45 protein-coding genes and 2 pseudogenes (1 of these 47 running past the window's edge) are annotated in these 49,116 nt (G+C 72.7%); 19 read left to right on the top strand and 28 right to left on the bottom strand.

The genetic code is table 11. The annotated features are described in order from the left end of the window. Positions 1 to 567 precede the first annotated feature (567 nt). Together ACZ4MF_RS22710 and ACZ4MF_RS22705 are read left to right on the top strand one after the other, a co-directional pair. A complete protein-coding gene (locus ACZ4MF_RS22710) occupies positions 568 to 1,023 on the top strand; it encodes an RNA polymerase sigma factor (protein WP_467493741.1) in 456 nt (151 codons plus the stop codon). Continuing rightward, positions 1,020 to 1,469, top strand: a complete 450-nt coding sequence (locus ACZ4MF_RS22705) for a hypothetical protein (RefSeq protein WP_467493740.1) — start codon at positions 1,020 to 1,022, stop codon at positions 1,467 to 1,469. The genes ACZ4MF_RS22710 and ACZ4MF_RS22705 overlap by 4 nt, the downstream gene beginning before the upstream one ends. A gap of 4 nt (positions 1,470 to 1,473) precedes the next feature. On the opposite strand, the gene ACZ4MF_RS22700 is transcribed toward ACZ4MF_RS22705, so the two are convergent. From ACZ4MF_RS22700 to ACZ4MF_RS22675, 6 genes are all read right to left on the bottom strand, one after another. Continuing rightward, entirely contained in the window at positions 1,474 to 2,379 is a 906-nt protein-coding gene (locus tag ACZ4MF_RS22700) for an alpha/beta fold hydrolase (protein ID WP_467493739.1), read from the bottom strand. A 108-nt stretch (positions 2,380 to 2,487) separates the two neighbouring features. Further along, a complete protein-coding gene (locus ACZ4MF_RS22695; RefSeq protein ID WP_467493738.1) occupies positions 2,488 to 3,198 on the bottom strand; it encodes a hypothetical protein in 711 nt (236 codons plus the stop codon). After that, complete coding sequence (locus tag ACZ4MF_RS22690; protein WP_467493737.1) at positions 3,188 to 3,565, bottom strand: DUF6114 domain-containing protein; 378 nt, start codon at positions 3,563 to 3,565, stop codon at positions 3,188 to 3,190. Before ACZ4MF_RS22690 ends, ACZ4MF_RS22695 begins: the two co-directional genes overlap by 11 nt. 103 nt (positions 3,566 to 3,668) lie before the next feature. Beyond that, entirely contained in the window at positions 3,669 to 4,361 is a 693-nt protein-coding gene (locus ACZ4MF_RS22685; protein ID WP_467493736.1) for a DUF6230 family protein, read from the bottom strand. 228 nt (positions 4,362 to 4,589) lie between these two features. Continuing rightward, positions 4,590 to 5,444, bottom strand: a complete 855-nt coding sequence (gene prcB / locus ACZ4MF_RS22680; RefSeq protein ID WP_467493735.1) for a proteasome subunit beta — start codon at positions 5,442 to 5,444, stop codon at positions 4,590 to 4,592. A gap of 74 nt (positions 5,445 to 5,518) precedes the next feature. Beyond that, positions 5,519 to 6,529, bottom strand: a complete 1,011-nt coding sequence (locus tag ACZ4MF_RS22675; protein WP_467493734.1) for a lysylphosphatidylglycerol synthase domain-containing protein — start codon at positions 6,527 to 6,529, stop codon at positions 5,519 to 5,521. Positions 6,530 to 6,744: 215 nt separating this feature from the next. Between ACZ4MF_RS22675 and ACZ4MF_RS22670 the strand changes: the two genes are divergently transcribed. Both ACZ4MF_RS22670 and ACZ4MF_RS22665 read left to right on the top strand, forming a co-directional pair. Then, positions 6,745 to 7,128 (top strand): BlaI/MecI/CopY family transcriptional regulator, encoded by a 384-nt coding sequence (locus ACZ4MF_RS22670; RefSeq protein ID WP_356040217.1) that lies wholly within the window; start codon positions 6,745 to 6,747, stop codon positions 7,126 to 7,128. Further along, on the top strand, positions 7,125 to 8,018 hold the full coding sequence (locus ACZ4MF_RS22665) for a M56 family metallopeptidase (RefSeq protein ID WP_467493733.1): 894 nt from the start codon (positions 7,125 to 7,127) through the stop codon (positions 8,016 to 8,018). The genes ACZ4MF_RS22670 and ACZ4MF_RS22665 overlap by 4 nt, the downstream gene beginning before the upstream one ends. Before the next feature lie 45 nt (positions 8,019 to 8,063). Here ACZ4MF_RS22665 and ACZ4MF_RS22660 read toward each other — a convergent pair whose 3' ends face one another. Both ACZ4MF_RS22660 and ACZ4MF_RS22655 read right to left on the bottom strand, forming a co-directional pair. After that, complete coding sequence (locus tag ACZ4MF_RS22660; protein WP_467493732.1) at positions 8,064 to 10,427, bottom strand: glycoside hydrolase family 65 protein; 2,364 nt, start codon at positions 10,425 to 10,427, stop codon at positions 8,064 to 8,066. Continuing rightward, complete coding sequence (locus tag ACZ4MF_RS22655) at positions 10,424 to 11,164, bottom strand: HAD family hydrolase (RefSeq protein ID WP_467493731.1); 741 nt, start codon at positions 11,162 to 11,164, stop codon at positions 10,424 to 10,426. Before ACZ4MF_RS22655 ends, ACZ4MF_RS22660 begins: the two co-directional genes overlap by 4 nt. A gap of 105 nt (positions 11,165 to 11,269) precedes the next feature. Between ACZ4MF_RS22655 and ACZ4MF_RS22650 the strand changes: the two genes are divergently transcribed. Continuing rightward, positions 11,270 to 11,932, top strand: a complete 663-nt coding sequence (locus tag ACZ4MF_RS22650; RefSeq protein WP_467493730.1) for a nucleoside/nucleotide kinase family protein — start codon at positions 11,270 to 11,272, stop codon at positions 11,930 to 11,932. 3 nt (positions 11,933 to 11,935) lie between these two features. Here ACZ4MF_RS22650 and ACZ4MF_RS22645 read toward each other — a convergent pair whose 3' ends face one another. The 6 genes from ACZ4MF_RS22645 to ACZ4MF_RS22620 all read right to left on the bottom strand — a co-directional run bounded on the left by ACZ4MF_RS22645 (position 11,936) and on the right by ACZ4MF_RS22620 (position 20,236). Then, positions 11,936 to 13,765, bottom strand: coding sequence for a hypothetical protein (locus ACZ4MF_RS22645; RefSeq protein WP_467493729.1), 1,830 nt, complete (start codon positions 13,763 to 13,765; stop codon positions 11,936 to 11,938). A 71-nt stretch (positions 13,766 to 13,836) separates the two neighbouring features. After that, positions 13,837 to 15,555 carry a hypothetical protein gene (locus tag ACZ4MF_RS22640; RefSeq protein ID WP_467493728.1) on the bottom strand — a complete coding sequence of 573 codons (1,719 nt, stop codon included), beginning with the start codon at positions 15,553 to 15,555 and terminating at the stop codon, positions 13,837 to 13,839. Between the two features lie 2 nt (positions 15,556 to 15,557). Next, positions 15,558 to 16,460 carry a carbohydrate ABC transporter permease gene (locus tag ACZ4MF_RS22635; protein ID WP_467493727.1) on the bottom strand — a complete coding sequence of 301 codons (903 nt, stop codon included), beginning with the start codon at positions 16,458 to 16,460 and terminating at the stop codon, positions 15,558 to 15,560. Beyond that, positions 16,457 to 17,368, bottom strand: coding sequence for a carbohydrate ABC transporter permease (locus ACZ4MF_RS22630; RefSeq protein WP_467493726.1), 912 nt, complete (start codon positions 17,366 to 17,368; stop codon positions 16,457 to 16,459). The genes ACZ4MF_RS22635 and ACZ4MF_RS22630 overlap by 4 nt, the downstream gene beginning before the upstream one ends. A gap of 117 nt (positions 17,369 to 17,485) precedes the next feature. Continuing rightward, positions 17,486 to 18,814, bottom strand: coding sequence for an extracellular solute-binding protein (locus tag ACZ4MF_RS22625; protein ID WP_467493725.1), 1,329 nt, complete (start codon positions 18,812 to 18,814; stop codon positions 17,486 to 17,488). Positions 18,815 to 19,090: 276 nt separating this feature from the next. Further along, positions 19,091 to 20,236: an ROK family transcriptional regulator gene (locus ACZ4MF_RS22620; protein WP_467493724.1), complete on the bottom strand. Its 1,146-nt coding sequence runs from the start codon at positions 20,234 to 20,236 to the stop codon at positions 19,091 to 19,093. Between the two features lie 248 nt (positions 20,237 to 20,484). Here ACZ4MF_RS22620 and ACZ4MF_RS22615 point away from each other — a divergent pair, with 248 nt between their 5' ends. The 5 genes from ACZ4MF_RS22615 (at position 20,485) to ACZ4MF_RS22595 (ending at position 27,122) form a co-directional block, all read left to right on the top strand. Beyond that, positions 20,485 to 21,384, top strand: a complete 900-nt coding sequence (locus ACZ4MF_RS22615; RefSeq protein ID WP_467493723.1) for a BadF/BadG/BcrA/BcrD ATPase family protein — start codon at positions 20,485 to 20,487, stop codon at positions 21,382 to 21,384. Between the two features lie 229 nt (positions 21,385 to 21,613). Continuing rightward, positions 21,614 to 23,521: a phosphatase PAP2 family protein gene (locus ACZ4MF_RS22610; protein ID WP_467493722.1), complete on the top strand. Its 1,908-nt coding sequence runs from the start codon at positions 21,614 to 21,616 to the stop codon at positions 23,519 to 23,521. A gap of 91 nt (positions 23,522 to 23,612) precedes the next feature. Further along, positions 23,613 to 25,316 carry an ArnT family glycosyltransferase gene (locus tag ACZ4MF_RS22605; protein WP_467493721.1) on the top strand — a complete coding sequence of 568 codons (1,704 nt, stop codon included), beginning with the start codon at positions 23,613 to 23,615 and terminating at the stop codon, positions 25,314 to 25,316. Between the two features lie 78 nt (positions 25,317 to 25,394). After that, positions 25,395 to 26,312 carry a MurR/RpiR family transcriptional regulator gene (locus ACZ4MF_RS22600; RefSeq protein ID WP_467493754.1) on the top strand — a complete coding sequence of 306 codons (918 nt, stop codon included), beginning with the start codon at positions 25,395 to 25,397 and terminating at the stop codon, positions 26,310 to 26,312. A 429-nt stretch (positions 26,313 to 26,741) separates the two neighbouring features. Further along, positions 26,742 to 27,122 carry a hypothetical protein gene (locus ACZ4MF_RS22595; RefSeq protein ID WP_079173186.1) on the top strand — a complete coding sequence of 127 codons (381 nt, stop codon included), beginning with the start codon at positions 26,742 to 26,744 and terminating at the stop codon, positions 27,120 to 27,122. Positions 27,123 to 27,152: 30 nt separating this feature from the next. Here the strand turns inward: ACZ4MF_RS22595 and ACZ4MF_RS22590 are convergent, their stop codons facing one another. After that, on the bottom strand, positions 27,153 to 27,878 hold the full coding sequence (locus ACZ4MF_RS22590) for a peptidoglycan-binding domain-containing protein (protein ID WP_467493720.1): 726 nt from the start codon (positions 27,876 to 27,878) through the stop codon (positions 27,153 to 27,155). Between the two features lie 232 nt (positions 27,879 to 28,110). Here ACZ4MF_RS22590 and ACZ4MF_RS22585 point away from each other — a divergent pair, with 232 nt between their 5' ends. Then, complete coding sequence (locus ACZ4MF_RS22585; RefSeq protein WP_467493718.1) at positions 28,111 to 28,266, top strand: hypothetical protein; 156 nt, start codon at positions 28,111 to 28,113, stop codon at positions 28,264 to 28,266. Here ACZ4MF_RS22585 and ACZ4MF_RS22580 read toward each other — a convergent pair. From ACZ4MF_RS22580 to ACZ4MF_RS22570, 3 genes and pseudogenes are all read right to left on the bottom strand, one after another. Further along, the gene (locus ACZ4MF_RS22580; protein WP_467493717.1) at positions 28,253 to 29,104 is read right to left on the bottom strand and encodes an ATP-grasp domain-containing protein; all 852 of its coding nucleotides are present in this window, start codon (positions 29,102 to 29,104) and stop codon (positions 28,253 to 28,255) included. The two genes, ACZ4MF_RS22585 and ACZ4MF_RS22580, sit on opposite strands and share 14 nt — an antisense overlap. A gap of 194 nt (positions 29,105 to 29,298) precedes the next feature. After that, positions 29,299 to 29,523 (bottom strand): annotated as a pseudogene (locus ACZ4MF_RS22575) (hydroxyacid dehydrogenase); the annotation flags it as partial. A gap of 191 nt (positions 29,524 to 29,714) precedes the next feature. Further along, complete coding sequence (locus ACZ4MF_RS22570) at positions 29,715 to 30,824, bottom strand: substrate-binding domain-containing protein (RefSeq protein WP_467493716.1); 1,110 nt, start codon at positions 30,822 to 30,824, stop codon at positions 29,715 to 29,717. Positions 30,825 to 31,057: 233 nt separating this feature from the next. Here ACZ4MF_RS22570 and ACZ4MF_RS22565 point away from each other — a divergent pair, with 233 nt between their 5' ends. From ACZ4MF_RS22565 to ACZ4MF_RS22555, 3 genes are all read left to right on the top strand, one after another. Further along, positions 31,058 to 31,801 (top strand): TetR family transcriptional regulator, encoded by a 744-nt coding sequence (locus ACZ4MF_RS22565; RefSeq protein ID WP_467493715.1) that lies wholly within the window; start codon positions 31,058 to 31,060, stop codon positions 31,799 to 31,801. Positions 31,802 to 31,962: 161 nt separating this feature from the next. Then, the gene (locus ACZ4MF_RS22560; protein ID WP_467493714.1) at positions 31,963 to 32,424 is read left to right on the top strand and encodes a Zn-ribbon domain-containing OB-fold protein; all 462 of its coding nucleotides are present in this window, start codon (positions 31,963 to 31,965) and stop codon (positions 32,422 to 32,424) included. Positions 32,425 to 33,244: 820 nt separating this feature from the next. Beyond that, the gene (locus tag ACZ4MF_RS22555; RefSeq protein WP_467493713.1) at positions 33,245 to 36,028 is read left to right on the top strand and encodes a hypothetical protein; all 2,784 of its coding nucleotides are present in this window, start codon (positions 33,245 to 33,247) and stop codon (positions 36,026 to 36,028) included. 30 nt (positions 36,029 to 36,058) lie between these two features. Here the strand turns inward: ACZ4MF_RS22555 and ACZ4MF_RS22550 are convergent, their stop codons facing one another. Both ACZ4MF_RS22550 and ACZ4MF_RS22545 read right to left on the bottom strand, forming a co-directional pair. After that, the gene (locus ACZ4MF_RS22550) at positions 36,059 to 36,445 is read right to left on the bottom strand and encodes a PPOX class F420-dependent oxidoreductase (protein ID WP_467493712.1); all 387 of its coding nucleotides are present in this window, start codon (positions 36,443 to 36,445) and stop codon (positions 36,059 to 36,061) included. Positions 36,446 to 36,455: 10 nt separating this feature from the next. Further along, entirely contained in the window at positions 36,456 to 37,652 is a 1,197-nt protein-coding gene (locus tag ACZ4MF_RS22545) for a MalY/PatB family protein (protein WP_467493711.1), read from the bottom strand. A 140-nt stretch (positions 37,653 to 37,792) separates the two neighbouring features. Between ACZ4MF_RS22545 and ACZ4MF_RS22540 the strand changes: the two are divergent. Together ACZ4MF_RS22540 and ACZ4MF_RS22535 are read left to right on the top strand one after the other, a co-directional pair. Next, positions 37,793 to 38,011, top strand: a pseudogene (locus ACZ4MF_RS22540) (SAM-dependent methyltransferase); the annotation flags it as partial. A 246-nt stretch (positions 38,012 to 38,257) separates the two neighbouring features. Next, positions 38,258 to 39,640 (top strand): S1 family peptidase, encoded by a 1,383-nt coding sequence (locus tag ACZ4MF_RS22535; RefSeq protein ID WP_467493710.1) that lies wholly within the window; start codon positions 38,258 to 38,260, stop codon positions 39,638 to 39,640. Positions 39,641 to 39,729: 89 nt separating this feature from the next. Here the strand turns inward: ACZ4MF_RS22535 and ACZ4MF_RS22530 are convergent, their stop codons facing one another. Both ACZ4MF_RS22530 and ACZ4MF_RS22525 read right to left on the bottom strand, forming a co-directional pair. Beyond that, the gene (locus tag ACZ4MF_RS22530) at positions 39,730 to 39,924 is read right to left on the bottom strand and encodes a hypothetical protein (RefSeq protein ID WP_071381921.1); all 195 of its coding nucleotides are present in this window, start codon (positions 39,922 to 39,924) and stop codon (positions 39,730 to 39,732) included. Between the two features lie 100 nt (positions 39,925 to 40,024). Next, entirely contained in the window at positions 40,025 to 41,197 is a 1,173-nt protein-coding gene (locus ACZ4MF_RS22525) for an ROK family protein (protein WP_467493709.1), read from the bottom strand. A gap of 127 nt (positions 41,198 to 41,324) precedes the next feature. Between ACZ4MF_RS22525 and ACZ4MF_RS22520 the strand changes: the two genes are divergently transcribed. Further along, a complete protein-coding gene (locus ACZ4MF_RS22520) occupies positions 41,325 to 42,527 on the top strand; it encodes a Gfo/Idh/MocA family protein (RefSeq protein ID WP_467493708.1) in 1,203 nt (400 codons plus the stop codon). Positions 42,528 to 42,568: 41 nt separating this feature from the next. Here the strand turns inward: ACZ4MF_RS22520 and ACZ4MF_RS22515 are convergent, their stop codons facing one another. From ACZ4MF_RS22515 to ACZ4MF_RS22500, 4 genes are all read right to left on the bottom strand, one after another. Next, positions 42,569 to 43,267 (bottom strand): L,D-transpeptidase family protein, encoded by a 699-nt coding sequence (locus ACZ4MF_RS22515; protein ID WP_467493707.1) that lies wholly within the window; start codon positions 43,265 to 43,267, stop codon positions 42,569 to 42,571. Positions 43,268 to 43,429: 162 nt separating this feature from the next. After that, a complete protein-coding gene (locus ACZ4MF_RS22510; RefSeq protein ID WP_467493706.1) occupies positions 43,430 to 44,221 on the bottom strand; it encodes an SDR family NAD(P)-dependent oxidoreductase in 792 nt (263 codons plus the stop codon). A gap of 101 nt (positions 44,222 to 44,322) precedes the next feature. Then, a complete protein-coding gene (locus ACZ4MF_RS22505) occupies positions 44,323 to 44,952 on the bottom strand; it encodes an MBL fold metallo-hydrolase (RefSeq protein WP_467493705.1) in 630 nt (209 codons plus the stop codon). Then, on the bottom strand, positions 44,952 to 46,037 hold the full coding sequence (locus ACZ4MF_RS22500; protein ID WP_467493704.1) for an S-(hydroxymethyl)mycothiol dehydrogenase: 1,086 nt from the start codon (positions 46,035 to 46,037) through the stop codon (positions 44,952 to 44,954). The genes ACZ4MF_RS22505 and ACZ4MF_RS22500 overlap by 1 nt, the downstream gene beginning before the upstream one ends. A 233-nt stretch (positions 46,038 to 46,270) precedes the next feature. Between ACZ4MF_RS22500 and ACZ4MF_RS22495 the strand changes: the two genes are divergently transcribed. Continuing rightward, positions 46,271 to 47,050 (top strand): acyltransferase domain-containing protein, encoded by a 780-nt coding sequence (locus ACZ4MF_RS22495; protein ID WP_467493703.1) that lies wholly within the window; start codon positions 46,271 to 46,273, stop codon positions 47,048 to 47,050. A 63-nt stretch (positions 47,051 to 47,113) separates the two neighbouring features. On the opposite strand, the gene ACZ4MF_RS22490 is transcribed toward ACZ4MF_RS22495, so the two are convergent. After that, positions 47,114 to 47,389: a hypothetical protein gene (locus tag ACZ4MF_RS22490; RefSeq protein ID WP_467493702.1), complete on the bottom strand. Its 276-nt coding sequence runs from the start codon at positions 47,387 to 47,389 to the stop codon at positions 47,114 to 47,116. A gap of 173 nt (positions 47,390 to 47,562) precedes the next feature. Between ACZ4MF_RS22490 and ACZ4MF_RS22485 the strand changes: the two genes are divergently transcribed. Further along, positions 47,563 to 47,928 carry a nuclear transport factor 2 family protein gene (locus ACZ4MF_RS22485; RefSeq protein ID WP_467493701.1) on the top strand — a complete coding sequence of 122 codons (366 nt, stop codon included), beginning with the start codon at positions 47,563 to 47,565 and terminating at the stop codon, positions 47,926 to 47,928. 223 nt (positions 47,929 to 48,151) lie between these two features. Here ACZ4MF_RS22485 and ACZ4MF_RS22480 read toward each other — a convergent pair whose 3' ends face one another. Beyond that, positions 48,152 to 49,116, bottom strand: the end of a protein-coding gene (locus tag ACZ4MF_RS22480; RefSeq protein ID WP_467493753.1) for a ricin-type beta-trefoil lectin domain protein. 1,006 nt of this gene lie beyond the right edge of the window; only the last 965 of its 1,971 coding nucleotides appear in the window; the start codon falls outside the window, past its right edge; its stop codon occupies positions 48,152 to 48,154.

Genomic DNA, 49,116 nt, shown 5'->3' with positions numbered 1-49,116 from the left:
TGCGCGGTCGTCGGCATCAGGGTCAGGGCGGCGGCCGCGGCGCCGGTCGTGGTGATGCCGGTGAGGGCGAGAGTGCGCAGGCGGGCGATGCGGGTACGAGCGGTCGTGGTCATGCGAGAGCAACCCTCCGGTGGGGGACATCGTGGGGTGGCGGCCGCTGCTGACGGCTGCGCGTGGGACGGGGCGGGCGCCCCGAACCGCGCACGGGAGCGGTCGGGCCCGGCGGGGATCCGCCCGGCCGCCGCCTGGCTCCCGGCGACGAGAAACATGGTTAGCGGTGGTCGAGGCGGGACGCAATGATGTGACGTACTACCCCAGATCGGAGGAATGACCGATATTTATGCATATATCAGCTTTAAAGCCTGTTCAGAGCACTCTGCTGGTACGACGCCGGATAGGATGTGATCTGGCTCCTATGGGTGGCGTCACGCCTCACGGCGCCTGAGAAGGGGCGACCCGCGGGCTGTAGTGTCCGCGGTGATGGACGGCTCAGCAGGAGAACCCCGGCCGCCGTGGGATGCCGTGGCCCCACTGGTGCGGGCGGCGCGGGCGGGCGATGTACTGGCGATGGACGAGGTGCTGACCGTGGTGACGCCGTATGTGACCCGGCTGTGCCGGCCGATCGCTCTGTCGGATGGTGAGGATGCCGTCCAGGAGGCGTTGACCGCGGTCTTCGTCGGGATGCGGGGGCTGCGCGATCCACAGGCGTTCTACGGATGGGTGCGCACCGTCACCGTGCGCGAGGCGGTGCGGGTGGCGCGGCGAACCGCCGTCGAGCGGGCCGTCGATCCCGACGAAGTCGCCCGCCTGAGCGGCCTCGTCGTCGGTGACGGCGAACTGTCGGCACAGGTACGGGACGTGCTCGCGCGGATGCCCGTACATCATCGTGCCGTGCTCGTCCTGCGCGAGCTTGAGGAGCTTGATGAACGACGTGCGGCCGAGATGCTGGACATCGCGCCCGGCACGGTCAAGTCCCGGCTGCACCGCGCCCGTTCGGCGTTCCGGAAGGCATGGCAGCAATGACCGTTGATGCCGTCACCCGGCTACGGCTGCTGGCCGCGGGCCTGCACACCACGATGTACGAGGAGCAGCTCCTGGAGCTGCCGTACGACAAGGTGTGGGCGGTCGCCTCGGATCTTGCGGGCGAGCTGCCCCATCTGGTGCCGGTGTTGCGCGAGTTCCGCGTGCCGCCCGGCGACGCCGATCGCAAGCGCGCCCTGGCGGTGGGCCCGCTGGGCTGCCGCAGCGCCTTCGAGGTACGGCTCGCGCCCGGCTGGTGTCTCATGCAGTCGCGGCTCGTGGTGGGGGGTATGGCCGCCGTGCCGGAGGGCGACGGCACACGCTTCGCCATGCTCGGCGCGGCGCGTCCCGCCGCCCTGCGGCCGGTTCAGTGGGCGTACGCACTCGGGGCCCGCCGCAGCCGGGCCTTCATCGGGAAGGTCGCACTGCGGGCGGCCTTGCGTCCTTAGCCGTTCAACGCCCCGTCGCGAACAGCTCCCTCATCGCCCCGGCGACCGCGTGGGGACTCTCCCGGGGCAGGAAGTGGCCGGCGCCCGGCACGATCCGTACGGTCAGATCGTCCGCGTGGCTCTCGCCCCCGGCCAGCATGGACGGCGGTATCACGTTGTCCCGCTCGCCGCCCAGCAGCACCGTCGGGACGGTCAGCCGCTGCCCGCGCCGCACGCCGCGCAGCAGCGCCGGGATCTCGCGCACCACGTACTGCCAGAACATGGCCTGTCCGGCATGCGCGCTGACCTGCGCCGCGGCGCTGAACTCCGCGAGCTCGCCGGGCTGCCAGACCGAACGGTCGGCGACCTGGTGACGCAGCAGGCAGCGGCAGAACGCCGGCCAGTGGCGCAGCACGGCCCGGCCGATCACGGGATACTCGACGAAGGCGGTGTACCACTGCCGCCACAGGTTCGGCAGGACGGCCCGCTGCCGCGGCCACGGGTGCGCCATGTTGAGCGCCAGGTACCCACGGAAGCGCTCCGGGGCCCGCAGACACATCCGGAAGCCGATCTGGGCGCCCCAGTCGTGCCCGACGAGATCCACACGGTGGAGCCCGAGTACGTCCAGCAGCGCGAGCATGTCGTCGGACAGGCCGTCGATGTCGTAGCCGCGTCGGGTCTGCTCCGACCAGCCGAAGCCCCGCAGATCCGGGCAGATCAGCCGACGGCCCGCGGCGGACAGCTCGGCGACCCGGTGCCAGGCGAACCAGTGCTGCGGAAAGCCGTGCAGCAGCAGGACCGGCGCCCCGGTCCCGTACTCGGCGACGTGCAGCCGGATGCCGCGCACCTCGGGCCAACTGTGCCTCGCTCCTTCGGCGTTCGGGAGCGGCCTGCCGACGGCTGCCGTCATCGAGCCGGTACGTGATGTCATCGCGAACACCTCTCGCCTCCGGCGGGCCTCCTGAGGACCCGCTTCGGCATGCCAGGAGGAGGGGCCGGGCCAGAACGTTCCCTCGGCAGCGCGCTCGTCTGCCGGCGGCTACGTCGTCGTGAGGTGGGGCCTGGGCAGTTTCAGAGTTCCGCCGGTCAGGCGGATCCGGTAGAGGGCCGCCCCTTCGATGACGACCGCTCGACGGCGGACGTTCCCCGCGGCCGGAAGCCGAGGAGAGAGCCAGTGCGGCACGGAGCTCGGGCTGATCACGACTCGTCCGCGGGGCGCGGCCGTTCCGTGGCCCGGTCCGAAGCCCGTGCCGACCAGCTTTTCCGCGTACAGCGTCGCCGGGCTCCCGGCGGTGGCGACGGTGCCGGCGCCGGCCTTCAGGTGCCAGGTGGCGAGACGCCTTCGGACCGTCAGGTCGAGGTCGGCGGCTTCGAAGGAGCGGACGGTGAACTTGAGCAGGCGCTCGGTTCCCGCCGGGGTCCTGACGGTGACCACACCCGCGAACCGGGTGCCGTGCAGCACGAGCCGTCGCGATGTGAGGGTCCAGGAGTCCTCGGCGAGCACCTGGTCCCGCTCGTGCGGTCGCGTGCGGTGGCGCGAGGGATGGTGGCCGGGGGCCGGTCCCGTTCCCGGTGGCTCGGCCGCCATCGCCAGGAGAGCGAGAGGCAGTGAGCCCAGCAGCAACAGCTGCCCAACCGGTCCGGGAATTCCGGGACATGGGGTGCGCGCGCTCGGGACGCGTGCCGTGCGCATGCCGATCGCGACCGGCGTACCGTCGCACGGCGGGACGCCGGAGCGGTCACTGGGCACGTGGTCCGCCGTCCGCCGGTGGCGCCGAGGTGTCCTCGGGTGCCATCCAGGCGCAGGCGAGAGAGCCGCCGATCAGGCCGGGGAGCGTACCGAGCAGAAGGCCACCGAAGTTGGCGAGCGGCAAGGCGATCAGGGACATCAGGATCGCGGCGATTCCCGCGAAGAGGCGCGCGTTCTGCTGGAACCACAGCAGGAGGCCGAGCACGACGAGAAGGACGCCGATGACCAGCGACGCGGCACCGGCAGTGCTGGAGAGTGCCAGGGTGACGCTGCCCCAACTCAGGTGTGCGTAGGGGAAATAGATGATCGGCAGACCCGCTGACAGAGTGATCAGGCCTGCCCAGAAGGGTCGGGTGTCGCGCCACATGCGACATCCGTGTCTCGCGCGGGAGAGGGCGTCACGCCACTCGGCCGGCATGGTCGGGTTTTTCATCTCAGAGGGCTCACCACTCTTCGGGCACGCCGGCGGGTCAGAAGCATTCGTGGGCGCCCGATGTGAACGACAGGCGCGATCCGGGCAGGTCGAGAGAGCCCAGGGAAGCCGCGACGCTGTTGACACGGAGGTTGCGCATGGTGGTGGTCGTACTCTGCATCGCGACGCTGTTCGGGTCGAAGAATTTCGAGTCCCGGTCGCCGGGGGACACTTCTCCCGACGTGAGCGATCCGGCTGCGACGCCGATGTCCAGGTTCTTCAGGTTCGCCTCGCCGGCGTTGAGCAGGCTGATGTCGAAGAACATGTCCCGTGCCGTGGCGGGACGTTCGTGGTCGCCGGTCAGTCTCAGGGTGTAGGTGCCCAGTACGGGGATCGGGAAGCGGACCGACAGGCACAGCCCGTCGATCTTCGCGGTCCTCACCCCGGTGACGGCGACCGGCACGAGTCTGCCCTTGCGGGTCACGTCCACCATGCCGTAGACGCTCATGCCCCTGCCGGTCAGGGAGTCCGCGGCGATCTTGAAGGTCTCACCGGAGATGAAGAACGATGCCGCGAGGGCGCCTTGAGCCACGCTCACGGTCAGGACGGCCGCGCCGGCAATGCTCGGGGCCAGGACGGCGGCAAAACGCTTCCAGCGCGTCCTTCGCATTTTCCCACTCCGCACGACGATCGTCCTTGAATATCTGCCGAATTCCCCATCCACTTCGTTGAACGGCGACGGGTCGAGCATCGGACACTCCGGGATGGTCCGCAAGCCCGGCGCCGCCGTTCTCGTGCGAAGCCGCCCGGATGACCTATCGCGCCGCCCGGGTGCGCAACAAAGGAGGAACCCAGATTTTCGCCACCGGCGCGGCCGACAATCATATGAGGATTTCTCCGTCACCCGCGCTTCGGCGTGCTCTCCGAAAAGACCGATCTCGAATTGTTCGAGAATGCGGGCCAAAGGGGTCGGGCGGGGTCAGGGCGCGGCGTGCGGGCCGTCCGGGCGGTCCTCGCGGCGCAGGATCATCTCCCGGCTCAGCTCCTCGGTCTCCTCCTCCGGAAGCCGTGCGAAGCCGTCCGCGGTGATCACCGAAACGACGGGGAAGATACGGCGGTTCAGGTCGGGTCCGCCGGTGGCCGAGTCGTCGTCCGCCGCGTCGTACAGTGCCTGGAGGGCGGCGAGCACGGCCTCGCGGCGGGTCAGCCCCGGGCGGTACAGCTTCTTCAGGGCGCCCCGGGCGTACGGCGAGCCGGAGCCCTCGGCGTAGAAGTCGTGCTTCTCATAGAGACCGCCGGCCGGGTCGAAGCCGAAGATGCGGCCGCGGCCGCCGTCGGGTGCGGTGAGGTCGTACCCGGCGAGCAGTGGGACGACGGCGAGGCCCTGCATGGCCTGGGCCAGGTTCTGCCGGATCATGGCCGCGAGCCGGGTCGCCTTGCCCGCGAGGGTCATCGGGGTGCCCTCTATCTTCTCGAAGTGCGTCAGCTCGACCTGGTACAGGCGGACCATGTCGACGGCGAGTCCGACGGTGCCGGCGAAGGCGACGGCCGTGTAGTCGTCGGCGGGGTGCACCTTCTCCAGGTCGCGCTGGGCGATGAGGTTGCCCATGGTGGCCCGGCGGTCGCCGGCGATCAGCACGCCGTCGCCGTAGGTCAGGGCGAGCACGGTGGTGCCGTGCGGGAAGCTGTCGGGCGCCGTCCGCACGCCGCCGGGCAGCCGGGGCGTGGTGGGCAGGAGTCCGGGACGGTGTGCGGCCAGGAACTCGGTGAAGGACGACGACCCCGGTGTGAAGAACGCCTCGCTCGGCAGCCCCGCTGTCTCGGTCCCGGCCATGGCTCTCCCCCTCCAGTACGGCATACGACACCCGACTCCTACCTGAAGTGGCCGCGCGGGAAACTCCCCGCCCTTCACAGGGCCTTGCGTCGCACCATCACCGCGAGCACCAGCAGGCCCGGGACCAGGGGCAGCCACACGGTCAGCAGCCGGTAGCCGAGGACGGCGGAGGCGGCGGACGCGCCGGGGGCGCCGGCGACGGTGAGGGCGAGGGCGAGCGCCGCGTCGAGGGAGCCGAGTCCGCCCGGTGTGGGCAGCAGCGCGGCGGCGCTGCTCGCGGTGAGGTACAGCAGGGCCACCTGCAGCGGGGGCAGCGGCAGTCCGACGGCCTGGCCGACGGCCACGACGACCAGGGAGTGCAGCCCGGCGAAGACGAGGGAGCCGCCCCACAGGGCCGCCGCGCGGGCGGGGCGGGCGTGCAGGGCGCGGATGTCGGCGAGGACGGGGGTGAGGGCCCGGCGGCACCGCGCCCACCAGGGGGTCACCAGCAGCACGGCCAGCAGGAGTACGGCGCCCAGGGCGCAGGCGAGGACAGTCGTGGACAGGTGCGGCAGCCGCAGCAGGCCCGGGCAGGCCGGGACGAGCAGCGCGATCAGTGCGAGGCGGACGACGGCACCGGTGGCGGCCTTGACGGCGAGAGCGCCGGCGCTGCGGGCGGCGGGCAGTCCGCAGCGCATCAGGAACCGTACGTTGACCGCGCCCGCGCCGAGGCCCGCGGGCAGCAGGTGGTTGGCGGCGGAGGCGGCGAACTGGGCGGCGACCAGCCGGGGTCGGGGCAGCCGCGGTACGACCGCGCCCTGCTGGGCGAGCGCCGAGGCCGCCCAGGTGCCGAGGGCCGCGGTCGCGCCGACCAGCATCCACCCCTGGTCGGCACCGGCCAGCCGCCCGGCTCCGCTCTCCAGCGCGGGCCAGTGCCGGCGGGCCAGGTAGGCCCCGCCGAGCAGGACGGCGAGCAGGACGCCGAGGTGCCAGGGCGCGGGCCGGTGGACGACGGAGGAGGCGGCGGCGAGTTCCGTGGGCAGGGGCGTCGCCGTGGGCGGGGACGATTCCGTGCCCGCGGTCGTTTCCGTTCCGGGAGCCGTCATCGGCCGCTCCGGGCGTGGGCATCGCGCGATACCGCGTGTGTGGCGTGCGCACTGGCGGCCATGATCACCCCTCTTGCCCCGTGGCGGGCGGAGCCCTTGCAACCCTACAGCCTGTAGGGCCAAGGGAAAACACCCCCAAACTACCCCGTATCGCTGGCTCTTGTCGGACGGACAGGCCCATCCGGCCCACGCACTACGCGCTGTAAGGTGGGGGCATGGCTGGCACGGAGTCCCGCGGCAGGGCGGAGCGGCGCAGCGCCGGGGAGCTGGAGAGCGAGGTGCTGGCCGCGCTGTGGGCCACCGAGCGGCCGCTGACCCCGGCGGAGATCCAGGCCGAGGTCGACGGGGCGCTCGCCTACAACACGGTGCACACGATCCTCAAGCGTCTGTACGACAAGGGGCTGGTGCTGCGCGACGCGGCCGGACGGCGCGGCGCGTACCGGCCGGCGAAGAACGCGGCCCAGCTGACCGCCGAGGCGATGCACGAGGCCCTGGACCGGGGCCCGGACCCGATCGCCGCGCTCCAACAGTTCGTCACCGGGCTGAGCCCCGAGGAGGAGCGCGCGCTGCGCGAGGTGCTCGCCGGGGGCGGCGCATGATCTTCGACGTGTACGGACCGCTGGTGGTGTCCCTGCTGCTGGCACTGGTCGGCCCGGTGATCGCCCGGCGCGTCGCCCCGGCACTGGCCGCACCGGTGCTGGCGTCGGCCGCCGTGCTGACGGCCGCGGCCACCACCTGGTCGCTGGTGCTGCTGGCCGCCGCGCTCCTCGGGGACGCCCCGCCGGTGATCCGTGAGGCGCGCGAGGCGGGCCGTCCGGTCATGGACCCGGTGCCGGAGGTGATCGGGCTCGGCGCGAGTGCCGCGCTGCTGGTCGTCGCCGTACGGCTGCACCGGGCGGTGCGCGCCGAGCGGTCCACGCGGCGGGCACTGCGGCGGCTGTGCGCAGGGCAGCCGGCGGACACCGAGCTGATCGTCGCGGCCTCCGCGGTGCCCCAGGCGTTCGCGATTCCGGGCCGGCCCGGCCGGATCCTGGTGACCTCGGCGATGCTGAGCGCACTGACCCCGGCCGAACGCCGGGTGCTGCTCGCGCACGAGCGGGCCCATCTCACGTACCGGCACGGGGCGCTGGTGACGGCGGTGACGCTCGCCGCGGCCGCCAATCCGCTGCTGCGCCCGGTGCGTACGGCCGTCGCGTTCCTGGTGGAGCGCTGGGCGGACGAGCGGGCCGCGGACCTGGTCGGGGACCGCCGGACCACCGCCCGCGCGCTGGCCCGGGCCGCGCTCACGGCGGGCCGCGCCCGGGCGGCCTGCGCCCTCGGCTTCACCGACCGGGCCGTCACCCGCCGGATCGCGGCCCTCCACACCACCCCTCCCCCACGCCTGTGGACCGCCGCCGCGGCCGTCCTCGCCCTGGGCGCCCTGCCCGCCCTGCTGGCCGCCGACGCAACGGGCGACCTGATGGGGCTGCTGTCCGGCGCACTGAGCTGAGCCCGGCGGCACACGTCGTGCCCGCCCGACGTGTGCCGCCGGGCCTCAGCCCGCGTGCGGCGTCCGGTGCGGCGGCTGCTCGGGGGCCGGGCGGCGCACCGGTGGCGGTACGGCGCGGACGGCAGGGTCGGCGGTGGTCACCGTCAGCGGCTCGCCGTGGTGGCGCAGGGTCAGGGGCGGGCCGGCGAGGAGCGCGTACGTCGCCTTGTCCGGTCCGATGTCCACGCGCAGCGTGCGGCCGCGAAACCGGACGTGGAAGGCGAGCCGGCTCAGCCGCTCGGGCAGCCGGGGTGCGAAGCGCAGGTTCTCGCCGTCGCGGCGCAGTCCGCCGAAGCCCGCCACCAGCGCCATCCAGGTGCCGGCCAGCGAGGCGATGTGCAGCCCGTCACGGGTGTTGTGCTCCAGGTCCTGTAGATCCATCAGGGCCGCCTCGGCGGTGTAGGCGTAGGCGAGGTCGAGATGACCGGTCCGTGCGGCCATGACGGCCTGGCAGCAGGCGGACAGCGAGGAGTCCCGGACGGTCAGCGGCTCGTAGTAGGCGAAGTTCCGGGCGATCTGCTCCTCGGCCGCGCCCGCGTCGCCCCGCTCGAACCAGTCGCCGCAGGTGTACATGGCCAGCACCAGGTCGGCCTGTTTGACGACCTGCTTGCGGTAGAGGTCGAAGTAGGGGAAGTGGAGGAGCAGGGGGTACTGGCCGGGGCGGGTGCCGGCGAAGTCCCAGCGCTGGTAGCGGGTGAACCCGGCGTGCTGTTCGTGGACGCCGAGTTCGGCGTTGTAGGGGACGTGCATCGCCGCGGCGGCGTCCCGCCAGGCCGCGCTCTCCTCCGCGTCCACACCGAGCCGGGCGGCCTGGTCCGGGTGGCGTTCGACGGCGTCGGCCGCCGCGAGCAGGTTCCGCCGGGCCATCAGGTTGGTGTACGTGTTGTCGTCGGCGACCGCGCTGTACTCGTCGGGTCCGGTGACGCCGTCGATGTGGAAGTCGCCGCGGCTGTCGTGGTGGCCCAGCGAGCGCCACAACCGGGCCGTCTCCACGAGCAGTTCCGCGCCGACCTCGCGCTCGAAGCCGTCGTCACCGGTGGCCTCGACGTACCGGACGACGGCGTCGGCTATCCCGGCGTTGACGTGGAAGGCGGCGGTGCCGGCCGGCCAGTACGCCGAGCCCTCCGGTCCGGCGATGGTGCGCCAGGGGAACGCGGCGCCGGCGAGCCCGAGTTGGGCCGCGCGCTCGCGGGCCTCGTCCAGGGTGTTGTACCGCCAGCGCAGGGCCTCGGCGACGGCGGTGGGCGCGGTGTGGGTGAGCACGGGCAGCACGAACATCTCGGTGTCCCAGAAGGCGTGCCCGTCGTATCCGGAGCCGGTCAGTCCCTTCGCCGGGATCGCGCGCTGCTCGGCGCGGGTGCCGGCCTGCAGGACGTGGAACAGGGCGAAGCGGACGGCCTGTTGGATCTCCTCGTCGCCCTCCACCTCGACGTCCGCGCGGGCCCAGAAGTCGTCCAGGAAGGCCCGCTGGTCGGCGAGCAGCCCCGCCCAGCCGTCGTGCGCGGCGGCGGCGAGGGCGGCGTCGACCTGGTCGGCCATGGCGGGCAGCGAGCGGGTGCCGGACCAGCCGTGCGCGACCAGCTTCTCCACCCGCAGCGTCTGCCCCGGTTCCAGTACGGAGGTGACCGTCAGCCGGGCCACGTCGAAGCCGCTCTCGCTGCGGGTCGTCGTACGCTCCGGGCCGCTCACGACGTGGTCGGCGGCCACGGCGACGCGCAGACCGCTGCGCTTGGTGCGGTGCACCAGCCGCAGCCGGTGGTCGGCGGCGAAGTGGTCCTCCTGCTCCAGCGGCGACTGCAGCGCCATGGCCGCGCGCGGGTCGCCGTCGGAGGCGGGCAGGGTCTCGTTGGCGACCAGTTCGGACTGGATCACCACGCGGCTGCGGCAGCCGACGGCCTCGACCTCGTAGGCGACGGCGGCCACCGCGCGCTGGGTCAGCGACACCAGCCGGGTGGAGCGCACCCGGACCGTGGAGCCGGCCGGCGAGGTCCACTCGCAGGTCCGCTCCAGCACCCCGCGGCGCAGGTCCAGGACGCGTTCGTGGGCGACGAGCCGGCCGTAGCGCAGGTCGAACGGCTCGTCGTCCACGAGCAGTCGCAGGATCTTGCCGTTGGTCACGTTGATGACGGTCTGGCCCGACTCCGGGTAACCGTACCCGGCCTCGGCGTACGGCAGCGGGTGCACCTCGTGCACGCCGTTGAGGTAGCTGCCGGGCAGGCCGTGCGGCTCGCCCTCGTCGAGGTTGCCGCGCCAGCCGACATGGCCGTTGGACAGCGCGAACACCGACTCGCTCTGGGCGAGGACGCCGAGGTCGAGGGCGGTCTCGCGGACGGCCCACGGTTCGACGGCGTACGACCGGTCGGTGATCATTCCTTGCCTCCCAGCTCCGCGAGGTCGCCTACGACGATCGTCGCGCCGTGTGCGTACAGCGCCTCGCGCTGGCCGACGCGGTCGACGCCGACGACGTACCCGAACCCGCCCGCGCGGCCCGCGTCCATGCCGGCCAGGGCGTCCTCGAAGACGGCGGCCTGCGACGGCTCGACGCCGAGGTCGCGGGCGGCGGCGAGGAAGGTGTCGGGGTGCGGCTTGCCCGGCAGGTGCCGCTCGGCGGCGACGACCCCGTCGATCCGCACGTCGAAGTAGTGCTCGGCGTCGACCGCGCGGAGCACGTCGCGGCAGTTGGCGCTGGAGGACACGATCGCCGTGCGCAGCCCCTCGGCGCGCACCGCCTCCAGATAACGCAGGGTGCCCGCGTAGGCCTCCACGCCGCCGGTGCGGATCTTCTCGAGGAGCAGGGCGTTCTTGCGGTTGCCGAGACCGTGGACGCTGCGGGTCCCGGGTGGGTCGTCGGGGGTGCCCTCGGGCAGGTGGATGCCGCGCGAGTCGAGGAAGGCCCGCACTCCGTCGGCGCGGGGGCGGCCGTCGACGTACTCGTCGTATTCGGCGTCCGCGTCGAAGGGCCGCCCCGTCTCGCCGTCGTAGTCGCGCAGGAACGCGTCGAACGTCTCCTTCCAGGCGGCCGCGTGCACGAGGGCCGTCTTGGTCACGACCCCGTCGAGATCGAACAGACAGGCCTGGATCGCTTCTGGCAGACCGAGCTGAGTCATACCGGCACTCTTCCCCACGATCGGCGTTCGAGGGGTGGCGCACGCCACACCGCAGGGTACTTCTCGGCAAAGTCCGAGGCACGCGCCGGTGCCACACTGTGCGGTGTGCCGCTGACCTTCGACGACCTTCTCGATCGCGCCCGTGGCCTCGTCCGGGACCGCCGGCGTGCCGTGCTCGGCATCGCGGGCGGCCCCGGCGCGGGCAAGACGACCCTGGCCGAGCAGGTGGTGCGCGCCCTGAACGGGGACGGACCGCCCTGGGTGGCGCACGTCCCGATGGACGGTTTCCATCTGGCCGACGCCGAGCTGGACCGCCTGGGCCGCAGGGACCGCAAGGGCGCCCCGGACACCTTCGACGCGGCCGGGTACGCGGCGCTGCTGCGCCGGCTGCGCGAGGACACCGACGAGGTGGTGTACGCGCCCGGGTTCGAGCGGGTCCTGGAGCAGCCGCTGGCGGGCGCGATCCCGGTGGCGCCGGCCGCCCGGCTGGTGGTGACCGAGGGCAACTACCTGCTGGTGGCGGAGGGTTCGTGGGCGCGGGTGCGGCCGTGTCTGGACGAGGTGTGGTTCTGCGAGATCGCCGAGGACGAGCGGATCGGGCGACTGGTCGCGCGGCACGAGGAGTTCGGCAAGGACCACGAGAGCGCCGTGGCCTGGGTGCTGGGCACGGACCAGCGCAACGCCGACCTGGTGGCGGCGACGCGGGGGCGGGCGGACCTGGTGGTGCCGCCCGCCGCGCTCCCGGCCGTCGTGCTCCCCGAGCGCTGAGGCTCAGCGGCGCAGGGTGAGCGCGGGCTCACCCCGCTCGTCCCCGGCCACAGGGCCGAGGACCGCCGTGAACTCCTCGGTGCGCACGGTGAGTACCTCCCCGGCCGCTTCCAGGACGGGCGCGAACGATCCGCCCGGCCCGTACCGTACGGCGAACACGTGCAGCCCCTGCGGCGCGCCCGGGGCCGGGCCGGCCTCCAGGGCGGTGGAGGAGACCAGGTGCCGCCAGCCCTCGTCGGGGTCGCCGTAGCCGCGCGGGTCGGCGGCGAGAGCGAACGCGGTCTGTTCCTGGGTGAGTTCGGCGCGGGCGTCGAAGTGGTCGTCGCCCGACGCCGCCGGGTGGGTGAGGCGCAGGGCGCCCGCCGACGTCACCTCGCCCTCGGCGACGCGGCGCACCCGGTCGCCGTCGTCGGCGGCGTACGGCAGCCCGCACAGCAGGTACGGCGCTCCGTCGAGCCGTTCCAGGGCGACCGTCACCCACAGGCGCGTGCCGTCGGTGACGTACAGCGAGCGGACGTGGCGCAGGACGTGGTCGCGGCCCACGACCGGCTTGGTGACCAGCTTGGCGGCGAGATCGTCGGCGCGGACGTCGCGGACCCGCACCTCGCCCATCGGGCGGCACAGCAGGAAGCCGTCGGTGACCGGGCCGAAGCCGTGCTGGCGGTGCACGGCGGCGGGCAGGTAGTAGGTGCCGGCGGCCTCGATCAGGGCCGGGGTCATCCGGCTGTCGAAGGCCACGGAGACGGTGCCGGAGCGCAGTTGGTGGCGGGCGACGGCGGTCGACGGGGTGCGGTGCCAGCGCGTGGGGTCCTGGATCTGCCAGACCAGCATGAAGGCGAAGTGCCCGTCGATCCGGCCGTCACGCTGGACCGCGTGCCGGCCCCAGCGGGTGTCGCCCCGGTAGCGGCCCAGGTCGGTGCCGATGCGTGCGCCGAAGTAGCGCAGGCCGAGGACGGATTCGAAGCCGGAGTGCTGTTCGCTGTAGCGCGGGCCGCCGCAGTCGTAGCCGCCGCTGGTCAGCCGGGCGTCGAGGTAGCGGGCGAGGGTGTCGCCGTCCTCGGTGAACATCTCCGCGCCGCTGACGCGGTGGGCCTGGGCGAGGAAGGACAGGGAGATGGGGCCGTAGTTGTTGTCGTAGGCGCCGCCGTGCTCGGGCGGCAGCAGGGCGCCCCGGTCGCGGACCCGGTGGGCGCGGATCTCCTCGGCGTACAGGCCCAGTGCCCGTGCCCGTACCGACTCCCCCTCCTTTGCCGGGAGATGGCGGGCGAGCATCAGGCCGCCGACCACGCAGCCGATGGCCTGGTTGCCGGCCTCCTGCGGGTTGAAGAAGGTCGCCTCGGTCAGCCAGCGCCAGTAGCCGTGCGCCAACTCCCTTAGTTCGGCGCGCTGTTCGTCGTCAAGGAGGCCGTCGGCCGCGTCGAGGACGTTGACCGCCTGGAGCAGCGCCCAGACCGTGCTGGGCCAGTCGCCGATGGGGTGGGCGCCCGCTTCGAGGACGTAACGGGCGTACGGCAGAGCCGAGTTGGTCAGGCGCAGGTTGGGGTATCCGGGGTTGTCCCCGGTGTAGACACGCTCGCGGAGGTGGAAGGCGAGGCTGCGGCGGACGGCCTCGGGCAGCCGGGGGGCCTTGCCGCGCTGCCAGGCGAGGGCGAGCAGGGCGGTGATGCCGAGCGAGGTGTCGCCGACGTCGTCGAGGGCGTCGGGGTGTTCGAGGCTGCCCTCGGGGGTGAGGCGGGCGAGGGCCTGCTCGACGACGTCGGCGAGGACGGCGTCGTAGGCCTCGGGGGTGTCGGGCAGGTCGTGCAGGGGGCCGCGCTGGTGGGGGAGGTGCACGGGAGGGGACGGGAGGTGCAACGGGGATCAGCCCTTCATGCCTGAGGTGGCCATGGCGCGGGTCGTCGGGGTCACACGACAGGTGCGGGCCTGCGGGCGCGCAGTGCGACGGTCAGTGTGTGCGGGCCGTGTCCACCAATGTAGACGCGGTTCCCGGTCGTCGCATCGGTGCCGCCCACCACGGTGTGGTCCTGACCCGGGTCGTACCGCAGTACGTCGCTCCGGTCCGGCCCGGCAAGCGGTTCGCCTGCCTCGACGCCGGCCTCGACCCGGATCTCGTCGTCGCCGACCCGGTAGGTCATCGGCCCCCTCGTCAGGCACCAGCGTCCGTCGCCGATCGGTACGGCGCCCTCTGGCACGCCGCCCGGCCGGAAGGTCAGTTCGAGGGCCCAGGGCACCCGTGGTCCGCGGATGTCGATCCGCAGGTCGGCACCGTCCTCCCGCAGGTCCACCTCGACGCGCGTCGTGTGTGAGATTTCGTCCCGAGGCCGGTCCGGGAAGGCCATCGCGGCCGAGAAGCGTCCCTCGTCCGCGATCCGGTAGGCGCCGTCGTCCCGGCGCCGGCCCGGCGGGAGCGGCTGGTAGTAGGCGGCCGAGAGGGTCTCGGTGAGCCGGTAGCGGCTGTCGGAGAGGCGTTGCATGCCGGCGGCGCGGAACGGGCCCATGTCGAAGAAGCCCCGCGAGAGACGGACCGCGTCGAGGACGGCGTCGCCTGCGAACAGGCGCAGGAAGGTGGGATTGGAGGCGAGGCCCGAGCGGATGCGCCGGTGCTCGGGGACGTCGGAGCCGCCGTACACCACCGTGTGCGCGCCGGCCGAGGCGCGGGTGGCGAGGCGTGCGGTGGTGAGGTACCGGTCGCGGGGCAGTGTCTCCACGGCCGGCGCGGGCAGTGCACGGCACAGGTCCGGGGTGAGGAGGGTCTCGGCGAGCAGTCCGGGGTCGCCGACGCCGCCGGCGGCCGCCAGCCGGGCCGCCCGGCTGAAGTCGCCCCGGCCGGTGCGGACCGCGAGCAGCCGGTAGTGCGGCAGGTAGGGCGCCAGCGGGAACGGGTGGTTCTGGTCCTGCCGTCGCGAGTGGACGGTCTCCACCGTGCCGTCCGGCCTGATGAGGTCCAGGGTCGTGGCGAGATTGCGTTCGACGGCGTCCAGCAGGTCGGCGCGGCCGAGCACGCCGGCCAGCAGCAGGAGCGAAGGGTTGGACACGTGGGCCGCGTAGTTGGCGCTCCGTTCCGCGTACAGCCCCTCGGCGTCGATGTCGACGCCCTCGGCGAGCCATTCCGCCACGCGGTCGAGCAGCCGGTCGTCCGGGAACGACCGGTGCAGCCGGGCCAGCACCGCGCACAGCTCCCAGCGGTGGTTCGGGGTGTGCACCCCTCCGGTCAGGAGACTGCCGGAGGCGGAGCGGGCGATCTCGGCGAGCGCGGCCGTGACGTCGCGCAGTTCCGGCCCCGCGCCGGCGGCGAGGACGTGCGCGTCGCACACGTCGTTGACGGTGAACGCGGAATCCGGCGGTGACTGCACGTTGTCGCCGCCGGCGAAGAGGCCGGAGGGCGTCTGTGCGGCCCGCAGGGCGCGCAGGTGGGTCAGCGTGGCGGCGACGGCCTGCCTGCTGCCGTGCAGTGCCGAGTCCGGGGAACGGTACGCGGCGACCAGGGTCTTCACCCGGCGTGCCAGGCCGCGGTGCGGCACCCCGGCGGGTTCCTCGTCGGGGCCGGCCGCCAGCGGCGCGGCCAGCCGGTCGGCGGCGCGGGCCACCGCGCGGACGAACTCGTGGTCGAGCGGGGTGGGCACGGTCAGTCCTTCAGTCCGGCATTGATGTCGGCGCCCATGACGTAGCGCTGGAAGACCAGGAAGATGACGATCAGCGGGATCATGGAGATGACCGATGCGCCGAGCAGGACCGACCAGTTGATGTTCTGCGCGCCGACGATGCTCTGGATGCCGATCTGTACGGTGAACTTGGTGGGGTCGTTGAGCATCAGCAGCGGCCAGATGTAGTCGTTCCACCGCCACTGGAAGGACAGGATGGCGAGGGTCAGCATGATGGGCCGGGAGAGCGGCACCATGATCCGCAGGAAGATCGACAGTTCGCGGGCGCCGTCGATGCGTGCGGCTTCCACGAGTTCGTCGGGAACCGTCAGGAAGAACTGGCGGAACATGAAGCATCCGGTCGCGGTGAGCACGGCCGGGAGGATGATGCCGGTGAACGAGTTGTAGAGGCCGAGGTTGCGCACCACCAGGAACTCCGGGGCGAGCATGACCTCGCCCGGCAGCATGGTGGTGGCCAGGATGCAGATGAAGAACGCCTTGAGCCATTTGTTGTCGTACTTGGCCAGCGCGTACCCGGTGCAGCAGCTGGCTGCCACCGTGAGGACCGTCGTGATCACGCACACGAGGGTCGTGTTGACGAAGTACTGGGAGAAGTTGGCACTGCGCCACGCCGTCAGGTAACCCGACAGGGTGGGGTGGTGCGGAACCAGCGTCAGCGGATAGGAGAACAGATCCCCGGCCGGTTTGAGGGAGCTGAGGATGAACCACAGCACCGGCAACCCGTAGAGGCACGCCAGGATCCACAGCAGTGCCGTCGCGGACACCGCCCGCCGGACCCCGCCGCTGCCCGCGTTGCGGGTCCGCTTCTTCGAGACGGCCCGTCCGGGACCGGCGTCGACCGGGCGTGGCATGTCTGTGGTTGTCATCGGTTCTCCACCCGCCGGTTGACGATCAGCTGAACGATCGCGACGGCCATCAGGATGAGCATGAGCACGAACGACGCGGCGCTCGCGTAGCCGATCTGGCCCCGTTGGAAGCCGGTCTGGTAGATGTACTGGACCAGCAGGTTGTTCGACGTTCCGGGTCCGCCGTTGTTGAGGGAGACGAACAGCGGGTATTCCTTCATCGCGTTGATCGTGTTGAGCAGGATGACGATGAACGAGGTGGGCGCGATGCTCGGCAGCGTGATGCTGATGAACTGGCGCCAGGGACCGGCGCCGTCGAGCGAGGCCGCCTCGTAGTACGACACCGGCACGTTCTTGATCGCCGCGATGAACAGCAGCATCGAGAAGCCGGTCCAGGCCCAGGACGCCGCCATCACCACCACCAGCAGCGACAGGTCCGCGTTCGACTGCCACGGGACGGCGTGCCCGCCGAGCTTCTCGATGACGTAGTTGACCAGTCCGAAGTTCTCGCCGAACAGCCACCGCCACAGGACACCCACGACGATGGGCGACAGCAGCCACGGGATGAAGAAGACGACGCGGGCGAGCGACGCTCCCTTGGCGTGCCTGCTCACCAGCATGTTGGCGATGAGCAGCGAGAGCGCGAAGTTCAGCGGAACGAAGAGGACGGTGTACAGCAGCGTCCGGGTCAGCGCGTCGTAGAAGGAGGAGTCCCCGAACAGGTTGCTGTAGTTGTCCAGTCCGACGAACTGGAACGCCCCCACCCCCGTGTAGTTCGTGAAGGAGTAGACGAGCCCGATCACCGCCGGCCACACGAAGAACAGCGCGAAGAGCACGACATTGGCCGCGATGAGGACGAGCGGCGCGATCGTGTAGCTGCGGCGTCTCCTGGGCGGGCTCGCGGACACGTCCGAGGCGCGTTTTGTCATCTTCCTGACTCCGTGCTGGTGGAAGGGATTCCTGTGGGCTCACGCCATGAGCCCGGCGTCACGTGGGCGGCCAGGGCCGGGCGGCGGTGTCTCGGCCCCGCCGCCCGGCCCTGTGGTCTACGACCCGCCGCCGACCTGCTGGTTGTAGCCGGCCACGATGTTCTCCAGGGCCTTGTCGGCTGACTGCTGGCCGTTGATCGCCTTGCCGAGCTCCGTCTTGGTCGGGTCGGTCGTGAGGCTCTTGCCCTTCAGCACCCAGTTCGTCTGCGCGGTGTTGAAGTACCCGGAGATCGGGGCGTAGAGCGGTATCTCCTGGTTGTACAGCTTGAACGCCGCCTGCGCCGCCTCGGAGGTGAAGGGGTACTTCGGGTTCAGACCGCTCTCGACCGGGAGGAACCCGGAGGACTCGACCAGCTCGGTGTACTGCTTCGGCGCGTACACCCAGGACAGGAACTTCTGCGCGGCGGTGGCCGCGGCGCCGTTGTTGTCGAACCCGACCATCATGCCGCCGCTGTTGACGTCGCTCGCCTGGACCGGCTCGGCGGGAGTCGGGACGCTCGCCCAGTCGAACTTCTTGATGCTCTCCGCGAAGGCGGGAACCTGCCACACGCCGGACCAGTAGGCGACCACGTCACCGCTCTGGAACATGGCCGACGGGTCGGCGCCGCTGGTCCACACCGACTTCGGCATGGTCTTGTCGTCGTTCAGTCCGACGAAGTAGTTCACGGCCTTCTTGGTCGCATCGTCCACCGAGAACGTGCCGGAGGAGTCCGCGTGGACGTACTGCCCGCCCATCTCGTACACCATGGCGCGGAGCCGGGACGGCGACTGGTCGAACGTCAGGGAGTACTTGGCGCCGGTCTTCTCCCGGACCGTGTTCGCCGCCTTGATGAAGTCGGTCCAGGTCCAGGTCTTCTGGGGCGAGGCCGGGAAGGAGACGCCGGCCTTCTTGAACAGGGTCTCGTTGATGTACAGGCCGGACGCGGTGACGTCCGAGGGGATGGACAGCACCTTCCCGGACGAGTCCTTGGCGAGGAAGTTGCCATTGATGTTGTTGCTCTTGTCGTTGGCGATGGAGCTGAGGTCGAGCAGCTTGTTCGACCAGATCGGGTCCAGCGCGGGCACGTCCGCCACGTCCGGCAGAGCGTTCGCCTGAGCGGCGTTGTGGAGCTTCGCCGGGTAGCCGTCGTAGGGGATGTTGACGAGCTTGACGTCGACGCCGGTTTCCTTCTTGTACTGCGCCACCAGCTTCTTCCAGCCCGCGTCCTGCCCCGGAACCGTGGAGATCCAGAACGTCAGCGACTTGGAGTTGCCGCCCGAGCCGGTCCCCGACCCGCAGGCGGAGAGCAGAAAGGCACCTGCCGCAGCCACGGCAGCGAGGGGAACCACGCGGCGTATGCCGCCGCGGCCGAGTCGGCGGGAGCGCCGCACACCCACACTGGTCATCTTCGATCCCTTTTCGTCGTAGGGGGACGGAGCACGGCGCCGACCGAGGCGGCACGGGTGCGTTCTGCAGGTGAAATTTCGCTTCCCGGGGGCGCGGCCTCGCCCGGCCGCGTCGCCTTCGCGGGTGGGATCCCCGGCCATGAGTGCCGTCGTCGCACAAGCACGCCCTCGTGCGGCTGCCGTACGTCGCGTACGGTCGGGACGCCGACCCAAGCCGGCGTCCCGACCGGCTTAGAAAGCGCTTGTCCGGACATTGGCAGAACGGGCCGGAAGCCGTCAATCCTTCCGCCGCCCGGGCTCGGTCACGGTTCGGACACCTCGGGCCACCGCGAGGCGGGCCGCGCCCACGACGGTGCCCAGGTCGCCGACCGTGCTGCTGACCACCTCGGTGGGCCAGCTCAGCCGGGCCAGTTCGGCCCGCACCCCGGGCAGCAGCCGGGGATCCGCGCCGGTGCTGCCGCCGAGCACGATCAGCCCCGGGTCCAGCACGGCGGTCACGGCGGCGGCCAGCCGGCCGACGTCGGCGGCGTGCCGCGCGACGACGGCGCGGGCCGGCGCCCGTCCCTCGCCGGCCAGCGCGAACAGCTGCTCAGCGGTCTCGGGGCACGGCCCGTCCGTCTCGCGCCAGGCCTCGGCGGCGCGGCGCAGCAGGGAACGCGCGCCCATGTACTCCTCCAGGGCCTCCAGGCACGGCTCGCTGCCGTCGTCCCACGGGTAGGGCAGCCGGGCCAGCTCGCCGGCGGCGCCGTTCGCCCCGCGCACCACCTGTCCGCCGATGACGATGCCGAGGCCGACGCCCACGCCGACGCGCAGATACCCGAAGGTGGCACGGCCCTGGGCGGCGCCCTCGTGCAGCTCGGCGAGCGCAGCGCAGTTGACGTTGTTCTCCAGGTGCACGGGGACGCCCGGGGGCAGTGCGACGGCCACGGCGTCGAAGACGGGACCGGCCTTGGCGGTCGCGGGACGCATCTGCGCGCCCTTCCCGGACGGTGCGGTGACATCGCCGACGGCGACGACGATGGCGCGCGGCGGGAGCGCGGCGGGCAGCGCGCCGAGTGTCTCGCGGACGGCGTCCGCGGCCTCGGCCCGGGGCGCGGTGACCTCGGCGAGCAGGCTGCCGTCGAGAGCACAGCCGCGGACCCGGGTGAGGTCCGGGCCGAGGTCGACGGCGAGGACGGCGCCGGCGTCGGGGCCGAGCCGGTAGACGGCGGCGCTGCGGCCGGTGCCGCTGGAGGCGGTGCCGGAGGGGGCGGCGAGCCCGGCGCTCTCCAGCTCCGCGACGGCCGAGGACACCGTCGGTTTGGACAGTCCGGCCAGGCTCGCCAGTTGCGGCCGGGTCGCGCTGCCCGCCTGCGCGAGCACGGCGAACACCGCGCTCGCGCTCTCGGTCAGCCGGGGTGCCGCCACCACGTCGTGTTCCACGGTTCTCCCACAGGTCGCGAGGACTCTTGACGCACTGTACTTCGTTAGTTAATTTCCTAACGAACTCACGGTACTCGCCTGCCGTGCTCCGCCAGAGGCCCGTCCCGGGGCTTCCCGACCGCTGCGATCACCCCCGTTTCCCGGTTTTCACCGGCTTGTCCCCGGCTCCCCCGGCACGGTTCGCCCGCCGTCGCTGCACCGCGCGCACGAAGGACACAGCGCACACGACGCACGACGAAAGAGGTCCCGTGCAGGACTCCACGCCCGTCCTGGTCGGCATCGACGTGGGCGGCACCAAGACCCGGCTGCGTGCCGTGGCCGGGGACACCCCGCTCGCCGACCACGTCCGTACGAGCGGCGGCTGGCGGCCGCACGACCCGGTCGCCGCCGCGGGCTGGCTGGCCCGGCTGATCGGCGAGGCCCTGCCGGCCGGCCCGCGCCCGGCGGCGCTGGCGGTGGGCGGCCACGCCTGCGAGACCGCGCGCCAGTGCGAGCAGCTCCGCGCCGCCCTGCACCTCCACTTCGACGTGCCCACGCTGGTCGTGGGCGACGCCGAACTCCTCGTCCCCGCCGCCGGGTTGGACAAGGGCGCCGGCCTCGTCGCCGGCACCGGCTCGGTGGCGGTGGGGCGGCGCGCCGACGGCACGGCCGTGCAGGTCGGCGGCTGGGGCGCGGTGCTGGGCGACGAGGGCGGCGCGGCCGGGCTGGTCCGCGAGGCGGTGCGTGCCTGCTGGGCCGCCCACGACCGCGGCGAGGCACCCGACGCGCTGGCGGCGGCCCTCCTCGACGCGTTCGGCGCGCCCGAAGTGCCCGCGCTGGGCGCGGCGTTGGAGAGCGCCGCCGAGCCGTCCGCCGCCTGGGGCCGGCATGCCCCGGCCGTCTTCGCCGCCGCCGAGGCGGGCTCGGCGCTCGCCCATGACGTCATCACCGCCGGCGGCCGCTCGCTCGCCGCGCTGGTCGAACTCCTCGACCGGCGTGGCGCGGCGACCGACGACGTGGTGGTCGCGGGCGGCACGATCCTCGCCCAGCCCGCGCTGTACGACGCCTTCACGGCGGCCCTCGCCGCGTCCCTGCCGTCGGCCCGGCCGCGCCCACTGCGGGTGCCGCCGGTGGCGGGGGCGGTGACGCTCGCGCGCGGGCTGCTGTGAGCACGGCACTGGAACCGCGGTGTGCCGGGCGCCGGTTGTCGGTTTCTGTGTGCCGAGCGCCCCGCGTTCACCTGCCGACCGGACGCACATCACCCGGACCTTCCCGACGGGTCACACCCCACCCCTAGATATTCACTCGTTCAACTTCTTCCTCCTCCTTCTCCACGGTTTCGCACACGTCGGCACATCGCGCCCCGCGTTCCGTGGACCGCTTCCGAGAGGCACAGGCATGCCGTCACCTGCCGGGCACCCCTCCGCCGCGCTGAACCGGCGCGGGTTCCTCACCACCACGCTGGCCGCGTCGGCGGGCGTGCTCGCCGGCCCGGCCGCCGCCGTCTGGCTGCCCGCGGCCGACGCCAAGGCCGCCACCGCGCCGGCCGCGTTCGTGGACGACTACCGGACCAACGTCGCCGCCAACCTGACGCCCGAGACCAACGCCGTGGTCCGGGTCCTCGGCGGCTTCGCCCAGGTGTGGAAGACCGGCGCCGCCTGGAACACCGGCACCCCGCTGCGCCCCGAGATCCTCCGCGCCGACCTGCGCTACTGCGCCCGCACCACGGCCGAGCGCACCGACGCCCAGGCGAAGGAAGCGTTCGTCTACGACCGCCAGCACCAGAGTTACGCGATGATCGCGGGCCTCGGCCCGCTGGCCGACCTGTACAAGACGGGCGCCAGGGCGGTCACTTCGATCACCGGCGCCCCCGACGGCACCCCGGCGACCACCGTCAGCGACGTCTTGCCCGCCGACGCCCCGGCCGGCTCGGCGCTCGGCGCGGGCGCCCACGACTCGGCGCTCGGCAAGGTCGCCGAACTCGTCGACACGCTGCGCGGCCCGTACGCCTCCGGCAATCCCGCCAAGTACGCCTACGAGTACCCGCGTCCGTGGCGGCTGAACGAGGACAGCGAGGTCGTCGACACCGGCAGGACGGACGCGTTCGGTTTCCCGGTGTACGACTCCCCGGTGTCCGTCGCCCCGCAGCTGCTGCGCCAGCGCGGCGCCTCCGCCACCGACGACGGCGGCTTCCCGAGCGGCCACACCAACGCCTTCCACCTGGCCGCGCTGGCCTACGCGTACGCCGTGCCGGAGCGCTTCCAGGAGCTGGTGACGCGCGCCGTCGAGCTGAGCCACACCCGGATCGTGGCGGGCATGCACCACCCCGTCGACGTCATCGGCGGCCGGATCATGGCCACCGCGCTCGCCGCGGCCACCCTCGCCGACCCGGCGAACGCCCAGCTGAAGGCCGCCGCCCGCGCCCAGGCCCTCGCCTGGTTCACCGAGCGGACCGGCACCACCGCCGACACCCTCTTCTCCTACGCGCACATGGGCACCGACCCGTACGCCGACCGGGCCGCCAACGCCCGCGCGGTCCGGCCCCGGCTGACGTACGTCCTCACCCGGCAGGGCCGCGACGTGCCGCTCACCGTGCCGAAGGGCGCCGAAGTGCTGCTGGAGACCCGGCTGCCGTATCTCAGCGCGGACCAGCGCCGCGCGGTGCTGCGCAGCACCGCGCTGCCCTCCGGCTACGTGCTGCTCGACGGCTTCGAGCAGTGGGGCCGGCTGGACCTGTTCGCCGCGGCGGACGGTTACGGCGCCTTCGGCACGGACGTCACCGTCACGCTGGACGCGGCGGCGGGCGGCTTCTCGGCGGCCGACGCCTGGCGCAACGACATCGACGGCCGCGGCGGCCTGACCAAGCGCGGCACCGGCACCCTCACGCTGACCGGCCGCAACCGCTATGCCGGCGGGACCGTACTGGCCCAGGGCACGCTGGTCGCGGGCGGCGAGGACGCCCTCGGCCACGGGGACGTGCGGATCACGGACGGCACCCTGCGGGTGGCGGGGCGGCTGCGGTTGCGCGGCGCCTACGCCCAGGACGCGGGCACGCTGGAGATCACCCTGCGCGCGGGCCGCGAGGCGCCGCTGACGGTGCCTCACCTGGCGGTGCTGGGCGGTGGGGCCGCGCTGTCGCTGCGCCTCGACACCGAGCGGCCGCCGGCCGCGGGCAGCACGCTGCCGGTCCTCGACGTACCCCGGCTGCGCGGCCGGTTCGCGCGGATCGAGGTGAACTCCGACCGGCTGCGGGCCGTACCCGTGTACACGGCAGAAGGTCTGTCGGTACGACTCGTGCAGCGGTGACGCCCCGGTGGCGGGAGCGGTGCGACAGTAGGGCCATGATCCGGCCCACGCACGCTCCCGCCGCCGTACGGCCGGTGCCACCGCGGGGCGGATGATGGCGCGCGAACAGCACCTGGTCCTCGGTCCGGCGACTCCCGCCGCGGCCCCGGCTTGCCCGTACGCCGGGCTGCACCGGCACCGGCGGTGGCTGGTGCCGCTCGTGGCGCTGCTGCTGCTCGCCCAGATGGCCGCGGTGATGGTGACGACGGCCGTGCAGCAGACCCCGACGATCGACGAGCCGGTGTACGTCGCGACGGCCACCGACTACCAGCACGAGCACCGGATCCGCTACAACCCCGAGCATCCGCCGCTCGGCAAGCTGCTGATCGAGGCCGGGGTGGCGGTGGCGGACCCGCGCTACGACGCGTCGTACCCCGGCACACAGGGGGACGTGGGCCGGCATCTGCTGTACGAGTCGGGCAACGACCCCGGGCGGCTGATGCTGTGGGCACGCCTGCCGGTGATCGTGCTGACGCTGCTGTTCGGGCTGGTCGCCTTCGCGTTCGCCCGCGACCTGACGGGCACGGCGGGCGCCGTGGTGGCGCTCGCCCTGTACGCCGTCACGCCCGACCTGGTCGCCCACGGCTCCCTGGCCACGCTGGACATGCCGGTGACCGGCTTCGTCCTGACCGCGGTATGGCTGCTCTGGCGGGCGCGTCAGCGGCCCAGGATGTACGTGCCCCTGGCGGGGGCGGCGCTGGGGGCGGCCGTGGCGACCAAGATGAGCGCGCTGCCGGCGGTGCCGGTGCTGACGGGGCTCGCGGCGGTGTCCGTGGGCGTCGCGTGCGCGGGGGCCGGCCGGCGGCGCCGGGTGCTGACCGCGCTCGCCTCCGCGGGCGGCATGGCGCTGGTGGCGGTGGCCGTGGTCTGGGTCGCGTATCTGGCGGTCGATCCCGGGCTGCGTTTCTCCCCCGCCGAACCGGTCCCGGCGCCGCGCGGAGCGCGCGGGACGCTGGTCGGCCTGCTGCCGCTGCCGCCCGCGTACCGGGCCGGGATGCGGGTGCAGTTCGGGCTGGAGGACTACCCGTGGCAGGGCTATCTGTTCGGGCACGTGTACACCGGCCGGCGCTGGTACTACCTGCCCGTCGCCCTGCTGGTGAAGACTCCGCTCGGCCTGCTGGCGCTGGGCGCGGCCGGTGCCGTGGCGGTGGTCGCGCTGCGGCGGCTGCGGGCCGCGGCGCCGTACCTGCTGCTGCCGCCGGCCGTGCTGCTGGCGGCGGCGATGACGGGTTCGCGCGACTTCGGTACGCGGTACGCCCTGTGCGTGCCGGTGTTCCTCGCGGTGACGGCGGCCTGCGTGCCGGCGGGCGTGCCGGGCCGGGTGCCGTGGCCCCGCAGGCGGTGGGCGGCCGCCGTGACGGCCGTGCTCGCGCTGTGGACGGCGGTGAGTTCGCTGCGGACCTTCCCGTACTACCTGCCGTACGCCAACGAGGCGTTCGGCGGGCCCGCGCGCACCCACCGGCTGTTGCACGACTCCAACGTGGACTGGGGGCAGGACCTGGGCCGGCTCGCCGACCGGCTGCGCCGGGACGATCCGGGCGAGCGGGTGTGGCTGGTGTACAAGGGCAGTGGTGTGCCGTCGTACTACGGCATCCGCGCCGCCGATCCGCGCGGCGTGCCGCCGGACCGGGTGCACGGGCTGCTCGTGGTGTCGGATTCGGCGGTCGCCAAGGCACGCGGCCGACTGGCCGAACTGATCGCTTCCAGTCATCCGGTCGGCGATGTGGGCTATTCGATCAGCCTCTACCGTCGGTGAGTACGTACGCTCAACCCGCTGGTCAAGACGGCCGGTGAGCTATGTTGAGTGGTCGTGGCAGACAAAGGAGGCGAGCGGGTGCCCTCGCCGCAGCAGGCACGTGCACAGGCATCAGCGATCACCTCGGGAAAGACCGTGCCCGAGGCCGAGCCCGCTCCGACCTCCCGGCTCCGGGAACTCTTCGACGGCCCCCGTCTGTCGCCGGGGCAGCGGCGCATCGCCCAGTATCTGATCGAGCACATCACCGAGGCCGCGTTCCTGTCGATCACCGAGCTGGCCGACCGGGTCGGGGTCAGCCAGCCCTCCGTCACCCGGTTCGCCGCCGCCGTCGGCTTCAGCGGCTATCCCGCGCTGCGCGAGAGGCTCCAGTCGATCGCGCTGAGCACGCTGGCGGGCGGACCGGGCGAGGAGGACCGGGCCAACGAACTCCAGGCGGCCGTCGACGCCGAGATCGAGAACCTGGAGAACCTGCGGCGCGACTTCGCCGACCCCGACCGGATCATCCGGGTCGGCCGCGCGCTGTCCCGCTCCACCCCGCTGACCGTGCTGGGCCTGCGCATCTCCGTGTCCCTCGCCGAGTACTTCGGCTACGCGGCCCGCCGGATCCATCCCGACGTACGGCTCGTCACGCGCGGGGGCAGTGTGGCCTACGACGCCCTGCTCCAGGCCCGCGAGGCCGGCGGCACCTGGGTGCTCGCCTTCGCCATGCCCCGGCACTCCCACGAGACCCTCCAGGCCGTCCGGGTGGCCCGGGACGCCGGGCTCAAGGTCGCGCTCGTCACCGACCTGGCACTCGGGCCGCTGGCCGAGACGGCCGAGATCACCTTCGCCACCGGCACCGGTTCGCGCATGGTGTTCGACTCCTACGCCGCGCCCGGCGTGCTGGCCGCCGCGCTGCTCCAGGCCATGACCGACGCCGATCCGGAGCGCACCCAGGCCCGGCTGGAGAAGTACGAACAGCTCTCCGAGCAGCATCAGTTCTTCATGAAGGACTGACGTCCGCGCGTGGGATCCGTGAAGATCCTGCAACCCCCGATACCCCCGGACAGGGATCATCCAGCACAAAGCACGCATGAATGTTTTCATACGTCTTGCAAACCAGACGGCATATATAAATACTGCTCACGGATCGCGCCCGGCCCACTCCGGGCACGTTCCGCGCACGCGGACCCACCGCTCGCGCCACCGCCCCGAGAAAGCCGACGGACCAGCCATGCGCACGCAACATCACCCGCAGCGCCGGTTCCCGATGGCCGGGGCCCCCGTACGGACACCCCCGGCCGCCGGCTCCTACCCACGTCGGCATGTGTGGTGTTCCGGGGCGCGCCGTCTGCGTGACGCGCCCGTGGCGGCCCCGGCCATCCCCTAGACCGGGGCCGCCCCGCATTCGTCGGACCACCCTCACGACGCCGCACACCGGAAGCGATGATCATGCCCCTGACCAGCACGCGCATCAGTCCCGACTGGCCCTGTCAGGTCAAGACGCCGGGCTCGTACGACTGGGAGCGCTCGGCGGCCAAATGGCTGCGGGAGCTGATCCCCGCGCGCTACGCCAGCTATCCGGCGCTCATCCGCCACCCCGTACTGCTGGCCCGGCACGCCCAGCTCCAGGTCCAGCAGGAGGTCCGGGTGGCCCGGACCGCCCTGCAGACCGCGCGCGCCGAGCTGCCGATGCTGGGGCTGCCCGAGTCGGTCATCGAGCACACGATCAAGCTGTACGCCGCCGAGGTCCTGCAGCTCCAGCACATCGCCCGCAGCGTACGAGCGGTCAGCGAGGCCCTGTCGGGGCGCGGCCCGGGACGCTGATCCCCGCGCCGCCCGTCGCTCCGGCCGGTCTCACGAGCCCTCGCCGGAGGTCGTCCGTGACTCCAGGGCCCGGCGTGTGTCGTCGCCGTAGACGCCTCGCTCGTCGCCGCTGATGCCGTACCAGAGCTGGAACCGGGCCACGGCCGCCGTGAGGGTGGCGTCGTAGGTGCCGTCGGTGGAGCCGTCGCGGTAGACGTCCGGGATGCGCAGCAGGCGTCGCTGGAGTTCGGCGACGTCCGGCCCGGTGTCGCCCTGGCGGAGGGTGCCGGGGCCGTCGGGGTCGGTGGCCGCGGTGGGGGCGCCGGGAGTGCTGGGGGCTTGCGCGGTGGCGTGCGGTGCGGTGGTCGCGGGCCGCGCGGTCGCGGCGCTCGCGGTGGACTCCTGGCCGGAGGGCAGCAGCATCGCGCAGCCGAAGCCGACGAGGGCGGCAGCGGCCACGGCCCCCGCGACGGCGGCCCGGCGCAGCCGGGGCGTCGCGGCGCCGCCGCCGGGGGCGGGGGCGCTGGGGGCGGGGGCGGGGACCCTGACTGCCGGTACCGGCGGCAGTTCCTGGGTGTCCTCCTCCGCGACGGGCACCGCTCGCCCGGCGGTCGGGCGCGGCCCGGCGGCCGTGCCGACGGGCTCGTACGTCACCGGGTCCGGGCGGATCTCCCGCATCAGTTCCGCAAGGGCGTCGAACCGGCGGGGCCGCAGCACCCGGACGGGTTCCAGGACCGGCCCGGACTGCGGGCGTTCGGGATCGAGCGGTGTCGGCACCTGACTCTCCTTCCGTCCCCGCCCCGTCGCGGACGGGCGGGACTCATGAGGTCCTCGTGCTCAGATACGGCGTGTACGGCGGCCCCGTTCACGCCCCGGTCCCCGTTCACGCTCCGGTCCACGCGCCGATCCGGAGCACCTCCTCGTCACACCCGCCCATCAATCGGTCGAATCGCTCAACTCGGTAAGGAGTATTGAGCGTTTGAAAAAGCGCGTGCCAGAAAGCGCCGTCATGACGACTCCTTGGTCACTCCGTGGCCGGCCACGCTCGCGTCCGTGGCCGGCCACGCTCGCGTCCGCGGCCGCCGGCACCGCGCTGACGCTGGTCTTCGGCGACCTCACGGGCACGGCGGGAGCCACCCAGCGGGTCACCGTCAGGCTGCGGTGAGAGCGCCTTGCGCGAACCGGCCCAGGGACGCCGTGAACGCGCCGACGAAGGCGTCCCGGGCCTCCTCCGGCAGGGCGTCCAGCGACAGATAGGGGTTCAGGTCCTCCAGCTCGACCAGCAGCAGTCCGCCGTCGCGGGTACGACAGGCGTCCACACGCTGGATGCCGTGGCCGAGGTCGTTCCAGTCGATGAAGCGCCGGGCGAACTCCAGGTCGGCGGCGGTCGCGGCGTAGGGCTTCAGCGCCCAGCGGCGCTCCGGGTCGGGGGCGTACAGGGCGTACTGGAAGTCGTCGTCGACGAAATAGAAGGACACCTCGTGGAGGAAGTCGACGCAGGGCTGGATCAGCACCTCCCCGCCGGCCGCAGCGGCGGCCGCGGCGACCTGGCCCGCGGGCACGACCCGCAGGCCGACCGAGTCCGCGCCGAGCTTCGGCTTGACCACGTACCGCTCGGCTGACGGCAGCCGGTGCAGGTCCTCGGCGCCACCGACCGTCGGTATCACCGGGAATCCGGCGGCGCTCAGATCGAGCAGATACTGCTTTCCGGCCATGTCGGCCTTGCCGGTGAGCGGGTTGTACACCCGGGTACCCGTTTCGATCGCCTGCGCGCGGAAGGCGTCGTAGGCGCGCTGGTAGCCGAGGACGGGCCCGCTGTTGCGGACGACGACGGCGTCGTAGCCGTCCATCAAGGCGGCCGCGTCCAGCGGGTGGCACAGGGCGAGGTCGAAGCGGGCGCGCAGCCGGGAGGTGAGGAAGATGTCCTCGTCGCAGTAGCGGCGCCCGCGGGCCCGGTACGCCAGGTCCGTGACGTAGAGCAGACGGGGGCGGGCGGCGGGCATGCGGGATCTCCTCGGACGGGCCGGTGCGGGAACGGCCGGTGTCCCGCGGCCGCAGGCGGTGCTGGCGGCGCGGGCCGGTCCCGGCACGGTGGAGAAAGGTTACGTCGCAGAGTGGGGCCGACCGTCGGCGGGGGCGGGTCGGTGTGTGCCGGTGCGGCGGTCGGGCCGGGTTCGGGGCCGGTGCGGGCCGAAGTTCAGGCCGAGCGGGTGAGTTCCTCGGGGCCGACGGGGTGGGCGAAGGGCGGACCGCGGGCGCAGCGGGCGAGTTCGTCGACGGCCCACCCGGTCATGCGGCCCAGTCCGGTGCCGAGGGAGCCGGCGATGTGAGGGGTGAGCAGGACGTTCGGCAGGGTGGAGGGGGGAGTCGGCGGGGGTACGTCGGGTTCGGTGACGTCGATGACGGCGTGGAGGCGGCCGGTGAACTGTGCGGAACGATCGTGGCGTACGCGTCAGGCACGGCTCCTACGAGACCTCGTACGGCAGAGGCGGTCGCAGGACATCTTTTGTGCACAGGCGATCAACGTCAAGAGCGTTCGCGCAAGATAATCAAAACGATCACCAATTGATCGACCCTCGATCGCTTCGGTGGGCCCGAGCGGTGCGGTGGCGGTCAGGAGCCGTCGGCGGGCGTCCGGCCTCCGCAGGAGGAGCGGATGTGCAACTTCGGGAGCAGGTCGAGGTGTTGGCGGGGTCCGGGGTGCTGCTGCCCGCTCCGCTCGGCGAGGCGGCGCAGCAGGAGTTTCGCGGCGAGTTCGCCGACCGCGCGGGTGGGCGGGGCGATGGCGGTCAGGGGCACGTCGGCGAGCGCGGCGACCTCGTCCTCGTAGGCGATGAGGGCGAGGTCGTCGGGCACCCGCACACCGTGCGCCTGGAGTCGGGGGACGAGCACGATGGCGTCCTCGTCGCTGTGCACCAGGGCCGCGGTGACGCCGCGTTCGCGCACCGCCCGGACGAGGTAGTCGACGGAGGCGTCGTAGTCGCCGTGTTCGCGCACGCTCGGGGCGCCCTGGTCGACGTCGATCCCCCGCGCGCGTACGGCCGCGTCGAAGCCGGCGCCGATCTGGACGGCGTGCGGACCCTCCTGGAGCACGGCGATGATCCGGCGGTGGCCGAGCGCGGCCAGGTGGCCGACGGCGACGGCGGCGCCGTGGGCGCGGTCGGTGCGGACCCGGTCGAGGTCGGCGGCCGGGTTGCCGGGCGGGGCGGAGCGCTCCACCAGGACCGTGGGCACCCCGCTCTCCATCAGCCACTTCTCCTGCCCGTCCTGGGGAACGCCGGCGAACCAGCTGGGCGCCACCAGCAGTCCGCGCGCACCGCCCGCGATCAGGTGTTCCGCCTGCACGCTGTCCTCGGTGTCGACGTAGCCGGAGACACCGAGGACGAGCCGCCCGCCCCGCGCCGCGACGGCCTCCCGGGCACCGCGCACGATCGCGGCGAAGAGGTTGACCGTGGTGGGCACGATCATGCCGATGACGGCGCCTTCGAGGGAGTCCGGCCGCGGTGCGCCCGCGACGGCCGGCGCGGGGGCCTGTTCGCCGGGCCAGACGACCGCGCCGTGCAGCCGCCGCACCCGTCCCTGCGCCGCGAGGGTCTCCACGTCACGGCGCAGGGTGACGGCGGAGACACCGAGTTCGGCGGCCAGTTCGGCGACGCGGAGGCTGCCCCGCTCCCGGACGAGTTCGAGCACCCGCTCATGGCGCTGGTCGACGTGCAGTCGCATGGGGTTCCCCCTGGAACGGTGGTCACGCGGGCTCGGTGATCGCGAATCGCATACTCTACGCCCACAATCGTATCGATCGATTCCAATCAATTCGATCGCTCCGATGTTCGGAAAACGCCCGCACGGCGCAGCCATCGCCCTTCCTCCCCCTCACACAGCACTCAGTTCCCCCTCGGGCCCGCTCTTCCTGCACTGAGTGTCATAGCATCCGCGCGGGTGCTACGTTCCCGTTCATGAGCTCCAGCAGCGCGGCACCGGCCGCGAAGCCGCCGATGCGGGAGGCACTGGTCGCGGCCGCGTTCCGGCTCTTCGTGGAACGCGGGTACGAGCAGACGACCGTCGACGACATCGTGGCCTTGGCCGGGGTCGGCCGGCGTTCGTTCTTCCGCTACTTCCCCTCCAAGGAGGACGTGGTCTTCCCCGACCACGAGCGCTGCCTGGCCGACATGACCGCGTTCCTCGCGGCGGGCGGCGCGGAGCACGAACCGGTGCGGCGGGTGTGCGACGCGGCCCGGCTGGTCCTGCGGATGTACGCCGAGAACCCGGCGTTCTCGGTGCAGCGCTACCGCCTCACCAAGCAGGTGCCGGGCCTGCGCGCCTACGAGCTGTCCGTGGTGTGGCGCTACGAGCGCGCGCTCGCCGAGTATCTGCGCGGACGGTTCACCGGACTGCCCGACGGCACGCTGCGGGCGGATGTGATCGCGGCCGCCGTCGTCGCGGCACACAACAACGGGCTGCGCTCCTGGCTGCGGTCGGACGGAGAGGGCGACGCGGGCGCGGCGGTCGACCACGCGCTGGGCTATGTGCAGAGGGCGTTCGGGCGGACCGCCGCGGCCGCGGCGCCCCCGCGCGTCAACCCGGTGCCGGTCGGCGCGCCGGCGGAGGATCCGGACGACGTCGTGGTGCTGGCCTGCCGCCGGGACACCCCGCTGTGGCGGGTGGTGCAGGAGCTGGAGACGGCCCTCGACCGGGCCTGATCGGGCGCGTCATCTATCAGATGAGGGTACGCAGTGCCTTTACGAGTGACACTGAGTGCCATAGGCTGTCGGCGTGCGCGGCAGCACGGCTCCCGCCCACACGTGTGCCCGGTGCGCGCCGGACACGCAGGATTCCGGCCGAGCGCAGGGAGTTGACCAGCGTGTACCACCACTCAGCAAATGCCTCGTTTCCGGCGGCCGGCGCCGCGACGGGCGTGCTCGATCCCGTCCCCGTAGCCGTTTCCGTCCCCGCGGCCGTCTCCGGTTCCGTGGACGCCAAAGACGTCAAGGACGCCATCCTTTTCCAGCGCTGCACCTGGTGTGCCACCGCGATGTACCACCGGCTGCTCTGTCCGGTGTGCCAGGGCAGCGAACTGCGTACGGAGCGCAGTGAGGGAGTCGGGACGGTCCGGCACTCCACGGTGCTGCACCGCAACACACCCGCCGCGCGCAACGTGTCGCTCATCGAGATGGCCGAGGGGTTCGTGGTCCGGGGCCGCGTCATGGGGCCGCCGGTCGGCATCCACAGCGGCGACCGGGTCCGGCTGTCCACGGCCAAGGACCCGGTGCGGGGCGAGCCGGTGTTCCAGCTGATGGACGAGCCGTACCGGGCCTGGACCTGACCCACCTCACCGGTGCCACACTCCCGGCTCCAACTCCCGTACCCCGACCGGCTGTCCGGTCTCGAACGCGCGGTTGACGACGAGCCCGACGCCGAGCGCGAGAGCGCCGTCGGCACTGCACCACCGCTGGCACGCGCGCAGCCACCGGTGGCCGGGTCCGGTGGTCCGAACAGCGCGTCCAGCTCCAGATCCAGATCCAGCCGGTGCTGCCGTTGACCATGACCCGGTAGCGCTCCCGTGGGCAGCAGGCGGTCAGCACCTCGCCGACCGCGCCGACCGCGAGCAGGATTCGTACCTCCTCGCGCACCTGGTTGAGGCAGTAATTGAGGTCGGTCGTAAGGGAGTTGCCGGTGGTGCGGGCGGGGTTCAGGATGCGGGCGCAGCACTCGGCGTCGACGGTCACCGGCTTCTCGGTGGCCAGGTGAAGCGGTCCAGTCGGGGGCGGGATGGAGACGAGCAAGGGACGGCCGTGGGTGAGTCGCCCTGGGCGAGAGGCGACTTGATGACGGTCGTCGTCGTGGGCGCCGGGATGCCCGGGGCGTCGGTCGCGTATCACCTGGCGGTCCGGGGTGTGCCGGTCACCCTGCTGGAGCGGTCGGCGCGGGCGGCCCGAGCGGGTCCGTCCTGGCGGAATGGCGGCGGCTGGAGGCGGAGCCGGCCGGACAACTGCGTGGATCCAGACCGTCATTGTCTTGATCGCATCATCCGAACGATCACTCTTCTTTCACAGGCAACCCACAGCCTGCGCCTTCCGTCCTCCGGAATCGAGAGGCTCCCGGGACGGCCGGGGCGCCCGGGATTCGGGGGTCGAGGAGGAACCGTGGTCCGTGCCCGGCACATATGGGTGACCGCCACCGCGTTGGCCGCGGTGGCGGGGGCATCCCCAGGGGCGGCAGTCGCGCAAGGCCAACCGCCGTCGCATTCAGCGCAGTTGGCCGCGTCGGCCGACGGTTCGCTGCCGCCGGGCTGGCGGATATCCGGGCAGCCCTCGCAGCCTCGGCTGGAGTGGCGCTCGGACCGGCCGGTGCCGATGGGTGACGCCCGGGTCGAATTCCGGTCGGGCGAGCGCCTGTTGGGAGTGCCGCGGGAAGGTGCGGACGGGCGCACCTTCCGGCTGCCGCTGGACGAACGGCGCGCCGACGAGCTGCGCGGACCGCAGGGCACGCAAGGCCTGCGGAGGCTGCATGTCTGGTCAGGCGGACGGCAGTTGGACGCGCCCGCGACCGGCGGGGCCGCCACCGCGGTGCAGCCGCCCGCCCCACTGCCCGCGAACTCCGTCGACCCGGGCAAGCCCGGCACGTACCGCACGACGAGCGGCGAGTACAGCCTCGCGTCCGTGAAGCTGCCCGGCCTCCCGGCACCGGTCGAGATGCGCGGGGTGGTCGTCGCCCCGGTCGGCGCGCCCGGCAGGCGACCGCTCGCCCTGTTCCTGCACGGCCGCCACTACACCTGCTACCAGGGCAAGCAGATCGGCGGCGACTGGCCCTGCAAGACCGGCTGGAAGCCGGTGCCGAGCCACCGCGGCTATCTGCGTGACCAGCAGCTGCTGGCCTCGCAGGGCTATGTGACCGTCTCGATCTCCGCCAACGGCGTCAACGGCCAGGACTTCGCGGCCGAGGACGGTGGCGCCCAGGCCCGCTCCTCACTGGTGCGGCTGCACCTGGCCCGCTGGGCCGACTGGGCCGCACACCCCGCCGCCGCGCCGGCCGCCGTACGCCAGGCGCCGCGCGCCGATCTGTCCCGGGTGCTGCTCGTCGGCCACTCGCGGGGCGGTGAGGGTGTCAACCGGGCGGCCGTGGACAGCCTTTACCCGCCGCCCGCCGACCAGGACGGCTACCACGGCCCGGTCCGCTGGACCGTCCGCGGCATGGTCCTGATCGGTCCCACGGTCTTCGGCCAGAACCCGGTGCCCGACGTCCCGTCGACGACGATCCTGCCCGGCTGCGACGGCGACGTGTCCGACCTCCAGGGCGAGGTGTACGTCGACGGCACCCGCGCGGTCAGCAACGGCAGCGCCCTGCACAGCGCCGTGTACGTGATCGGCGCCGACCACAACTTCTTCAACTCCGAGTGGACGCCCGGCCGGTCCGCAGCGCCCTCCGAGGACGACTTCTACGACGACCCGGACCACCCGGACGCGGTGTGCGGCAAGGGCGCGGCGCCCCGGCTCACCGCCGACCAGCAGCACCGGGCCGGCTCGACGTACGTCGCGGCCGCCGCGCGGCTGTTCCTGGCCGGCGACGACCGGGTACGGCCGCTGCTCGACGGCTCCGGCAGGCGGGCGCCGTCGGCGGACCCGGCGCGGGTCCTCAGCCACGCGGTGGGGGCGCGCCGGAGCGCCGGGTTCCTGCCGGACGGCGGGGTGAGCGTGACCGGCGCCCGGCTGTGCGACGCGGTGGACCCGAGTGCCGCCAGGACCTGTCTCGGGCAGGGCGCGAAGGGGTCCTCGCCGCACTTCGCCCAGTGGGAGACGGACCGGGAGACCGGCCGGCGGGCGATCGCGCTGCGCTGGACGCGCGCCGGCGCGCCCGCGCGGGTGAGTGTGACGCACCCGGTGTCGCTGAAGGGCGCGACGGCCCTGGCGCTGCGACTGTTCGTGCCGCCGAACTCCCGGGGCACGCAGTGGGACGTGTCCCTCACCGACACCTCGGGCCGGAAGGTGACGCTGGGCCGGGCACGTGCCGACGGGATGCCCGGCAGCGGGCGCACCGCGTCGTACTGGGCGCGTGAGGTCCGGCTGCCGCTGGCGGCCGCCGCCCGTGCCGGGCTGCGGCTCGGCTCGGTCAAGTCCATGGAGCTGACGGCGCGTTCGGTGTCCGGGCAGGCCTGGCTGATGGACGCGTGGGGCTGGCGGCCGGGGACGCCCGCGGCCCGGGCGGCGGCGCTGCCCCGGGTGGACCTCGGCCGGATGACGGTGGCCGAGGGCGACTCGGGTGTGCGCACCTATCACGTGCCGGTGCGGGTGAGCGGCCACGGCAGCGGGCAGGTCCGGGTGTACGTCGTCGACCCGGTCACCGGGAAGGCGGAGGACCGGCCGGTGACGGTGCGTCCGGGCGGGCACGACATCGACGTACCGGTCGAGGTGAAGGGCAACACGCGCTACGGCACGGACGTTTCGCACGATGTACTGGTCAAGGCGGTCCACGGCGCGGTCGTCGGCTCCTACCGGGGCGGCATCACGGTCCACGACGACGACCCGGCGCCCACGATGAAGGTCACGCCGGTCGCGGACCGGGTCACGGAGGGACGGGCCTTGACGTGGCGGCTGTCCCTGTCACAGGCCGTGGACGTGGACATGAACGCGATGTTCGCCGCGGCGCCGGCCACCGGGCCGGAGCTGTCCACGAAGGACGTCCCGGCGCGCTGGCTGGAGGAGACCGCGGGGGCGAAGCCCGACCCGGAGCGTCCGCTGTCGAAGGCCGGTGTCTCGCTGTGGGTGGACGTGCCGGCGGGGAGGACGAGCGTGGACATCACCGTGCCCACGGTCGGGGACACGGTGAAGGAGCCGACGGAGTCGGTACGGTTCCAGCAGGTCGACGTGACGACCGGCAAGCCGGTGCCCGACGGGCTGGTGCTGTCCGGTTCGGTGCTCGACGCGTCGTAGCGGTCCCGTTTCCGGGTGGCCCCGCCGGTGTCAGCCGGTGAGGGTCACCCGGATCCCGACGGTGCCGTCCAGGCCCCGCCGCAGCCGGCTGCCCAGCAGGGTGAGGCGGCCGAGGATGCCGTACTTACGGGCGATCAGGTCCCGGTAGCGGGCGGTGGTGGCGCCGTCGGCGAGCACGGCGGTGGCCGGGAAGAGGTCGCCGGTGGGGTTGCCGCGCACGTCGCAGGGGCCGACGAGGACGTCCGCGCGGCGCCGGATCCGCTTGACCTTGTAGCTGTCGGCGGCCGTCCACACCCCGAGGGTGTCGCCGTCCCGGACCACCCACACCGGGGTGGCGACCGGGGTGCCGTTCTTGCGGTAGCTGGTCACCAGCAGGTATTTGCCGGAGCCGAGCCGGTCCAGTCGCGTGTCGTCCATGCCGGGCAGTCTAGGAGTCCGACCGCGCGGCGGGCAGGGCGGCCGCCATGCGCCGTACCGCCTCGGTGAGGATCTCGGGCGAGGTCGCCAGGTTCAGCCGTACGTGCCCCGCACCGCCGGTGCCGAAGGGCAGGCCCGAGCTGAGGGCGACGCGGCCGCGGTCCAGGAACACACGCGCGGGGTCGTCGCCGAGGCCGAGGGCGCGGCAGTCGAGCCAGGCCAGGTAGGTGGCCTCGGCGGGGTGGAGGCGGATCGCGGGCAGGTGCTCGGCGAGCAGGTCGCAGAGCAGCCGCCGGTTGGTGTCGAGCCCGGTGAGCAGGGCGTCCAGCCAGGCTCTGCCGTCGCGCAGGGCGGCGGTGTGGGCGATGACGCCGAGGTGGCTGGGGCCGTGCCCGACCTCCTCGGGCAGCCGGGCGAGGTCGTCGGCGGCGCCGGGTCCGGCGAGGGCGAGCGCGGCCTTGAGACCGGCCAGGTTCCAGCCCTTGGAGGCCGACATCAGGGACAGGCCGCGCTCGGCGCCGGGCACATCGAGGTACGGCACGAAGGCGACGGTGGGGGCGACGAGCGGGGCGTGGATCTCGTCCGCGACGACCCGGACGCCGTACCGCTCGGCGAGGGCGGCGACGGCGGCCAGTTCAGCGGCGGTGTGGACGGTGCCGGTGGGGTTGTGCGGGCTGCACAGCAGGAAGGCGGCCCGGCCGGTGCCCGCGGTCGTCTCCCGGAACCTCTCCTCCAGGGCGGCCGGGTCGAGGCGTTGTCCCGGCCCGAGCGGCGCTTCGACCACCTTGCGGTCCATGTGGCCGATGAACTGGAAGAACGGCGGATAGACCGGCGGGTTGACGATGACCGGATCGCCGGGCCCGGTGACCAGTTTGATCATCTCGACCACGCCGAGCATCACGTCGGGGACGATCGCGGTGCGCTCGATCGCGATCCCGTCCCAGCCCCAGCGGTCGGCGGCGAACGCGGCGAGCGCCTCGGCGTAGGCGGTACCGATCGGGTACCCGGTGTCGCCGAGGGCGAGCGCGTCGGTGACGGCGTGGACCACGGGTTCGGCGAGGGGGACGTCCATCTCGGCCACCCACAGCGGCAGCACGTCCTCGGGGTAGGTGCGCCATTTCATGCTCGTACGGCGGCGCAGCCGCGCCAGGTCGAGGGCGCGCAGGGGGTCCGGTTCGCCGTGGCTGTCGCGCGGTGTGCCGCTCATGGGGCTCACGATAGGCGGCCGGGGCTGCGGCGGGAACGCTCCGAAGAGCCGGGCTGCCGGAATGCCGGAGTTCAGGGTGGTGATCAACTCAAGCGTCTGGATCGCGTCATGAACGAATGACCGCATCGCTCGCCCGGCTTTCCTACGAGGTCGACCGCGCGGCCGGTGACCGGATACGCCAAATGCACCCGGGCATCGGGGAGTACGCGCGCGCCGACCGGCTCTTCCTCGGCCGTGCCGTACGCCATCTGGTCGCCGAGGCGGGGATCCGGCAGTTCCTGGACATCGGCACCGGGCTGCCGACCGCCGGCCACGCGCACGAGGTCGCCCAGGGCATCGCGCCCGAGACGCGGATCGTCGAGGAGGTCCGCCGTGTTCGGCGGGGTGGCGCGGAAGAACCGAGCCGGGCGGGCGGGGCCCACCGGCCTCACCGAACATCGGGCCCCCGAACACCGGGCTCCCCGAACACCGCTTTCACCGAAGACCGGTTGCGCTGAACGCGGGGGCGCCGGGCCGCGTATGGAGGTGCGGGCCCTCGACGAGCCGGGGGTCTCGCGCCGTCGGCACGGGCGGCGCGTGGTCGGGTTCGGCTTCGGGAGCCACGCATGCGGCACGCACGACGACGCATCGTCCGGCGGGTGACACGCCTGGCGGCGGTCGGCGGACTCCTCCTGGGGGGCGTGATGGTCACCCAGGCGGCCATGGCGAGCGAGACACCTCGCGCCGCCACGAGAACGCTGTCCTCCGCCGGCGGCGGAGGGGACACCGGCGCCGCGCTGGTGGCGCGGCTCGGCACGGCCCGTACGGCGGGCAGCTGGATCGGTGCCGACGGGCGGCCGGTGGTGGCGGTGACCGACGGCGCGGCGGCGCGGGCGGTGCGCGGTGCGGGGGCCGAGGCGAAGGTCGTCGCGCACAGCATGGACCAGCTCACGTCGGCCACGGCCACGCTGCGTTCGGCGCCTCGGGTGGCGGGCACCGCGTGGGCGGTCGACTACCGGACCAACGAGGTGCTGGTGAGCGCGGACAGCACGGTGTCCCGGGGGGACTGGTCCCGGATGAGTCAAATGGCCGCGGGAATCGGTGACTTCGTGCGGATGCGGCGGACGGGGGGCTACTTCACCACGCGGCTCAACGGCGCCCAGCCGATCCTGTCGACCGGCGGCCGCTGCTCGGCGGGGTACAACGTGACGAACGGCCAGAGCGACTTCATCCTCACGGCCGGGCACTGCGGTCCGGCGGGGTCCACGTGGTTCGCCGACAACCAGGGCGACCGGCAGTTGGGGCAGACGGTGAGCAGCACCTTTCCCGGCAACGACTTCTCGCTCGTGAAGTACGCCTCCGGCAGGGCCGGTGACGGCGCCGACGTCGTCGCGATCGGCGGCGGCAACGGGGTGCGGATCACGGGGGCCGCCGATGCGACGGTGGGGCAGCGGGTGTTCCGCAGCGGCAGCACCAGCGGGCTGCACGACGGCACGGTGACCGCGCTGAACGCGACCGTCAACTACCCCGAGGGGACGGTCACCGGGCTCATCCAGACCAGCGTGTGCGCCGAACCGGGCGACAGCGGCGGCCCGTTGTTCTCCGACGGCATCGCGCTCGGTGTCACCTCGGGCGGCAGCGGGGACTGCACGGCGGGCGGTACGACGTTCTTCCAGCCGATCACCAAGGCGTTGGCGGCGCTGAACGTCAAGCTGATCGTGTCGGCCCAGAACGCCGGCGGTGCGCAGGGCGCCGCCCCCTCCCCCGCGCCGTCCGCCGCGGCCACGCAGGCCGCGATCGCCCCGAGCGGTGTGACGCCGGGCTCGACGGCGCCGGTGGCGGGCGGCGGGAACGAGACACTGCTGGCGCGGCTCACGGACACCCGGAACGTCGGTCCCGGGCTGCTGGTCATCGCGGGCAGTCTGATCGCGCTCGTCGCGACCCGGTACATCCGGGCCGAGCAGGATCGCAAGGCCTATCAGCGGTACTACTCGGCGACCTGGGGCTGACGGGACACGAGAAGGGCACCCGTGCGGTCACGGGTGCCCACGAGTTCAAGCGTTGCGGTGCGGTGACGGCGCGGTCGACCCGAGGCCGGTCAGGCTGCCCGCTTCGACCGCGGGGTCGCGGCGGCCCATTCCATCACGAGGCGCTGGTACTCCGCGCGCTGCTCGGTGGTCAGTGTCCCGCCCGACCGGCGCCACAGGGCCCTGATCTCCTCGTTGACCTCCGCGGCCGATCGCGCGGAGCGCTCGGTGACGGCTTCAACAGTGGTGGACATGCTGTGAAGCATATGCCGCTCGACGTGAAGACGTCGTGAGTAAGTACCCGCGATACGGACATTTCGGACCGTGTTACTCATCACGTCGATCTGTCAATGCGCACACGGGAGTTCACACTCTCCCCTCACCCAGCACGAGGACCTGGATCGCCAGCACCGCCGCCCCGCGCGCCCAGTCGTGGAAGTCGGAGACCTTCGTCTCCAGATCCACCGGTTCGGCGAGCGGATGCCGGTGGGCGCGGACGGCCTCGTGGACCGTGGCTCCGGCCACATCCATCAGTCCGACCCCCTCCCCGGCGAGCAGGATCTTCTGCGGCAGTGCGAAGTTGGCGATCTGCGCGACCAGGACGCCGAGCGCCCGGGCCGCCTCGCCGACGACCCGGGCGGCCATGGGCTCGCCCGCGGCGGCACCGGCGAGGATGTCCTCGTAACCGACGTCACGGCCGGTCGCGGCGCGGATCTGGTACTCGATGCTGGGGATCGTGAGCAAGGACACGGCGCTGCCGCGGGCGCCGTCCGGGGTGAGCGGGCCGTGCGGGTCGACGATCCAGTACCGGCCGGGGGCGCGGCCCTCCTCCGCGAACGGCACGCGCCTGCCGCCGAGCACCAGCCCGTAGCCGAGGCCGGCGCCGATGGTCAGCACGGCGAAGCGGTCCAGGCCCCGGCCCGCGCCGAACCAGGTCTCGGCCTCGGCCAGGGCGGCGACGTCGTTCTCGACGACGACCGGCAGCCCGCTGCGGTCCCGGACCAGCGCGGCGAGCGGCACGTCCCGCCAGCCGAGGAACGGCGAGTCCGCCACCACCGCGCGCCCGCGCACCAGACCGCCCACGCCGATGCCGATGCCGGCCGGGGCCGGCCACCCCTTCGCGAGGTCGGCGGCCAGCCGCGCGACCACGTCGGCGACGGCGTCCGGGCCGTGACCGGCCAGCGGCCGGTCGAGACGGGCGACGACCTGGCTGCGCAGGGTGGTGACCACGCCGTAGACCCGGTCGGCGGTGATCTTGAAGCCGAGGAAGGAGCAGGAGTCGGCCACGACGCCTAGCGGCCGGGAGGGGCGCCCCTGGCGCGCCTCCGCCCCGCCGTCCGGCTCGGCCGCCTCCACCAGCAGCCCCGATTCGATGAGGGGCTTGGTCAGGCGGGTGAGGCTGCCCTGGGAGAGCCCGAGACGCCGGGCCAGCTCGGTGCGGGACAGCGGCCCGTGCACGAGCGCCTCGATCGCCACGGAGCGCTCCGCGGGGCTCAGCGGAAGCCAGTCGGTCACGGCACCCCTCTTCTTTTGACGCATCTTCCTCTGACGCAGATTTTCTTTTGACTCAGAAGCAACCAGGTCACCCTAATGCGCACCGTGCGCGCTGCAGAAGCTTCCTCCCGCCCCTTGACGGTACAATTCTTCCGCACCAAAAGTAATCATCATGACTTTCTCTCTCGGCATCGTCGGCGCCGGACAGTTCTCCGGTCAGTTCGCCACGCTGTTCCAGGCCCATCCCGGCGTCCGTGACGTGTACGTCACCGACCTGCTGCCCGAGCGGGCCGAACGGCTCGTCGCCGCGCAGGGGCTCGCCGGCACCTTCCCGTCGTACGAGGCCATGCTGGAGTCGGCGGCGGTCGACGCGGTCGCGATCTTCACCCAGCGCTGGACGCACGGCCCGCTCGTGCTGCAGGGGCTGAGCGCCGGCAAGCACGTGTACTGCGCCGTGCCCATGGCGATCACCACGGAGGAGATCGGCGCGATCATCGACGCGGTCCGGTCGACCGGGCTGACGTACATGATGGGCGAGACCAGTCACTACCACCCCGCGACCGTGCACGCCCGCGACCAGCTCGACCAGGGCGCCTTCGGCCGGCTCTTCTACGCCGAGGGCGACTACGTCCACGACATGGACCTCGGCTTCTACGACGCCTACCGGTACAGCGGCGGCGAGAACTGGCGGGCGACGGCCAGCTATCCGCCGCTGCTGTACCCGACGCACGCGGTGGGCGGGGTGCTCGGGGCCTGGCGGACACATGCGGTGAGCGTGTCGGCGATCGGGGTGCCCGACGATCGCGGGGACGGCGTTTTCGACCGTTCGGTCAGCCAGTTCGACAACGACGTGTCCAATGCGACCGCCCTGTTCGAAGTGGCGGGCGGCGGATCGTTCCGTACGAACGAGTTCCGGCGGGTCGGCTATCCCTCGCACATCCGCGAGTCCCGCTTCCGGTTCTTCGGCACCGAGGCCAGCATGGAACAGCTGGCGACGGTGGCGCTGTGGCAGGACAAGAAGGGGGTGCGGGACATAAGCGAGTTGCTGGAGCCCAAGCAGACCCTGGCCCCTGACGACCCCTCACTCGCACACATCGCACCGGAGCTGCGGGCCGCCTTCACCTCCGGCTCGGCCCCGGTGCACGACCGGTCGAGGCTGCCCAGGGAGTTCGACCACCTCCACAACGGCCACGAGGGCAGCCATCACTTCCTCGTCGACGACTTCGTCACCGCCGTCACCACCCGCGGCCTGCCGACCGTGAACGCGTGGACGGCCGCCCGCTACACCCTGCCGGGCGTCATCGCGCACGAGTCCGCGCGGCAGGGCGGGGTACGGCTGCGGATCCCCGACTTCGGGGACGCGCCCGAGGCATGACGGCCCGGGCGACGACGGCTCAGGTGCCGCTCGGATGCCGCTCAGGTACCCGGCTTGCGGCCGTAGACGAAGACGTCGTCGCCCGTCCTCAGCAGCGACCAGTACGTCTGGGCGTCCTTGGTCGTCATGTTGACGCAGCCGTGCGAACCCGGCGGGTTCCACATGCTCAGGCCCACCGAGTGGAAGGCCTGGCCGCCGTCGAAGAACTGGCTGTACGGCATGGGCACGTTGTAGACGGTCGAGACGTGGTGGAGGTCCCGCCAGTAGACCCTCTTCAGACCGGTGCGGGTGACGTAGCCCTTGCGGCCGGTGCGCACGGGCACCGGTCCGTAGACGACCTTCTTCCCGTCCTGGATCCAGCTGAGCTGGAGCGTGAGGTTCACGCAGGCGATCCGGCCCCTGTTCACCGGGCACGCGCCGCCCTTGTTCGGGTTCTTCCCCACGGCCCGCTGCCTGCTCACCAGATCCATCACGCCCCAGGTGACGGGCCCGGCGTAGCCGATGTCGGGCGTGATGCCGTGCGTGTCCTGGAAGGCCTTGATGGCCCGGCAGTCGGCGGCGGACTGCTTGCCGTCGACGGGCCGGCCGAGGAACTTCTCCGCCTGCTTCTGGTACGGCCCCGCCTGCGTGGTGCAGTTCGTGGCCGCCTGGGCCGGCGCGGTGGTGAGGGCGAGCGTGAGCGGCGCCACCAGTCCCGTGACCCCGAGCGCGACGACGCCCCGTCTGCGTGTGTCCCCCATGTCCGTGTCCCCTTCTCCCCTTGTTCTCCCCTGGCCGCCCGGGAGCCGCCCCGGGTGCTTACCACTCGCTTCCCACGATGTCGGACTCCTAGACCTGCGCGGGGGCGGCGGGGTTGTGGTTCCGGCCAGACTGTGACGAAACGGTGAACTTCGTCGCGTTCGTCAGGACGGTTGCTTCACGGCCGCGAGGAAACCCGTGTTCACCGCCGTCAGGCCGCCGTCGACGACCAGCGTCGTCCCCGTGATCCAGGCCGCGTCGCGGGAGGCGAGGAAGGCGACCGCGGCGGCGACGTCCTCGGGCTCGCCGATGCGGCCGAGCGGGTAGAGGGGCCGGACGGCCTCCAGTTCGTCGTCGCGCCCCTCCCACGCCGAGGTGCGGACCGTGCCCGGCACCACGAGGTTCACCCGTACCCCCCGGCCCGCCGCGTGCCCGGCGAGGGTACGGGTCAGCGAGGCGAGGCCGGCCTTGGCGGCGCTGTAGGCGTGGTTGCCGAAGTCCTGACATCCGTTGACGGAGCCGATGCTGACGATCGCCCCGTGCCCGGAGGCGACGAGGTGCGGCAGCGCGGCCCGGCAGCACCGGCGCACGCCGGTCAGGGTGATGTCGAGGTCGCGTGCCCACGCGTCGTCGCAGTCGTCCTCGAACAGCGGGGCGTCCGGGGTGCAGTGGGCGGCGCAGTTGACGAGCACATCGAGCGAGCCGAACGCGGCGACGGCCCGCGCGACGGCGGCGTCCACCGAGGCGCGCTCGGCGACGTCGCACGCCAACGCCTCGGCGGCGAGCCCCTGTTGGCGCAGGGACTCGGCGGTCCGCTCGGCCTCGGGCAGGTCCTGGTCGGTCAGCAGGACGCGGCCGCCCTCCTCGGCGAGGCGCCGGGCGACGGCCGCGCCGATGCCGCGGGCCGCGCCCGTGACGAGTACGCCGTGTCCGGCGAATCGGGTGTGATCGGTCATGGGGCGACCGTACGGCGCCCGGGCCGCCGTTTCACCGGGTACGGCGGGAACGGCCGGTGCGGAGCGCCGGGACCACCGGTGTCCGCGGGGCCTCGAACGGTTCAGTGTCCCCGTTCGATCCACTCCTCCAGGTGCGGTGCCTCGGCGCCGATGGTCGTGGGGTCGCCGTGCCCGGTGAGGACCTTGGTCTGCGGGGGCAGGGTGAGGAGCTTGTCGCGGATGGAGTCGATGATCGTCGGGAAGTGGGACCAGGACCGTCCGGTGGCGCCGGGGCCGCCCTGGAAGAGGGTGTCGCCGGTGAAGACCGTGCCGAGCCCGGGGTCGTACAGGCAGACGGCGCCGGGGGCGTGGCCGGGCGTGTGGAGCACGGTGAGGTCGGCGCCGGCCGCCTCGATGACCTGGCCGTCGACCAGATGCCGGTCGGGCTCGCGGTGCGGGTGGGTCTGCCTCCACAGCGGCAGGTCGCCGGGGTGCAGCCAGATGACGGCGCCGGTGAGGTCGGCGAGGGCGGGAGCCGCGTCGATGTGGTCGTTGTGCGCGTGGGTGCACACGATCGCGGTGAGGCGGCGGTCGCCGACGGCGGCGGCGATGGCCTCGGCGTCGTGGGCGGCGTCGATGACGATCGCCTCGTGGTCGTCGCCGACGATCCACACGTTGTTCTCGACGTCCCAGCTGCCGCCGTCGAGGGTGAACCGGCCGGAGGTGACGAGGTGTTCGATGCGGGCGGTCATCACAGCACCACCACCGAGCGCAGCACGTCGCCGTGGTGCATCCGCTCGAACGCCTGCTCCACCTCGTCCAGTTGGACGGTCTCGGTGACGAACGCGTCGAGTGGGAGGCGGCCTTGCAGGTGCAGGTCGACGAGCATGGGGAAGTCCCGGGAGGGCAGACAGTCGCCGTACCAGCTGGACTTCAGGGCGCCGCCGCGGCCGAAGACGTCCAGCAGGGGCAGTTCGAGCTTCATCTCGGGGGTGGGGACGCCGACGAGGACGACGGTGCCGGCGAGGTCGCGGGCGTAGAAGGCCTGCTGGTACGTCTCGGGGCGGCCGACGGCCTCGATGACGACGTCGGCGCCGAAGCCGCCGGTCAGCTCGCGGACCGCCTCGACGGGGTCGGTCTCCTTGGAGTTGACGGTGTGGGTGGCGCCCAGGGTGCGGGCCTTTTCCAGCTTGCGGTCGTCGATGTCCACGGCGATGATCTTCGCGGCGCCGGCGAGGTTCGCCCCGGCGATCGCCGCGTCGCCGACGCCGCCGCAGCCGATGACGGCCACCGAGTCGCCCCGTCCGACGTTGCCGGTGTTGAGGGCCGCGCCGAGGCCGGCCATGACCCCGCAGCCGAGCAGTCCGGCGACCGCAGGGGAGACGGCCGGGTCGACCTTGGTGCACTGGCCGGCGGCGACGAGGGTCTTCTCGGCGAACGCGCCGATCCCGAGGGCCGGGGACAGCTCGCGTCCGTCGGTGAGGGTCATCTTCTGCTTCGCGTTGTGGGTGTTGAAGCAGTACCAGGGCCGGCCGCGCAGACAGGCCCGGCAGTTCCCGCACACCGCACGCCAGTTGAGGATGACGAAGTCGCCGGGCGCCACGTCCGTGACCCCGGCGCCGACGGACTCCACCACACCCGCGGCCTCGTGGCCGAGGAGGAAGGGAAAGTCGTCGGAGATGCCGCCCTGCTTGTAGTGCAGGTCGGTGTGGCAGACGCCGCAGGCCTGGACGCGTACGACGGCCTCGCCGGGTCCCGGGTCCGGCACCACGATCGTCTCGACCCGTACGGGCTCGTCCTTCCCCGGTGCGATCACGCCGCGGACTTCCTGCGCCATGGTCTGGCCCCTTCTTTCGATTGCCTTCGCTGCCGACCCTACGCGTGACCGATCGGTAGCGGCGGGGACCACGGCGGCGATCGTGGATCTCTCGCCTGACCGGGTTTCTTCGCGAGCGTTCCCCAGGTCCCGGGATGTGACTGGAAATGGTCATTCCATGATGGCAATTTTTTTGCAGGGTGCAGGAATCTGCCTGGTGTCTGCTCCCGGTCCGGCCGTGCCTCAATGGGGGCATGCCCCTTGACGGCTGCACGGGACGTACCGCCTTCCTGTTCTCGGCCGGTGCCTCACCACGGCTCGGAGCCGGCGCCGAACTCCGGGAGGAGTTCCCGGTGTTCGCCGAGACGCTGGACGACATCTGCGCGCGCCTCGACCCGTATCTCGAACTCCCGCTGGCCTGTGTGATGTTCGCGGCCGACGGCACCCGGACGGCGGCCCTGCTGGACCGGGTGACGTACGCCGGTCCGGCGCTGTTCGCGCTCCAGGTGGCGCAGTGCCGGCTGCTACACAGCTGGGGCGTCAGGCCGGACGTGGTCTACGGCCAGGCGGCCGGTCGGATGGCCGCCGCGTACGCCGCCGGTGTCTTCTCCCTGACGGAGGCCTGTCACGCGGTCGGCACCCTGGCCCGTCTCCTCGGCGCCCTGCCCGGCCCGGCCCCGGGGCGCCCCGGCCTGGAGGGCGTCCTCGGCGCCTACGGCCGTACGCTCGCCACCCTGCACCCGCGCGCCCCACGCCTCCCCCTCGTCTGTGACATCACCGCCCGCCCGGTGGGCGCGGAGACCGCCGAGCCGGAGTTCTGGGTACGGCGCACACCGCAGCGGTTCGCGGACATGGCCGGGGTGCTGCACCGCGCCGGGGTCCGCGTCTGGCTGGAGCTGGGCCCCGCCGACCTGCTCGTCCGCCTGCTGCCCGGCTGTCTGCCGGACGGTCCGGCGACGGCCTTCGCCCTGTCGCGGGACTGGGCGGTGCTGCGGGCGGGGCCGGGGACGGAGTCCGGCGGCGGACAGACGTGAGGGCCACGGCCGGCGAACGGGCCTCGGCGGCGGTTCAGGCCCCGACGGCCGGCGGCACGCCCGTCACGGGCCCGCGAGGTCGGTGACCTGGTGCAGTGCGTCGAGCTTGTTCAGCTGGTTGACCCGGTTCAGCGCGCGCATCTGCTCGGACACCTTCGGGACCTCCTTGCGGTGCGCGGCCGGGATGTCGCTGACCGCGATCGCGTCGAGCGTGGTCATGGGGTTGAGCAGCGCCTTGTGCGGTGCGCCGGTGGGCGCCGCGTTCGCCGTCGGGACGGCGAGGCCCGTGATCCCGGCGGCGAGGCCGAGGGCTGCGACGATACGTCGAGAGGAGATCATGCCCTCAACAACGCCCCCGGACCCCGGCCGGACACGGGTGGCGGGCCGCGCCCACCCGTGAGGCGGAGGCGCCCGGCTGCGCTTGCCGTGCCCGCCGGGCCGGAGGAGCCTCGAAGAGTGGAGCCCGCGCGGCCCGATCCGCGCCGGGCCGCGGGCGTCCGAAGGAGGTCACCATGGGGACCGTGACAGGTTCCGGCTTCGACATCGAGACACTGCGCCGGGCCGTGGAGGGGAACACCGGCAACTCCCTGCTCGCGCTCTACGCCGACGACGCGGAGATCCGCATCGTCGACCACGACCACCAGCCCAGCCACCCCACCGTCCTGCACGGCCGGGCCCAGATCGCCGAGTTGCTGGACGACGTCTACCGCCGCGACATGACACACAGGCTGGACCAGTGCGTCGTACAGGGCGATCACGTCGCCTTCAGCGAGATGTGCCAGTACGGGGACGGCACCAAGGTCCTCGCCGAGTCGATGCTCACGCTGCGCGACGGCAAGATCACCAGCCAGCTGATCATCCAGGCCTGGGACGAGTAGGCGGCCCCAGGCATGACGGGCGCCGGAAGGAGAAGCGCGAGGGTCCAGGTCACCTCCCGGCTGACCTGGACCTTCTCTGCCCGCGCGAGCCTGGGAGGGCTACGGCTGCGGTCGGTGCGGGCGCTGCGGTCGGTGCTCGGGCAGGCGCGACCCCGCCCCGCGCCGCACACCCGGCGCTCCCGACGCCGCTGAGCCGCGACGACGGCGACCGTCCAGGCAGTGGTCAGGTCCGCGACCACTTCTGGTTGTCCTGACCGTTGCAGGTCCACAGGACCAGGGAAGTGCCGTTGCCGATGGCCGCGTTGGAGGCGTCCAGGCACAGTCCCGCGTGGACGTTGGTGATCGTGCCGTCGGTGTGCAGCGTCCACTTCTGGTTGTCCTGGCCGTTGCAGTCCCGGATCACGACCTTGGTGCCGTCGGTGGTGCCGAGGTCGTGGGCGTCGAGGCACTTGTCGCCGTAGACGACCAGTTCCCCCCGGGAGGTGTACGTCCAGGCCTGGTTGGCGCCGCCGTTGCAGTCCCACAGCTCGGCCTGGGTGCCGTTGGTGAGCGTGTTGTCGTAGACGTCGGCGCAGCGGCCGGACTGCTTGCCGGTCAGGAGGGTGTCGTCGGTGCCCGGCAGGGGGCGGACGGTGAGGGCGCCGAGGGACGGACCGCCGGTCAGCGCGAGGGAGTTGGCGGCTCCCTTGATGAGGTTCACCTGGACCGAGACGGTGCCCTGGGACGAACCGGTCGGCGGGAAGGAGACCGCGGTGGCCGTCTGTCCGTCGACCCGGAGGGTGCCGGTGAGGGGTGTGGAACCGGTGTTGGTGTAGGCGATGTCGGCCACGGCCAGGCCGGTGCTCGCGGCGCTCACGCCGGTGTAGGTACCGGTGGAGGTCGTGCCGTGGTCACTGCTCGCCGCCTCGGTGCCGCTGACCTTGAGCATGACCGTGCCGCCCGCGGGGACACCGGCGGTGTAACTCGTCGCGTACGAGCCGAGGGTGGAGCGCGCCCACAGGTCGCGCACCGTCGCCGAGGCACCGGTGAGTCCGAGGTCGGACCAGCGGACGGTGATGTTCCGCGCGGCGGAGGTGCGGTTCAGCAGGACGACGGCCCGGTTGCCGGTGCCGGACAGGACCTTGCCGTAGACCTGGACTCCGGTGGTGTCCTCGGCGACCTTGACGCCCTGGAGGCCGCGCGGGTCCT

The sequence above is a fragment of the Streptomyces sp. NPDC025793 genome (assembly GCF_055558375.1).
Note: the sequence above shows the minus strand (reverse complement) of the source record. Positions and strands in the feature narration are given on the sequence as shown.

What these genes read in the sequence shown, in the direction of transcription:
- ACZ4MF_RS22710 (WP_467493741.1), top strand. Translation starts at nt 568, where the DNA reads ATGGACGAGGTGCTGACCGTGGTGACGCCGTATGTGACCCGGCTGTGC.
- ACZ4MF_RS22705 (WP_467493740.1), top strand. Translation starts at nt 1,020, where the DNA reads ATGACCGTTGATGCCGTCACCCGGCTACGGCTGCTGGCCGCGGGCCTG.
- ACZ4MF_RS22700 (WP_467493739.1), bottom strand. Translation starts at nt 2,379, where the DNA reads ATGACATCACGTACCGGCTCGATGACGGCAGCCGTCGGCAGGCCGCTC.
- ACZ4MF_RS22690 (WP_467493737.1), bottom strand. Translation starts at nt 3,565, where the DNA reads ATGTGGCGCGACACCCGACCCTTCTGGGCAGGCCTGATCACTCTGTCA.
- ACZ4MF_RS22685 (WP_467493736.1), bottom strand. Translation starts at nt 4,361, where the DNA reads ATGCTCGACCCGTCGCCGTTCAACGAAGTGGATGGGGAATTCGGCAGA.
- prcB (WP_467493735.1), bottom strand. Translation starts at nt 5,444, where the DNA reads ATGGCCGGGACCGAGACAGCGGGGCTGCCGAGCGAGGCGTTCTTCACA.
- ACZ4MF_RS22675 (WP_467493734.1), bottom strand. Translation starts at nt 6,529, where the DNA reads ATGACGGCTCCCGGAACGGAAACGACCGCGGGCACGGAATCGTCCCCG.
- ACZ4MF_RS22670 (WP_356040217.1), top strand. Translation starts at nt 6,745, where the DNA reads ATGGCTGGCACGGAGTCCCGCGGCAGGGCGGAGCGGCGCAGCGCCGGG.
- ACZ4MF_RS22665 (WP_467493733.1), top strand. Translation starts at nt 7,125, where the DNA reads ATGATCTTCGACGTGTACGGACCGCTGGTGGTGTCCCTGCTGCTGGCA.
- ACZ4MF_RS22660 (WP_467493732.1), bottom strand. Translation starts at nt 10,427, where the DNA reads ATGATCACCGACCGGTCGTACGCCGTCGAACCGTGGGCCGTCCGCGAG.
- ACZ4MF_RS22655 (WP_467493731.1), bottom strand. Translation starts at nt 11,164, where the DNA reads ATGACTCAGCTCGGTCTGCCAGAAGCGATCCAGGCCTGTCTGTTCGAT.
- ACZ4MF_RS22635 (WP_467493727.1), bottom strand. Translation starts at nt 16,460, where the DNA reads ATGACAACCACAGACATGCCACGCCCGGTCGACGCCGGTCCCGGACGG.
- ACZ4MF_RS22630 (WP_467493726.1), bottom strand. Translation starts at nt 17,368, where the DNA reads ATGACAAAACGCGCCTCGGACGTGTCCGCGAGCCCGCCCAGGAGACGC.
- ACZ4MF_RS22625 (WP_467493725.1), bottom strand. Translation starts at nt 18,814, where the DNA reads ATGACCAGTGTGGGTGTGCGGCGCTCCCGCCGACTCGGCCGCGGCGGC.
- ACZ4MF_RS22610 (WP_467493722.1), top strand. Translation starts at nt 21,614, where the DNA reads ATGCCGTCACCTGCCGGGCACCCCTCCGCCGCGCTGAACCGGCGCGGG.
- ACZ4MF_RS22605 (WP_467493721.1), top strand. Translation starts at nt 23,613, where the DNA reads ATGATGGCGCGCGAACAGCACCTGGTCCTCGGTCCGGCGACTCCCGCC.
- ACZ4MF_RS22595 (WP_079173186.1), top strand. Translation starts at nt 26,742, where the DNA reads ATGATCATGCCCCTGACCAGCACGCGCATCAGTCCCGACTGGCCCTGT.
- ACZ4MF_RS22585 (WP_467493718.1), top strand. Translation starts at nt 28,111, where the DNA reads ATGACGACTCCTTGGTCACTCCGTGGCCGGCCACGCTCGCGTCCGTGG.
- ACZ4MF_RS22580 (WP_467493717.1), bottom strand. Translation starts at nt 29,104, where the DNA reads ATGCCCGCCGCCCGCCCCCGTCTGCTCTACGTCACGGACCTGGCGTAC.
- ACZ4MF_RS22570 (WP_467493716.1), bottom strand. Translation starts at nt 30,824, where the DNA reads ATGCGACTGCACGTCGACCAGCGCCATGAGCGGGTGCTCGAACTCGTC.
- ACZ4MF_RS22565 (WP_467493715.1), top strand. Translation starts at nt 31,058, where the DNA reads ATGAGCTCCAGCAGCGCGGCACCGGCCGCGAAGCCGCCGATGCGGGAG.
- ACZ4MF_RS22550 (WP_467493712.1), bottom strand. Translation starts at nt 36,445, where the DNA reads ATGGACGACACGCGACTGGACCGGCTCGGCTCCGGCAAATACCTGCTG.
- ACZ4MF_RS22545 (WP_467493711.1), bottom strand. Translation starts at nt 37,652, where the DNA reads ATGAGCGGCACACCGCGCGACAGCCACGGCGAACCGGACCCCCTGCGC.
- ACZ4MF_RS22535 (WP_467493710.1), top strand. Translation starts at nt 38,258, where the DNA reads ATGCGGCACGCACGACGACGCATCGTCCGGCGGGTGACACGCCTGGCG.
- ACZ4MF_RS22530 (WP_071381921.1), bottom strand. Translation starts at nt 39,924, where the DNA reads ATGCTTCACAGCATGTCCACCACTGTTGAAGCCGTCACCGAGCGCTCC.
- ACZ4MF_RS22525 (WP_467493709.1), bottom strand. Translation starts at nt 41,197, where the DNA reads ATGCGTCAAAAGAAGAGGGGTGCCGTGACCGACTGGCTTCCGCTGAGC.
- ACZ4MF_RS22520 (WP_467493708.1), top strand. Translation starts at nt 41,325, where the DNA reads ATGACTTTCTCTCTCGGCATCGTCGGCGCCGGACAGTTCTCCGGTCAG.
- ACZ4MF_RS22515 (WP_467493707.1), bottom strand. Translation starts at nt 43,267, where the DNA reads ATGGGGGACACACGCAGACGGGGCGTCGTCGCGCTCGGGGTCACGGGA.
- ACZ4MF_RS22510 (WP_467493706.1), bottom strand. Translation starts at nt 44,221, where the DNA reads ATGACCGATCACACCCGATTCGCCGGACACGGCGTACTCGTCACGGGC.
- ACZ4MF_RS22505 (WP_467493705.1), bottom strand. Translation starts at nt 44,952, where the DNA reads ATGACCGCCCGCATCGAACACCTCGTCACCTCCGGCCGGTTCACCCTC.
- ACZ4MF_RS22500 (WP_467493704.1), bottom strand. Translation starts at nt 46,037, where the DNA reads ATGGCGCAGGAAGTCCGCGGCGTGATCGCACCGGGGAAGGACGAGCCC.
- ACZ4MF_RS22495 (WP_467493703.1), top strand. Translation starts at nt 46,271, where the DNA reads ATGCCCCTTGACGGCTGCACGGGACGTACCGCCTTCCTGTTCTCGGCC.
- ACZ4MF_RS22490 (WP_467493702.1), bottom strand. Translation starts at nt 47,389, where the DNA reads ATGATCTCCTCTCGACGTATCGTCGCAGCCCTCGGCCTCGCCGCCGGG.
- ACZ4MF_RS22485 (WP_467493701.1), top strand. Translation starts at nt 47,563, where the DNA reads ATGGGGACCGTGACAGGTTCCGGCTTCGACATCGAGACACTGCGCCGG.